Genomic DNA, 56,005 nt, shown 5'->3' on the forward strand with positions numbered 1-56,005 from the left:
CAGCAGATCCACGGCCCAGGATGTCTGGGTCATCGCCATGACGGCCGAACAGGTCGCGAGCAGCGCGCCCACGGCAAGGTCGATGTGACGGGTCACGATGATGAACACCATGCCCGTCGCCATGATCGCGACCGACACGGTCTGGATCGTCAGGTTGAAGATGTTGCGCGGCGTGATGAACTGGCCGCCCGTCATCACGTTGAAGAGCAGACAGATCAGGATGAACGCACCGACCATGCCCAGAAGCCTGAGGTCGAGTTCGAGCTGACTGAAGAAACTGCGGCGGGGGCCGGTGTGACCGGGCGTGTCGCCGCGATCCGTTGTCGCGTCACTCATGCGGATGAGGCTCCTCGACGAAGATGGAATATGGACGGAGAGCCGCCCGGTCGATGCCGGGCGGCCGTGTCGAGCAGGTCGCGTCGACGATCAGTTGCAGGGGGCCGGACCGCCGCTCACGCCCTGGCAGAGCTCTTCCTGGCTGATCCAGCCCGCATCGACGATGACCTCGAGATTGTCCTGAGTGACCGGAACCGGCTCGAGGAATTCGGCCCAGAGCGTCGTGCCAGCGGGCGAGGTCCATTCCTCGGCACCCTCGAGCTCGGACATCTCGGTGCCCGACGCGAGTTCGAGCGCGATCTCCCCCGCCCGCTTGCCGAGGTCGCGGCTGTCCTTCCAGACGCTGACCGTCTGCGTGCCCTGGGCGATGCGGTTCAGCGCCGCGAAATCGGCATCCTGCCCCGAGACGGGGATCCCCTCCATGCCCTGCGCCGTGAGGGCCGCGACCGCGCCGCCCGCGGTGCCGTCGTTCGAGGCCACGACCGCATCGACCTCGTTGCCGGTCTGGGTCAGGATCTGCTCCATGTTGCGCTGCGCGTTGGCCGGAAGCCACTGATCGGTATAGGCCTCGCCGACGATGGTGATGTCGCCCGCGTCGATCGCCGATTGCAGGACCTCCTGCTGCCCTTCGCGCAGGAAATCCGCGTTGGGATCGGTGGGCGAGCCCTTGATCATCACGTAGTTGCCCTCGGGCTGCTGCTCGAGCACGGCGCGCGCCTGCATCCGGCCGACCTCGATATTGTCGAAGGTCAGGTAGAAGGCGCGGTCGTCCTCGATCAGGCGGTCATAGGCCACGACGGGGATGCCCGCATCGTAGGCGGCCTGCACCGCGGGGATGATGGCCTGCGTGTCCTGCGCGAGGATCACGAGCGCGTCGACACCCTGCGAGATCAGCGACTCGACGTCCGACAGCTGCTTGGCGGAGGAGGATTGAGCGTCGGCCGACACGTATTCGGCACCGGCATCCTCGAGCGCGGAGCGGATCGCGGCCTCGTCGGTCTTCCAGCGTTCCTCCTGGAAGTTCGACCAGCTCACGCCGACGGTCATGCCGTCCTGCGCGAAGGCCACGGAAGTGAGCGATGTCGACAGCGCGGCGGCCGCAAGAAGTGAAAGACGCATGTATTCCTCCCAAGGATCCTTGCACTGCCGACGATCCGGCAGGCGATGATGCCAGCGCAAGATGCCGCCACTTACTTCGCCTGTCAAAATAATTCCTTCCGTAGATCGCGATATTCGTTAATCTCGGCCCGACCGGATCCGCTGCACCGCCGCAATTCGTGGATAATCCGGTCGAGGGAGCGGAATTTTCTATGGGTGGTGAAAAAATTGCGTTGGCCATGCCGCAAGCGGTCGCAGGTCGCGTCGGATGCGGTCCGCTGCTGCGGGCGAGGGCCGGAACCGGCGATGCGACGGCCCCGCTGCGCCAGCAGATCTTCGAATCGGTGCGTGCCGAGGGCACGATCAGCCGGGCCGAGATCGCCCGGACGCTCGGCGTCTCGCCCGGATCGGTAACGTCGGCCGCGACGGAGCTTCTCTCCGCCGGCTATCTGGAGGAAACCCATGCCCCCCCGCGCGACAGCGAGGGAACGGGCCGTGGCCGCCCCCCCGTCGCGCTGGCCGTGCGTCCGGGCGCGGGCCTCGTCGCGGGCATCAAGCTCAGCGAGACGGCCAATTCGGCGGTCCTCCACGATTTCGCGGGCGGCCCCGTCGCGCAGATCTCCGAGCCCGGAACCGGACGCGCGGTTCCGCCCGCGGCCCTCGCACGGATCGTCGCGCGCCTCGTCGATGCGGCCCTCGCGCAGGCCGGCCGCGAGCGGCACGAGCTCGACGCGCTCGGGATCGGGATGCCTGGTTTCGTCGACAGCGCGGCCGGCAACGTCCACTGGTCGACCCTGATCGACCGGCGCAACGTGCCGCTGCGCGACGTGCTCGAGCGCAAGCTCGGCCTGCCCGTCACGGTCGACAACGACGCCAATCTCCTGACGCTGGCCGAGCTCTGGTTCGGCGACGGACGCGAGGTCTCGACCTTCGCCGTCGTCACGATCGAACATGGCGTCGGCATGGGCATCGTGCTCGACAACCGGGTCTTTCGCGGGGCACGCGGTCTCGGGACCGAGCTCGGCCATATCAAGGTGCAGCTCGACGGCGCGCTCTGCCGCTGCGGCCAGCGCGGCTGCCTCGAGGCCTATGTCGCCGATTACGCGCTGGTGCGCGAGGCCTCCACCGCGCTCGACTGGTCGATGACGGACGGCCTCGACGCCTCGACGATCCTCGCCCGCCTCCACGAGGAGGCGAAGGCCGGAAACGCCGCCGCCAGGTCGATCTTTCGCCGCGCGGGGCGGTTCCTGGCCGTCGGGCTCGCCAATGTGGTCAACCTCTTCGACCCGGAACTCATCATCCTGTCGGGAGAGCGGATGGAATACGATTTCCTCTATGCCGACGAGGTGCTGGCCGAGATGATCCATGCGGCGATCCATGTCGATCGCCCGCCCCCGAGGGTCGAGATCCACGCCTGGGGCGACCTGATCTGGGCGCGCGGGGCGGCGGCGCTCGCGCTCGGGCAACTCACTTCCCTGCGGCTCGGCAGTGCCGGCGGACTGGAAACGGTATGAGACCTCTCGCGCTTCTCCTCGCGCTCGCCGCGACACCCGCATCGGCCGATGGTCCGGTTTTCGTCGATCGCGCGGGCGCGCTGCCCGTGGAGCATGTCTATTCGGGCGGCTGGGCGCATTTCGTGGGCGGTGGCGTCGCGATCCTCGACTGCAACGACGACGCGCTGCCGGACCTCTACGTCGCGGGCGGCGAAGGCCCGGCCCGGCTTTTCGTCAACGTCTCCGAACCCGGCGGCGACATCGCGTTCGAACCGGGCGAGGTGCCGGACCTGACCGGCGTCACGGGGGCCTATCCGGTCGATCTCGATGGCGACGGGCCGCTCGACCTGATGGTCCTGCGCGTCGGATCGAATGTCGTGCTCCGCGGCGCGGGCGCATGCCGCTTCTCGGCAGAGGATGCCCCCGACGGCACCGGGAGCGACGCCTGGACCACGGCCTTCTCTGCGACATGGGAGCCGGGACAGGATCGCCCCACCCTCGCCTTCGGCAATTACGTGGACATGGACGACCCCGACGGCCCGTTCGGGGCCTGCGACACCAACTGGCTCCTGCGTCCCGACGGCGAGGGCTATGCCGCCACGCCGCTCGATCCCGGGTTCTGCCCGCTCTCCATCCTCTTCTCCGACTGGAATCGCGACGGCACGCCGATGCTGCGCCTCTCGAACGATCGGCACTATTATCTGCGCGGCGGCTACGAGCAGATGTGGCGGCTCGACCCGCTGGAAGAGCTCGGCCCCGAGGATGGCTGGGAGCGTCTGAGCCTCTGGGGCATGGGCATCGCGAGCGGCGACATCACCGGAGACGGCCGCCCCGAGGTCATGCTGACCTCCATGGGCGACCAGGTGATGATGCGCAGCGACGGAGGTGCCTGGTCCGCGCTCCCCTACGAGATCGGAACCTATGCCCAGCGCCCCTATCAGGGCGACGACGGACGCCCCTCGACCGGCTGGCACGCGGAATTCGGCGATATCGACAATGACGGACGGCTCGACCTCTTTATCGCGAAGGGCAACGTCGACCAGATGCCGGGCCTCGCCATGGCCGATCCGAACAACCTCCTGATGCAGCAGCGCGACGGCACCTTCGTGGAACGCGGCGGCAGCGCGGGGATCGCCACGACCGACCGTTCTCGCGGCGGCGGGCTCGCGGATCTGAACGGCGACGGGCTGCTCGACATCGTCGTGGTGAACCGCCGCGCCCCGCTCGAGATCTGGCGGAATGCGACCGAGGCGACGGGCCACTGGATCGGTGTCTCGCTGCGTCAGCCCGGCGGCAATTCACGCGCCATCGGCGCCCATGTCGAGGTCAGAACCCCCGATGGTCTCCAGACCCGCGAAATCGTCGTGGGCGGCGGCCATGCGGGCGGCAGTGCCCTGCCCGCCCATTTCGGTCTCGGCTCCCGTGATCGGGCGGATCTGCGCGTGATCTGGCCCGATGGCGAGGCGACGCCCTGGCAGGACGTCGCGGCCGACCGGGTCCTGACGATTGCTCGCCCCTAACGGGCGAGCCAGCCGCCATCGACGCTCAGCACCGTGCCCGTCACGTAATCCGCGGCGGGCATGCAGAGGAACGTGACCGCGCCCGCGATATCCTCGGGCTGGCCCCAGCGTCCCGCGGGGATCCGGCCCAGGATCTCCTTCGAGCGGTCGGGATCGTCGCGCAGCGCCTCGGTATTGTTGGTCGCGACATAGCCGGGTGCCACCGCGTTCACGTTGATCCCCTGTCCGGCCCATTCGTTGGCGAGCACCTTGGTCAGCCCCACCACGCCATGCTTCGACGCGGTGTAGGACGGCACACGGATGCCCCCCTGGAACGACAGGAGCGAGGCGATGTTGACGATCCGACCGCCCCCGCCGGACGCGATGCGCCCCTTCGCGAAACGCTGGCAAAGCAGGAAGACGGCCTTGAGGTTCACATCGATCACCGCGTCCCAGTCGGCCTCGGTGAAATCGACACTGTCCTCGCGGCGGATGATCCCCGCATTGTTGACCAGGATATCCAGATCGCCCGCCTGCTCCAGCCGCGCGGCCCCTTCGGCCGGATCGGCGAGGTCCATCTCGAACGCCTCGGCCGACCCCCCCTCGCCCGTGATCGTCGCGACCGTCTCGTCGCAGGACGACCGTCCGGCGCAGACCACATGCGCGCCCGAACGGGCCAGATCCACCGCGATGGCCTGACCGATCCCGGTATTGGCCCCCGTGACGAAGGCGCGACGCCCGTCGAGGGTGAACCGCGCGTTCATCGCAGATCCTCCATCGCGACCATGTCCATATCGGTGAAATCCACGTTGTCGCCCGCCATGGCCCAGCAGAACGTGTAGGCCCCCGTGCCGCAGCCCGAATGGATCGACCATGGCGGAGAGATCACCGCCTCCTCGTTGCCCATCACGATATGCCGCGTCTGATCGGGTGCCCCCATGAAATGCATGACGCGCGCCTCGGGCGACATGTCGAAATAGAGATAGGCCTCCATCCGGCGATCATGCGTATGGGCGGGCATCGTGTTCCACACACTCCCCGGGGCGAGCTGCGTGTACCCCATGACAAGTTGACAGGTGTCAACCACGTCGGGATGCAGGAATTGCAGGATCACCCTCTCGTTCGCCTCTTGGGACGAGCCGAGCTCGACCCGGCGCGCATCCGCCAGCCGGACGAGCCGCGTCGGATGCGTTGCATGCGCCGGGGCCGACAGGACATAGAACCGCCCCGCGCCCGAGAACTCGACCGGGCCCGCGCCGCGCCCGACATAGAGGATCTCGCCCGTGGCGATCTCGTGCGTCTCGCCCGCGACGCGGACCTGACCGGCCTCGCCGATATTGAGGATGCCGGCCTCGCGCCGGTCGAGGAAGCTCTCGGTCCCGGTCTCGGCCACGCGGTCGAGGGTCAGCGTGCCGCCATCCGGCACGACCGACCCGATCAGCAGGCGATCGTAATGCGAATAGACGAACGTCGCCTCGCCCGGCCGGAAGAGACCGCCGACGTGAAAATGCGCCCGCAGCCCTTCGGTGTCGAGGTCCTTGGCGGTTGCGGGATCGATCGCGTGGCGGGTGGTCGTGGCTGTCATCGCGCGGCCTTAGAGAAAGTCGTCGCGGCGCGGCGTGAACGTGTCGATGAGCCGTCCGGCCTCGAGACAGACGACGCCGTGGCGCGTGCCCGACGGCACGACCAGGCTCTCGCCCTCGCCGATCTCGATCGTGTCGTCGCCGAGGGTGAAGCGGAACCGGCCCCCTTCGACATAGACGGCCTGCGTATGCGGATGGTCGTGCGGCTTGCCCTCGGCACCGGCCTCGAAGGTCACGCCCACGACCATGATCTCGGGGTTCTGGCTCAGGACGCGGCGGGTGACGCCGGGATCGGCCTGCACTTCGGGATAGGTATCGGTCATCTGGATCATCCTCTGAAAAGGGCCGGCAGCCAGAGCGACAATGCCGGGATGTAGGTCACGAGAAGGAGCACCGCGATCGACGCCCCGTAGAATGGCCAGATCGTCTTGAGGACCTGACCGATCGGTATGCGCCCCACCGCGCAGCCGACGAAGAGCACGGCCCCCACCGGAGGCGTGCAGAGCCCGATGCCGAGATTCAGCACCAGGATGATGCCGAACTGCACCGGATCGACGCCGAACGCGGTCGCCACGGGCAGGAAGATCGGCGTCGTGATGATGATGAGCGGGCTCATGTCCATGAACGTGCCGAGGATCAGCAGGCTCACGTTGATGAGCAGGAGGATCAGGATCGGATTGTCGCTGACCCCCTCCATGAAGGTGACGATGCCCGCGGGCACGCGCAGGAAGGCCAGAAGCCATCCGAAGCTCGCCGCCATGCCGATGACGAGCAGCACCATCGCCGTCGTCCTGACCGCGCCGAGCGTCGCCTCGACGAATGCCTTCCACGGCAGCGAACGATAGACGAGGAACGTCACGAACATCGCGTAGACTACTGCGATGCAAGACGATTCCGATGCAGTGAAGATGCCCGAGCGCACCCCGCCGAACATGATCCCGACCAGGATCAGCCCCGGAATGGCCGAGACGAGCAGCGCGCCCAGCACGCGCCCGCCCGGGAACGGATCCGTCGGATAGCCGCGGCGGCGCGCGACGAACCATGCCGCGACAATCAGCGCGAGCGCGAGCAGCAGCCCCGGCACGATCCCGGCGGTGAAGAGATCCGCGATCGAGAGCCGCCCCCCGCTCGCGATGGAATAGATGATGAGGTTATGCGACGGCGGCAGCATCAGCGCGATGATCGACGAGGTGACTGTCACGTTCACCGCGTAATCCGTGTCGTAGCCACGCTTTTCCATCTGCGGAACCATGAGCCCGCCGATCGCCGCGGCATCGGCCGCGGCCGAGCCCGAGATCCCGCCGAAAAGGACCGATGCCAGGATGTTGACCTGCCCGAGCCCGCCCCGCAGATGCCCCACGAGACCCCCGGCAAGCGCCACGAGCCTGCGCGCGATATCGCCGCGGACCATCAGCTCGCCCGCATAGATGAAGAACGGGATCGCCATCAGCGCATAGACCGAGACGCCGGAATTGAGGCGCTGGAACACCACGACGGGCGGCAGTCCGAGATAGAGGATCGTCGCGAAGCTGCTCGCGCCGAGGCAGAACGCCACCGGCGTCCCGATGAGCAGGAGCGTCGTGAACGTCCCGAAGAGGATCCAGAGTTCCATTATTCCTCCGTGACCTCGTCGACCACGTCGCCGAACCGGGCGGTGGGCAATCCGGCGAGCCTGCGCGCGATGCGTTCGACCGAGAAGAGCACGACGAGCACGCCGCCGATGACGATGGGCGCGAAGTCGAACGCGCCCGAGATCCCGAGGCTCGGGATGGAATTTCCGGCGGTGCGCGCGGCAAGCTGCCAGCCGAACCAGATCATGCCGACCCCGAAGGCCAGCACCACCGCGTCGGAAATATGAAAGAGCACGTCCTTCACCCCGTCCGACAGAAGGTAGAGCACCACCTCGAACGACAGGTGATAGCCCTCCCTGATGCCGACGGCGGCCCCGAGGAAAATGAACCAGCCCATCGTCATGACCGATGCGGGCTCGGACCAGACGAGGCTGTTGTTGAGGACGTAGCGCCAGAAGACCTGCGCCGCGATCATCGCGGTCATGAGAACGAGGCCGATCCCTGCCCCCCAGAGCGCGATCCGCGACACGAGCCCCGTGAAATTTGCGAACTTTTCCAAGATCTGTCCTGCCGGAAAGGATCCGGAGGCGGTCGGGCCGCCTCCGGCGGTCTATGGCGTCACTCGGTCGCCTGGATCCGCTCGACGAGGGATTTCAGCGTGTCCGAGGTCACGTATTTCTCGTAGACCGGGCCCATCGCGTCGATGAAGGGCTGCTTGTCGATCTCGGTGATGACCTCGACACCCGCATCGCGGACCTGCTGTTCGGAGGTCGCCTCGCGCTCGGCCCAGGCTTCGCGCATGATCGGCACGCTGTCCTTCGCGGCCTGGCGGACGAGCTCCTGATCCTCGGGGCTCAGCGCGTCGAAGCTCGTCTTCGACATGACGAGGATTTCGGGCACGATCAGGTGCTGGTCGAGCGTGAAATACGGCGCGACCTCGTAATGGCCCGACGATTCGAAGGACGGCCAGTTGTTCTCGGCTCCGTCGATGACGCCCGTCTGGATGCCGGAATAGACCTCGCCGTAGGGCATCGGCGTCGCGTTCGCGCCAAGCGCCCCCACCATGTCGACGAAGATGTCCGACTGCATGACGCGGAACTTCATGCCCGCGAGGTCGTCGATCGAGCGGATGGGCTTTTCGCTGTTGTAGAAACTGCGCGAGCCGCCGTCGTAATAGGCGAGCCCCACGAGGTCGTGCGGCTCGAACGCGGCGAGAATCTCGTCGCCGATCGGGCCGTCCATCACCTTGTGCATGTGCTCGACCGAGCGGAAGATGTAGGGCAGCGAGACGACCTGCGTCTCCTCCACGATGTTGTTGAAGGGGCCCATCGACACGCGGTTGAGGTCGATCACGCCGAACTGTGTCTGCTCGATCGTGTCCTTCTCCTCGCCCAGCTGGGCGGAGTGGAACACCTCGACGCAGATGCGCCCGTCGCTGCGCTCCTCCAGCATCCGGCCCATCTCCTCGACGGCGATGACGGTCGGATAGCCGTCGGGATGCGTGTCGGACGAGCGCAGCGTGACCTCGCACGCCATCGCGGAGCCCGCGAAGGCCGCCGAGGCCAGAAGGCCCGCGGTCAGTGTGGTTTTCAGTTTCATCGTCTTCTCCTCCCCAGGATGGCTCGTCAGAGCCGGTAAGCCTCTTTTGCGAGGCGGTATGTCAGGTCGTGGGCGACTTCGTGGGCCGCGTCCTCCGCCAGCCGTCCGGTCGCCACGAGCCCCGCGAGATAGGCGCAGTCGCAGCGCCGCGAGACGTCGTGCCGCGCCGGGATCGAGCAGAAGGCACGGGTGTCGTCGTTGAACCCGGCGGTGTTGTAGAAGCCCGCCGTCTCGGTCGTGGCCTCGCGGAACCGGCGGATGCCCTCGGGGCTGTCGAAGAACCACCATGGCGGCCCCAGGCGCAGCGCCGGATAGGCCCCGGCCAGCGGCGCGAGCTCGCGACCGTATGTCGTCTCGTCGAGGGTGAAGGGAATGATCGTCAGGTCCCGCTCGGTCCCGACGGCCCCGAGAAGCGGCTTCAGCCCGTTCACCCAGTCGGTGCGCGACGGGATGTCGAAGCCCTTGTCGCGGCCATGCGCCTCGAAGACCGTCGCCGAATGGTTGCGATGCGATCCGGCATGGATCTGCAGCGTCAACCCGTCCTCGAGGCTCATCCGCGCCATCTCGGTCAGCATGTGGCCGCGGAAGGCATCGGCCTCCTCCGGGCTGCACTTGCCGTCGAGCGCCTTCAGGAACAGCGCCTTCGCCGTCTCGCGGTCGAGATCCTCCGTCCGGGCGGTCGGGTGGCCGTGATCGCTGGCCGTCGCGCCATGCTCCTTGAAGAAGGCGCGACGCGCGCGATGCGCCTCGAGATAGCCGCCCCAGCTCGTCGTCGGGATGCGGGTGAGCTCGCCCAGCTTCTCGACATTCTCGGCGAAGCCCTCGTAATCGGGATCGACCACGGCGTCGGGGCGATAGGTCGTGATGACCTGGCCCTTCCAGCCGCTCTGGCGGATCATCTTGTGCCATTTCAGATCGTCGAGCGCGCCCTCGGTCGTGGCCAGCGCCTCGATGTTGAACCGCTCGAACAGCGCGCGCGGCAGGAACGAATCCTCGGCCAGCTTCGCGTCGATATGGTCGTAATACTCGTCCGCCGTATCGCGGTTGAGCGGCATGTCGATGCCGAAGACATGCTCGAACGAATGGTTCAGCCACATCTCCGACGGCGTCCCGCGGAAGAGGTGGAAGTTCTCGGCGAAGATGCGCCAGACCTTGCGCGGATCGATCTCGCTCCGGCTGCCATCGGCGCGCGGAACGCCCAGCTCGGTCAGCGTCACGCCCTGGCTCACCAGCATCCGGAAGACATAATGGTCGGGCACGACGAAAAGCTCGGCCGGATTGGGAAACCGCTTGTTCTCGGCGAACCAGCGCGGATCGCAATGGCCGTGCGGGCTGATGATCGGCAGATCCGCCACCCCCTCGTAGAGCCTGCGTGCGAGGTCGCGCTCGCCGGGGTCGGAGGGAAAGAGACGGTCGGGATGTGTCAGCGGCATGGATTCCAGTTCCTCGGGTCGACAGAACTGATATGCCAGTCTGCCAGTTGTGTCAAAGCCGGTTTCGCGGCACTCTGGCGCGGAACCGCGACCGTGCCGAGGACAGAAATGGACGACCTGACCCTCGCCCCGTTCGATGACGAACCCGCGATCACGGCGACCGAGCGGGTCTTCCAGACGCTCTACCGCGCGATCGTCACGATCCGCCTGCCCCCCGGCACGAAGGTGAGCGAGGCCGAGATCGCGCGCCGGCTGAACGTGTCTCGCCAGCCCGTGCGCGACGCGTTCTTCCGCCTGTCCATGCTGGGTTATCTGTCGATCAGGCCGCAGCGCGCGACCCTCATCACCGCGATCTCGGACGAGGATGTGCGCCGGGCGAGCTTCATCCGCTCCGCGCTCGAAAGCGCGTGCATCCGCGCGGCGGCGGCCGCCCTCACCGATCGCGACATCGCGGCCCTGCGCGAGATCCTCGCGCGTCAGGGCCGCGCGGTCGAGGCCGACGACCGAGACCGGTTCCACCGCCTCGACGACGCGTTTCACGGCGAGATCTGCCGCATCGGCGGCCACGCCTATGTCTGGCCGCTCATCGACGAGCAGAAGGGCCACATGGACCGCGTGCGGATCCTTTCGCTGCTGCAGACCACCCGCATCGCCTTCGACGAGCATCTCGAGATCGTCGAGGCGCTGGCCGCGCGCGACGCCGACGCGGCCGTGCAGGCGGTGACCCGCCACATCATGCGCATCGCCCGCGTCCTGCCCGAGATCCGCGCGGCGCATCCGCGCTTCTTCGACTAGCCGCGCCTCCACGCGTCGCCCGCGACGAAGAGAAGCCCGCCGGCGATCGCCCAGTTCTTGACGAAGATCGACATCTGCCAGCCATCCTCCGGCACGAAATGGAAGATGCTCGTCACCATGCAATAGACCGCGAGGCCCAGCGCCACGGGGCCGAGCCGCCATCCCGCGACGAGCGCGACCGCCCCCGCGGCATTGAGCACGAGCGCGGGCCAGACCGCGACGACCGGAAGGCCGCGATCGGCAAGCAGCCCCTCGACGATGCCGGGCGCGGCAGCCTTCTGCCACGCCCCCGCGAGGAAGAGCGCCGCGATCAGGACCCGCCCGACCAGTTTGAGACCCTTTTCCATCGCGCATTCCTTTCCTGTCGGGGTGCAACCGCAGGTCCGCCGCGTGCGTTCCACGGGCCGATGATTGCGCGAACGCTTGCCCGGCTTCGGTTGACGCGGGCGGCGGAATGGCATTCAACCCTTGCAGACAAGGACCGGGGCCGATCCCCGGGCCGCAGATGACGGGAGACATGAGATGAGCGTCAAGGTTGGTATCAACGGCTTCGGCCGCATCGGGCGCAACGTGCTGCGCGCCATCGTGGAATCGGGCCGCACCGATATCGAGGTCACGCATATCAACGATCTCGGCCCGGTCGAGACGAACGCGCACCTTCTGCGCTACGACAGCGTGCATGGCCGGTTCCCGGCCGAGGTGAGCTCGGGCGAGGACTGGATCGATGTCGGCACCGGCCGCATCAAGGTGACGTCGGAGAAGGACCCGAAGGCCCTGCCCTGGAGCGGCGTGGACGTCGCGCTGGAATGCACGGGCATCTTCACCAGCCGCGAGAAGGCGGCGATGCATCTCGAGAACGGATCGAACCGCGTGCTCGTGTCGGCCCCCTGCTCCGAGGCGCACAAGACGATCGTCTACGGCGTCAACCACGACAGCCTGACCGCCGACGACAAGGTGATCTCGAACGCGTCCTGCACGACGAACTGCCTGTCGCCGGTGGCCAAGGTCCTCAACGACGCGATCGGCATCAAGCGCGGCTTCATGACCACGATCCACTCCTACACGGGCGACCAGCCGACGCTCGACACAATGCACAAGGATCTCTACCGCGCACGTGCCGCCGGCCTGAACATGATCCCGACCTCGACGGGTGCCGCCAAGGCCGTGGGTCTCGTCCTGCCCGAACTCGACGGCAAGCTCGACGGCGTCGCGATCCGCGTGCCGACGCCCAATGTCTCGGTCGTGGACCTCACCTTCGAGGCCGAGCGCGACACCACGGTCGAGGAGATCAACGAGGCGATCGCCAAGGCCGCCGATGGATCGCTCAAGGGGATCCTGGGCTACACGAAGGACAAGCTCGTCAGCTCCGACTTCAACCACGACCCGCATTCGTCGATCTTCCACATGGACCAGACCAAGGTCATGGAAGGCACGATGTGCCGCATCCTGACGTGGTACGACAACGAGTGGGGGTTCTCGAACCGCATGGCCGACACCGCGGTCGCGATGGGCAAGCTCTGAGCCCCACGCACCACACGGCAAGATCCACGCCCGTCGCGACATCGCGGCGGGCGTTCTTAATTCCGGCTTCATGACTTTCGGGTTCTGCAGATGCTGCATGGCAGCATTTCGAATCGGGCGCTTGTCCGGATGCTGCGCGTGACCACCTCTCGGAGTGAACCGACCGAGACCTCCAGCATCCGACGAACGCCGAGAAAGGTGCCATCATGAGCCTTCTGCGAACCCTGACCCAGGCCGCCCGCCGCCGCGCCGCCTACAACCAGACCCGCGCCGAGCTGCGCCGGCTGCCGATCGACACCGCGCTCGACCTCGACATCTATCGCGGCGACGCCGACCGGATCGCGCATCGCGCCGTCTACGGCGACTGATCCGCCGGGGCCGGACCGCGCCGCTTGTCGCGGGGCCGCACGGCGCTTATGACGCGGGGGCAATCCGGCAACGAAAAGGCGCGCCCATGATCCCCCGCTATTCCCGCCCCGAAATGGTCCAGATCTGGGAGCCCGCGACGAAGTTCCGGATCTGGTACGAGATCGAGGCCCATGCCTGCCAGGCCATGGCCGATCTCGGGACCATCCCGCGCGAGAATGCCGATGCCGTCTGGAAGGCGAAGGATGTCGAGTTCGACGTCGCCCGCATCGACGAGATCGAGGCCGTCACCCGCCACGACGTCATCGCCTTCCTCACCCATCTTGCCGAACATGTGGGGGCCGACGAGGCCCGCTTCGTCCATCAGGGCATGACGAGCTCCGACGTGCTCGACACCTGTTTCAACGTGCAGCTCGTGCGCGCCGCCGACATCCTCATCGCCGATATCGAAGAGCTGCTCGCGGCGCTCAGGCGTCGTGCGATGGAGCACAAGTTCACCGTCCGGATCGGCCGGTCGCACGGCATCCATGCCGAACCCACGACGATGGGCCTGACCTTCGCCCGCTTCTACGCCGAGATGGACCGCAATCTCGCCCGGATGCGCACCGCGCGGCAGGAGATCGCGACGGGCGCCATCAGCGGCGCGGTCGGCACCTTCGCCAATATCGACCCGCGGGTCGAGGAGCATGTCTGCGCCGAGCTCGGCCTCACCCCCGAGCCGATCTCGACCCAGGTCATCCCGCGCGACCGGCACGCGGCCTTCTTCGCCACGCTGGGCGTCGTGGCAAGCTCGGTCGAGAACGTCGCGACCGAGATCCGCCACATGCAGCGCACCGAGGTGCTCGAGGCCGAGGAATTCTTCAATCCCGGCCAGAAGGGCTCGAGCGCGATGCCCCACAAGCGCAACCCCGTCCTGACCGAAAACCTGACCGGCCTGGCCCGTCTTGTCCGGATGGCCGTGGTGCCCGCGATGGAGAACGTGACCCTCTGGCACGAGCGCGACATCTCCCACAGCTCGGTCGAGCGCAATATCGGCCCCGACACGACCGTCACGCTCGACTTCGCGCTGGCGCGTCTCGCGGGCGTGATCGACAAGCTCGTGATCTACCCCGACCACATGCTGCAGAACATGCACAAGTTCCGCGGCCTCGTGATGAGCCAGCGCGTCCTGCTGGCCCTGACGCAGGCGGGCGTCAGCCGCGAGGATGCCTACAAGCTCGTGCAGCGCAACGCGATGCGCGTCTGGGAGGAAGGCAAGGACTTCAAGACCGAGCTTCTGGCCGACGACGACGTGCGCGCGGCCCTGAGCGAGGCCGAGATCGAGGAGAAGTTCGACCTCGATTACCACACCAAGCATGTCGACACGATCTTCTCCCGCGTCTTCGGAGAGTGATCTTTTCGCGTGAAGCGGCCCCGATCGGGGCCGCGCTAGGAAACGGTTAACGCCGCTCGCGTATCCCTCCGTTCGAGCAGAGACCCGAACGGAGAGACGAGAGACATGGCCAACCAAGTCGCCATTCGAGAGGAGGCCCGCACGGGCGTCGTCGCGATGCCGCGCAAGCTGCCGGGCGTTCCGGGCGTCGAGACGCTGACCCGCCGCCAGAAAGCCGCGATCGTTGTGCGCCTCCTTCTGGCCGAGGGGGCGACGCTGCCGCTCAAGGACCTGCCCGAGACGCTTCAGGCCGAACTCACCACCCAGATGACGCAGATGCGCTTCGTTGATCGCGCGACCCTGCGCGAGGTCGTCGAGGAATTCGCGACGCAGCTCGACTCCATCGGGCTGAGCTTTCCGGGCGGCCTCGAGGGCGCGCTGGCGCTGCTCGAGGGCGCGATCAGCCCCGGCCTCGCCGCGCGGATGCGCCGCCAGTCGGGCGCGATCTGGGCCGACGATCCGTGGGAGACGATCTCGAATTTCGAGATCGACGCCCTCATCCCGCTGATCGAGCGCGAATCCCCCGAGGTCGGTGCCGTGATCCTGTCAAAGCTGCAGGTCGGCAAGGCCGCCGAGATCCTGGGCCGGTTGCCGGGCGCGCAGGCCCGCCGCCTGACCCTCGCCGTGTCCGAGACCGCCGACGTCGCCCCCGAGATGGTCCGCAAGATCGGCGTCTCGCTCGCGGCCGAGCTGAAGGCCGAGCCGCCCCGGGCCTTTCCCGCCGCGGCGGTCGAGCGTCTGGGCGCGATCCTCAACGTCTCGACCTCGGTCACGCGCGAGGACGTGCTCTCGGGCCTCGACGAGGAGGATGCGGAACTGGGCCAGCGCGTGCGCCGCGCGATCTTCACCTTCGTCGACATCCCCGAACGCATCGCGGCCCGCGACGTGCCGGCGGTGATGAAGTCCGTCGATCAGGACCGGATCGTCACGGCCATCGCAGGGGCGGACGCGGCGAGCCAGCCGGCCGTCGACCACCTTCTCGCCAACATGTCGCAACGCCTGGCCGACACGCTGCGCACCGATGCGGCCGAGCGTCCGACACCCACCCCGAAGGAGACCGAGATGGCGCAGCTCGCCGTCGTCACCGCGATCCGCGAGGCCGTCGATCGCGGCGAGGTCAAGATGATCGCCCCCGAGAGCGAGGACTGACGCCCGGCACCCCCCGATCGCGGGCGGTGGACAACCCCACCGCCCTCGGTCACATCTGGCCCATGCCGCATCCCGCCCCGCCATCGCCCTCGCCGACGCGCCCCACCCCTCCCGGCGCGGCGAGGAGAAGCGATGCGGCCACGGGCATCCTGCTGATGCTGGGCGCGGTCTTCCTCTTCGGCGTCATGGATGCGACGGCCAAGACCATCGCCACCCGCAGCGACACCTACATGGCGCTCTGGTCGCGCTATGCGGGCCAGACCCTCGTCGTCGCCATGATCGTCCTGCCGAAGGGGCGCGCGGTGCTGCGGACCTCCTATCCCGGGCTGCAGCTCCTGCGGTCGATCTTCCTTCTGGCGGCCACGTCGTTCTTCTTCTTCGGCATCGCGCGGATCGGACTGGCCGAGGCGACCGCGATTCTCGATCTCAACCCCGTCCTCATCACGCTCGGGGCCGCGATCTTCCTGGGCGAGAAGTTCGGCATCCGCCGCGCGGCGGCGGTCGCGGTCTCGCTCGTCGGCGCGCTGATCATCATCCGCCCCGGAAGCTCGGTCTTCTCTCCGGCGGCGCTGCTGCCGCTCGGGGCGGCGATCTGCTATTCGGGCTATGCGCTCACCACGCGGTTCGTCGGCCGGGACGAGGACGTCTGGACCTCGCTGCTCTACACCGCTCTCCTCGGGGCGATCCTGCTGACCGTCGCGCTGCCCTTCAACTGGACCGCGCCCGACGGGCCGACGATCCTGATGATGGCGCTGATCGGCCTTCCCGCCGCGGTGGGGCAACTTCTGATGATCCGCGCCCTGCAGGTCGCCGAGGCCAGCGCGATCGCGCCCTTCGGCTATGCCGGCCTCCTCTTCGCGAGCCTCTGGGGATGGATCCTCTTCGCCGAGATCCCCGACCGCTGGACCATCCTTGGCATGGTTGTGATCGCCGTGGCCGGGCTCTATGTCTGGTGGCGCGAAATGCGCTCGGGCCATGTCGCGGCGGACGAGATCAAGATGGAGGCCCGTGAGCGTGGCGGCCGACCCTGAGGCGAGACCCTTCGACAAGGCGCAGGATCTTGCCATCCGCGCGATGCTGCGGCTCGCTCTGGCGCTGCCCTATGCCGCGCGGGTCCGCACGATGGGCTGGCTCTGCGCACGCGTGGTCGCCCCCCTTGCCGGATGGCGCAAGCGGATCCGCGCGAACCTCGCCCTCGCCCGGCCCGATCTCGACACGGCCGAGGTCGAGCGCCTCGTGCGGCGGGTCCCCGACAATGTGGGCCGCACCCTGATCGAGATCTATTCGGGGGCCGAGTTCAAGGACCACGTCCGCGGCACGCCGCTCTCGGGTCCGGGGCTCGAACCGCTGCAGGCCGCCCGCGCGGCGGGCCGGCCGGTCGTCCTCGTGACCGCGCATCTGGGCAATTTCGACGCCCTGCGCGCCACGCTCATCACCGAAGGCTACGATCTGGGCGCGCTCTACCGCCCGATGCGGAACAAGGCCTTCAACACCCATTACGTCGGTGCCCTCGCCTCGATCGGCGAGCCGCTCTTCCCGTCGAACCGCAAGGGCGTGACCGGCTTCGTCCGGCATCTCGCGGATGGCGGCATCATCGGCATTCTCACGGACGTCTATTCCTCCAAGGGCGCGGACGTCACCTTCTTCGGGCAATCCGCACCGACGGCAATCTCGGCCTGCGACTGGGCCGTCAAGTACGACGCGCTCGTCGTGCCCTGCTACGGCATCCGCCGCCCCGGCGGCCTCGATTTCGACATAAGACTGGAAGAGCCGATCCCGCTCGGCGACCCGGTCGAGATGACGCAGGCGATCAACGACAATCTCGAAACGCTGGTCCGCGCGCATATGGATCAGTGGTTCTGGATCCACCGCCGCTGGAAACCCTGGCGCAAGCGCAAGGGCGCGCCCCGCCCGGCCTGAGGGTCACTCCACCCGCGCGGTCGCGACGATCTCCCCGTGATCGGGGCGTTGCAGGATGATCGCCGTCTCGCCCTCGCCCTCGCCCAGCGCGACCTCGATGTCGAGGCTCTCCTCGCCGCTCCAGCTTCCCAGCACGCGCCATTCCGACACGATGTTGGCATAGGCGAAGGTATGCCCGGCATTCTCGCCGCGATCGATCTCGACCACGCGTTCGGGGACATAGCGGACGAGCTGCACGACGACCGGCCCCTCGACGTTGTCCGACGGCTCGGCCCGGACCCGGAGATCGCCGTCGCTCCGCACCACGTCGAGCGGGATGAGATCGGGACGCGCCCTGTGCTTCTGGACGAGCTCCATCACCTGGATGGGCTTGTAGCCCACCACGTGATCGACGCCCTCGATCACCATCTGGGGGGTATAGATCGACCGTTGCCCCGCCGCGCGGGCATATCCCTTCTGACGCCGGGTATAGGCCGGATCGGCGAATTCGTCCGCCCAGCCGATGTAATCCCAGTAATCGACATGAAGCGCGAGCGGCAGAACGTCGTCATGCTCGGCGAAACGCCGTACCAGCTCGTCGGCGGGCGGACAGGCCGAACATCCCTGCGAGGTGAAGAGCTCGATCACCACCGGCTGATCGCCCGCTTGCGCCACCGCGGCAGGCAGACAGAGCGACAGCAGCAGGGATGATAGGGTCGGGAATCGCATGACCGCTCCGTCTCGTTTCACGTCTCGTAGCTAGCCGCCGGAACCCGGACCCGCCAATCAAGGTTTTGAGACCGAGGGACGCCGGGCACTTTCTGCATACAGCCGCATACAGCGTTTCGTTGACAGCCGATCATGCCGGGCCTATTCCCCGATCGCAAGGCCGCGAGGCCATCACCCGCCCGCCGAAACAGCAATTCCAAGGAGATCCCAATGCCCATCGAGGTTGGACAGGACACCAGCAAGACCCGCAAGACGCTCGACGTCTCGGGCAGCCAATATGCCTATTATTCCATCTCGGCCGCATCCGATGCGGGCCTCGGGGATTTCTCGAACCTCCCCGTCTCGCTCAAGGTGCTGCTCGAGAACCTTCTGCGCTTCGAGGACGGCAACACCGTCACGACCGACGACATCAAGGCCTTCGCCGACTGGGCGTCGAACGGCGGCAAGACCAACCGCGAGATCGCCTACCGCCCCGCCCGCGTGCTGATGCAGGACTTCACCGGCGTTCCCGCCGTGGTCGACCTCGCCGCGATGCGCGACGGCATCGTCGGGCTCGGCGGTGACGCGCAGAAGATCAACCCGCTCAACCCCGTCGATCTCGTGATCGACCACTCGGTCATGATCGACGAGTTCGGCAACCCGCGCGCGTTCCAGATGAACGTCGACCGCGAATACGAGCGCAACATCGAACGCTACCAGTTCCTGAAATGGGGTCAGAAGGCGTTCCAGAACTTCCGCGTCGTGCCGCCCGGCACCGGCATCTGCCACCAGGTGAACCTCGAATACCTCGCCAAGACGGTCTGGTCGGACAAGGACCAGAACGGCGAGATGGTCGCCTATCCCGACACGCTCGTCGGAACCGACAGCCACACCACGATGGTCAACGGCGCGGCCGTGCTCGGCTGGGGCGTGGGCGGGATCGAGGCCGAGGCCGCGATGCTCGGTCAGCCGGTCTCGATGCTCATCCCCGAAGTCGTGGGCTTCAAGCTGACGGGCGCCATGCCCGAGGGCACGACCGCGACCGACCTCGTCCTCAAGGTCTGCGAGATGCTGCGCCAGAAGGGCGTCGTGCAGAAATTCGTGGAATTCTACGGTGACGGCCTCGACAACGTGCCGCTGGCCGACCGCGCCACGATCGGCAACATGTCGCCCGAATTCGGCGGCACCTGCGCCTTCTTCCCGATCGACGACGAGACGCTGCGCTATCTGCGCCAGACCGGCCGCGAAGAGGACAACATCGCCCTGGTCGAGGCCTATGCCAAGGAACAGGGTCTCTGGCGCCAGGCCGGGGCCGAGCCGGTCTTCACCGACACGCTCGAGCTCGACATGTCGACGATCAAGCCGGCGATCTCGGGTCCCAAGCACCCCCAGCAGCATATCGATCTCGACCACGCCGCGACCGAGTTCCACGCCTACATCTCCGAGCAGCGCAAGAGCTCCAAGCCCGAGGACGACAACAAGGAGAAGCGCTGGGAAGCCGAGGGCGGCCAGCCCGCCCCCAGGGAGATCCCGGGCGACAAGGGCGACCACAAGCGCGCGCATGTCACCATGAAGGACATCGACGGCGAGGAGAAATCATTCGAGCTGCATGACGGATCGATCGTCATCGCCTCGATCACCTCCTGCACCAACACGTCGAACCCCTACGTGATGATCGGCGCGGGCCTCATCGCGCGCAAGGCGCGCGAACTCGGCCTCGACCGCAAGCCGTGGGTCAAGACCTCGCTGGCACCGGGTTCCCAGGTCGTGTCGTCCTATCTTGAGGCCACCAATCTGCAGGAAGACCTCGACGCGATCGGCTTTAACCTCGTGGGCTACGGCTGCACGACCTGCATCGGCAATTCGGGCCCCATCCCCGAAGAGCTCAGCAAGGCGATCTCCGACAACGACCTGATCGGCGTGTCGGTCCTGTCGGGCAACCGCAACTTCGAGGGCCGGATCAGCCCGGACGTGCGCGCGAACTACCTCGCCTCCCCGCCGCTCGTCGTGGCCTATGCTCTCGTGGGCGACATGAACGTCGACATCACGACCGAGCCGCTGGGCCAGGACAAGGACGGCAACGACGTCTTCCTCAAGGATCTCTGGCCCTCGCAGCAGGAGATCGCCGAGCTCGTCGAGGCGACCGTCACGCGTGAGCGCTTCCAGGAGAAGTATGCCGACGTCTTCGAAGGCGACGACAAGTGGAAGGGCGTCGAGACCCCCGACAGCGAGACCTACGACTGGCCCGCGGGATCGACCTACGTTCAGAACCCGCCCTACTTCCAGAACATGGCAACCGAACCGGGCAAGATCTCGAACGTCGAGAACGCGCGCATGCTCGCCATGCTGGGCGACATGGTCACGACCGACCACATCAGCCCCGCCGGCTCCTTCAAGGAGACCTCTCCCGCCGGTGAATACCTGACCGAGCGTCAGGTGCAGCCGCGCGAGTTCAACTCCTACGGGTCGCGTCGAGGCAATCACGAGGTGATGATGCGCGGCACCTTCGCCAACATCCGCATCCGCAACGAGATGCTCGACGGCGTCGAGGGTGGCTATACCAAGGGCCCCGATGGCGAGCAGATGCCGATCTACGATGCCGCGATGAAGTACCAGGAGGACGGCATCCCCCTCGTCATCATCGCGGGCGAGCAGTACGGCGCGGGTTCCTCGCGCGACTGGGCCGCGAAGGGCACGGCGCTTCTGGGGGTCAAGGCCGTCATCGCCGAAAGCTACGAGCGTATCCACCGCTCGAACCTCGTCGGCATGGGCGTCCTGCCGTTCGAGTTCACCGGCGGCGACACGCGCGAAAGCCTGAAGCTCACGGGCGACGAGACCTTCTCGATCCACGGGCTCGAGGACGACTTCCCGCCCTCGGCCGAGGTGCCCTGCACCATCACCTATCCCGGTGGCGAGACGAAGGAGATCACGCTCAAGTCGCGCATCGATACCGCGATCGAGATCGACTACGTCAAGAACGGCGGTGTCCTGCACTACGTGCTGCGCCGCCTCGCCAACACGGCCAGCGCCGCCTGATCCGGCACCGTCCGGCAGGGTGCCCGCCACCCTGCCGGTCCGGTCCCTCGCCGGGCCGAAGGCCGCAAGGTCAGACCGAGCAAAAGAAAAAGGCCCGCCAGTTCAGGCGGGCCTTTTTTGTCTTTGACGTTCTGCTGTCACGCGCTCGCGAATCATCCGTTCGGAGGATGCGAGCGCCGGGAGCGTCACGATCTCGGGATCGCCAGACCACCGTGCCCGAGGCCGCCTCGCGACGACCTCACAGACGCGCCTGGGTCAGCCCCGCTTGCGACGGCGCAGCGCGCCCAGGGCACCCAGACCGCCCAGCAGCAGGAAACCGGCGGCAGGCACCGGAACGGCCGCGACCTCGAAGCTCAGATTGTCGACGCGACCGGTTCCGTTCGCGGCATTCTGGAACGTGAACGACGTGATGTTGTCGAAGTCGTTCGTCGTGGCCTGCGACATCGTGTTGCCGTTGTAGATCTCGGTCAACGTCTGGGTCAGACCGCCACCCGAAATACGGATGTCACCGCGGTTGCCGGGCGCGTTGAACAGGAAACCCGTGACGTCGAACGCCGCGCCGTCGCCGAACATCACCGTGATGATCTCGTCGTTGTTGAACTGCAGGCACTTCGAATTGGGCGTGCCGGTGGGGCAGTTGCTGGCGAGCGAAACACCGCCGCGGCTGCTGCTCGTGAAGGTGAAGCCCTTCTCGGAATAGGAGCCACCCGACAGCACGCCGCTGTCGAAGTCGATATCGACGGTGGCAGCGGCTGCCATGCCGGCGGAAAATGCGAGTGCGGCAAAGGAGCCGAGAATTGCCTTCTTCATTACGAAGCCGTCCTTTCAAATGGAACGATTTTCAGTATCGCCACGTCATGACGGCTTATGAACATTCGGTAAACAGCAGATCCGGAAACAATCGACACTCGTTGTTCCTGTGTTATTATTCAGCAATATGAACAACTTGCGGAGACCCGCACCGTACCTCGATCGGCACGGCCAAACGTGAATTCCGGTCAGGTTGACACATTCGAAAACCACTCGCCTAAGGGTTGCGAATCATTTCGCGCATAGCGCGACAAGGCCCGCCGGATCACGCCAGAAAGGCGACCGTTCCGGCCGCTATTTCCCGGTCGCCTCGGCGATGGCGGGCCGGATCTGCGCCTCCAGCACCCGTTCGGTGATCGGACCCGCAAAGCGCAGCAGGACCCGGCCGTCGCCGTCGATCACGAATGTCTCGGGCACGCCGTAGACACCCCAGTCGCGGGCGATCCGCCCGTCCGCATCGGCCCCGACCCGCGCATAGGGATCGCCCAGATCCTGCAGGAACGCCGCCGCCTTGTCAGACGTGTCCTTGTAGTTCACGCCGTAGATCGCGACGCCCTCGCCGGCCAGCAGCTCCAGGTTCGGATGCTCCACCCGGCAGGGCGCGCACCAGCTCGCCCAAAAATTCACGAGCTTCACGCCCTCACCCTCAAGCGCGCCGCGATCGAACCCCTCGAAGCCTGCAAAGGGCGTGGCCTCGATCGCGGGCGCGTCGCGCCCCTCGAAGGTCGAGGGCAGCGCGTCGGGATCCTCGCGCTGCATGCCCGCGAAGAACAGGCCGGCAAGTGCGGCAAACACCCCCGCGGGCAGCAGGGCCAGGATCGGAAGTCTAGCCATGCCTGCGCTCCTCCGCGGCCTTCAGCGCGCGCTTGACGCGTGCCCCGCGCCAGATCGTCAGCCCGACGATGGCGAGGATCAGGATCGCCGTCGCGACATAGGCGGCGGCGACCTCGGTCGCGTAGCGTCCAAGATCGGGCATCATGCCATCCTCTCGCGCAGCCTCAGCGCATGCAGCCTGCGCGCGCGGATCTCGGTCCGCGCCCGCGCCAGCACCAGCGCCAGGAACAGCAGGACGAACCCCGCCATGGAGACCAGAAGCGGATGATAGAACACGTCCGCCACGTTCTTCTGCTTGTCGAGGCTCAGCGACGCGCCCTGATGCAGCCCCTGGTTCCAGAAGTTGACCGCATAGCGCGACAGCACCGCAAAGACCGATCCGACGAGGCAGAGGACCGAGGTCAGGTCCGCGGCCGTGTCCGGATCCTCGATCGCGGCCCAGAGCGCCATGTAGCCGAGGTAGAAGAGGAAGAGGATCAGGAACGATGTCAGCCGCGGGTCCCAGGCCCACCACGTGCCCCACATCGGCTGGCCCCAGACCGCGCCCGTGAAAAGCGCGATCAGCGTCATCGTCACGCCCACCGGGGCCGCCGCGCGCGCGACGAGCGCGCTCACGTGGTGGCGGCGGATCAGCCAGACGAGCGAGGCGACCAGCATCATCAACCAGCCGTTGATCGCCATCAGGGCCGAGGGCACGTGCAGGTAGATGATCTTGACCGTCGATCCCTGCCGGTAATCGTCTGGCGTGAAGAAGAACCCCCAGACGAGCCCCACGATCAGGCAGATCGCCGACAGCACCGACAGCACCGGCAGCGCGCGGGCGCTCAGCGACATGAACCGCGCGGGATTGGCGAGGGACCAGAATGACATGGACATCCTCTATCCCCGCGCGCGGGCCGCCTCAAGCGGGCTGGCGGCTTCGTGACGTCGCATCCTCATCTGAGGTTCACCCGCAGCGCGGCGGCCGATGCGAAAGGCAGGAACGCGACGCAACCGAGACTCAGCGCTGCCAGAAGCATGAGCGGCGTGCCGGGGGCCAGCCCCTCCGCCCCGCGCCGCGCGGCATCCGCCCCGAAGATCAGCGTCGGAACATAGAGCGGCAGCACCAGCAGCGACAGCAGCAGCCCGCCCCGCCTGAGCCCCACGGTCAGCGCCGCGCCGAACGTCCCGATGAGGCTGAGCGCGGGCGTGCCCGCCAGAAGCGACAGGCAAAGCCAGAGATGCCCCGGCCACGGCATGCCCAGCAGCACGGCCAGCCCCGGCGCGGCAAAACTCAGCGGCAGGCCCGTGGTCAGCCAGTGCGCCCCCGCCTTGGCGAGCGCCACCCCCTCCAGCGGGACGGGCGCGGTCGCCAGAAGGTCGAGCGCCCCGTCCTCCCGGTCGAGGGCGAAGATCCGGTCGAGCGACAGCAGGCAGGCGAGCAGCGCCCCGATCCACAGGATCCCCGGCGCGATGCCCGCGAGCCGTGCCGTCTCCGGTCCGAGGCCGAACGGGACGAGCATCGTGAGGATCAGGAAGAACGCGAGCCCCAGTCCGAAGCCCCCGCCCGCCCGCACGGCGAGCCGCAGGTCGCGCGCCAGGATGCGGATCATTCGACCGCCCCGTCCGCAAAGACGTCCCCGCGCGGGGCTTCCGCCCTCGCCCGGAATGCCGCTAGATCCAGCGTCGGGGCCTCGATCCCGAGATCCACGTGGCTCGCCAGCACCGCGATGCCGCCCTGCCCCAGATGCCGCGCCAGCGCCTCGCCGAACCGCGCCACGCTCGCCCGGTCGAGCGAGACCGTCGGCTCGTCGAGCAGCCAGATCGGCCGGCCCGAGAGGCCCATCCGGGCAAGCCCCAGACGCCGCCGCTGACCGGCCGACAGGTGCTGCGCCGCGCGGTCGCGCAAGGCACCGAGGTCGAAATCCGCGATCACGCCGTCGATCCCCCCGGCCCCGTAGAGCTCGGCCCAGAAGGACAGGTTCTCGGCCACGCTCAGCGTCGCCTTCATGCCGTCGGAATGGGCGCCGTAGGCCACCTGCTGCGGCCCCGGCGCGATCTCGCCTGCGAGGGGCGGTTGCAGCCCCGCAAGCGTCCTCAGAAGGCTCGTCTTGCCGATGCCGTTATGGCCCGCGAGGATCAGCGCATGGCCCGGCGCGACCTCGAAGGACAGCCCAGAGAGAAGCGGCATGCCCCCCCGCGCCACGGCGAGGTCGCGAACGCGAAACCCGCTCACCCGACGGGCAGGAGCGCGGCACCGATGCGCCGGCCTTCGCTGAGAAGCACGTTGTAGGTGCGGCAGGCGGCGGGCGAGGCCATGACCTCGACCCCGAGCCCCGCCTCTTCGAGCGCATCGCGGAAGGCGGCGGGCGCATGGGCGATCTCGGCCCCCGTGCCCACGAAGATCACGTCGATCCGGTCGCGCGCGTTCAGCAGCGTCTCGAGATCCTCCCAGCCGCCCCATTGCCTGACCTCGCCCGGCAGCACGGCGAGCGCACCTTCATGCGCCACCCCGCCGATCCGGAAAAAGCCGGGGCCGTAGCCGTCGATCGGGCGGTCGCCCTCGAAGGGCATCTCGTTGAGTTCCATGGGCGCCTCTCTTTCCGTCCCGAAGCTAATCCCAGAGCGGCAGTCCCGCCACCCCCGCAGCCCCGATTATGACGAAGGCCGCCGCGCGATAGAGCCCGGTGCGCGCCGGCGTGAAGAGCCTCTGCCCGATCCAGGCCGAGATCGCGTAGACGGGGATGAGCGCGAGGCCCGTCAGTATCGTCTCGCGCCCGATGCTCCCCGACCAGAAGAGCAGCGGCGCGAGCGCCATGCTCGACAGCGTGAGGACGGTGATCGTGTTGGCCCGGCTGCGCTCCGCCCCGTCGGGCCCGGCGAGTTGGAAGAGGACGAGCGGCGGCCCGTTCAGGCCCGTCGCCCCGCCGAAGAGCCCGACCAGGCCCCCCACCGATCCCCACGTCCCCCGACCGGGGGCCCATTCGACCCGAAGCCCCGCCAGAAGCGCCGCGAGCGTGCCCAGCACGACGAGGGACATGATCCACCGGATCGCCACCGGATCGACCACCGACAGAAGCGCCACCCCGAGCGGCAGCCCCAGGAACGACGTCCCGAGCATCCAGAGGCAGGCCCGCCGGTCGGCGCGCCGGATCGCGCCCGGCAGCACCGTCGGCACCGATCCGACCGCCGCCACCGCCAGAAGGCCGATCGCTGCGGCCGGCCCCACGATCTGCGCGAAGAGCGGCACCGCGATCAGCGCCGCGCCGAACCCCGCGAAGCCGTAGACGCCCGCCGCGAGGACGGTGATCGCGGCCAGCGCCAGGAATTCCATCTCAGCTGTCTATGTTGGCGAACTGGTTGCCTTCGGTCTTGTCGGGCTTCGACCAGTCGCGCTTGACCCCGAGGAAGAGGACGACGTTCTTCGCCACGAAGACCGACGAATAGGTCCCGACCACGATGCCCCAGGTGATCGCGAAGACAAAGCCGCGGATCACGTCACCGCCCAGCACCAGGAGCGCCACGAGCGCGATGAGCGTGGTGCCCGAGGTCATGATCGTCCGGCTCAGCGTCTCGTTCACGCTGATGTTCATCACTTCCCTCAGCGGGCGCTGCTTCCACTTGATGAGGTTCTCGCGCAGGCGGTCGAAGATCACGACCGTGTCGTTGATCGAATAGCCGATGATCGTCAGGATCGCGGCGATCGTCGCCAGGTCGAACCGGATCTGCAAAAGCGAGAATATCCCGATCGTCAGGATCACGTCGTGAAAGAGCGCGACCACGGCCCCGACCGAGAACTGCCATTCGAATCGCAGCCAGATATAGACGAGGATCGCGCCCAGCGACGCCGCCACGGCAAGGATCGCCGTCTGGATCAGCTCGCCCGACACTTTCGGGCCGACCGATTCGACCGAGGGGAAGGTGATCGACGGATCGACCTCCTGCAGCGCGGCCTCGACGGCGGCGATGGTCTCGGGCGTCACGCTCTCGGCACCGTCCTGCGCCGAGATCCGCACCATGGCGACGTTGCGATCCTCTCCGAAGCTCGTGTCGAAGACCTCGCTGATCGTGACGTCGCCGAGGCCGAGCGGCTCCATCGCGGCACGGTAGGCACCGACGTCGACGGCCTGTTCCGACTGGGTGCGGATCGTGGTCCCGCCCTGGAAGTCGATCCCGAAATTGAGGCCCATGAACGCCCAGACGACGAGCGACAGCACCATGGCCACGCAGGACGCCCCGAAGGTCGCGCCCGCGTATTTGAAGAAATCGTAGTTGGTATCGTCGGCAACGAATCGCAGAAGCATCTCAGACCTCGATCGTTTTGGGGCGACGGCGCTCGAACCAGATCACGACCATCAGGCGCGTGACGAAGATCGCGGTGAAGACCGATGTCAGGATCCCGAGCCCCAGCGTCACGGCAAAGCCGCGGACCGGCCCCGAGCCCAGCATGAAGAGGATCGTCGCGATGATGAACGTGGTGATGTTCGCGTCGACGATGGCCGACAGGGCCTTTTCGTAGCCGAGCTGGATCGCCCGGCTCGGCCCGCGCGCGGTGCGGGCCTCCTCGCGGATCCGCTCGAAGACCAGCACGTTGGCATCGACCGCCATGCCGATCGTCAGCACGATCCCGGCGATGCCCGGCAGGGTCAGCGTCGCGCCGATCAGGCTCAGCAGCCCGAAGAGCAGGCCCACATTGCACAGCAGCGCCAGGTTCGCGAAGATCCCGAAGGTCCCGTAGCTCGCCCACATGAGCGCGAGGACGAGGACGAAGGCCACGAGACAGGCGATCTGCCCCGCCTCGATGCTGTCCTGCCCCAGCTCGGGGCCGATCGTGCGTTCCTCGAGGAAGACGAGCTCGGCCGGAAGCGCGCCCGCGCGCAGCAGGACGGCCAGCTCGGTCGATCCCTCGACCGTGAAATTGCCGGTGATGATGCCCGATCCGCCCGGAATGTGGCTCTGGATCACCGGTGCGCTGATGATCTCCTCGTCGAGCACGATGGCGAAGGGCGACCCGATATTCTCGGCCGTGTAATCGCCGAAGGCGCGCGCGCCCGTCGGGTTGAACCGGAAGGTCACGGCGGGCCGGCCGTTCTGGTCGAACGAGGGCTGCGCGTCGACCAGCTGCTCGCCCGTCACCACCGGCGAGCGTTCGAGCGTGTAGAAGGTCTCCGGATCCTCGAGCAGCGGCAGCACGACCTCCTGCGGGCCGGACCGGCCCTCGGGATCGCCCGACCGGCTGACGACCGGATTGAAGGTCAGCTGCGCGGTGGTGCCGATCAGCGATTTCAGCTCCTCGGCCGATCCGATGCCGGGCACCTGGATCAGGATGCGGTCCTCGCCCTGGCGCTGGATCGTGGGCTCGCGCGTGCCGACCTCGTCGACGCGGCGGCGGATGATCTCGAGGCTCTGGCGGATGGTGCGGTCGTCGGTCGCCGCGCGCTCAGCCTCGCTGAGCCTCACGGTCAGCTCGTCGCCGTCGCCCGACACGTCGAGATCCTGCGCGCCCACGCCCGTCAGCGTCGTGACCGGGTTGGCGAGGCTCCGCGCGATCTCCAGCGCGCGGGGCATGCCCGCGGGATCGGAGATCCTCACGGTGATGGCATCGCCACCCCCGTCGACCCGGCGGATCGTCCCCACCTCGCCGCGCGCGTCGCGCAGCGCATCGCGGAGCGCGGGCCAGAGCCCGTCCATGCGGCCCGCATAGACGTCCTCGACCTGCACCTCGGCCAGCAAGTGCGCGCCGCCCCTGAGGTCGAGCCCCAGATTCACCAGCCCCGAGGGGAGGAAGGACGGCCAGGCATCCGCCGCCGCCTGACGCTCGGGCGTGCTGCCCAGCGTCTCGATCTCGGCGCGGGCATCGTTCGCCTGCTCGACCCGCGTGTAGAACACGTTGGGCAGCGCGAGCAAAAGCCCGAGGGCCACGACGGACCAGATGAAGATCCGTCTCCAAAGGGGGATATGCAGCATCGTGACGCCTCCGGGCGCGCGAATGGGGTGTCCCGCCGCGCCGCTCGAGGCGCGCCGGGGCCTCGAGCGATCAGCTCTCGGTGGGTTCGGTCTTCTGACGGACCTGCGCGATGGTCGACTTGATCACGCGGACCTTCACGCCGTCGGCGATCTCGACCTCGGCCTCGCCTTCCTGGACCTTCACGACCTTGCCCAGAAGGCCGCCCGCGGTCACGACCTGATCGCCCCGGCGCAGCGCCTCGACCATCTTCTGATGCTCCTTCACCTTCTTCTGCTGCGGGCGGATCAGCAGGAAGTACATGATGGCGAAGATCAGGATCAGCGGCACGAAGCTGACGAAGGCGCCGCCGGCCCCTCCGGCGTCCTGCGCGAATGCGGGCGTCACGAACATGGTGTCATCCTTGGTCTGTCTGTCGCGGGGCCCGCATCGCGGCCCCGCGTTGAAAATCGCGCAAACCTCTATCCGCGGTGCCACGCCTTGTCCAGCAAGCCCGCCCCCCTCGCGCCCCCGCCGAATAAACCTTGCGCGAGCGCCGCGCGATTCCGCGCTTGCCAAACGGCCCCGAAACGCCTTGCATCACGCCATGAGACGCCTGAGCCTTGCCCTCCTCGCGGTCCTCCTCGCAGGCCCCGCGACCGCCCAGCCCCCCCTGCCCGAGCTTCCCGGCATCGGCCGGCTCGGCAACCGTCAGGAGGATTCGCGCCCGAGCTGCTCGGGCACCCTCGTGGGGCCCCGCCAGGTCCTGACGGCCGCCCACTGCATCGTCGGCAACCGGCCCCAGTCGCTCTCCTTCTTCATCGGCTGGACGGCCGAGGGCGCGGCCGAGCGCATCGAGGTGCGCAGCGCCACGCGCGGCCGCCAGCCCTCCGAGCTGTCCGAGCGCACGGCCGACGTCGCGATGCTCAACCTCGCGCGCCGCCCCGCCACGGCCGAGCCGCTGCCCCTCGTGCGCGGCCTCGCGGCGGGCGGCATCGCCCGCATCATCGCCTACCCCTGGGCGCAGGATTACGAGCGCCGCGACATCACCTGCCCCGTGATCGAGATCCGCGGCGCGGAGGTCCTGCTCGACTGTCCCGCGCAGGGCGGCATGTCGGGCGGGCCGCTCCTCGTCAATCGCGGCGGCGGCTGGGGGGTGGCGGGCGTCGTGATCGCGCGGGTGGGCGACGACAAGACCCTGGCGATCAAGCTCGACCGCGTCGATCTCGCGGGTCTTCCCGACATTCCCTGAGGCGAATTGCGGTTCAAGCCGCCGCGCGGATGCGGCATACCCGCCCCAACAGACGAACCGGAGGCCCGATCCATGCACGACATCCGCCTGATCCGCGACGATCCCGCCGCTTTCGACGCCGCCATGGCCCGGCGCGGTCTTTCCGACGCCTCCGCGCCGATCCTGGCGCTCGACGATCGCCGCCGCGCCGCCATCCACGCGGCCGAGACGGCGCGCGCCGCCCAGAACGCCGCCAGCAAGGAGGTCGGCGCCGCCAAGGCCGCCGGCGACGAGGCCCGGTTCGAGAGCCTCCGCGCCGAGGTCGCGCAGAAGAAGTCCGAGATCGCCGGGGCCGAGGCCGAGGCCCGCGACCTCGACGCCGAACTCGGCGACATTCTCATGGGCCTGCCCAACGTCATGGCCCAGGACGTGCCCGACGGCGCGGACGAGGACGACAACGTCGAGATCAAGCGCCACGGCGAGCCGCCCGTCTTCGCCTTCACCCCGAAGGAGCATTACCAGCTCGACGCCGCGAAGGGTCTCGATTTCGAGGCCGCCGCCAAGCTCTCGGGCTCCCGCTTCGCTGTCCTGACGGGCGAGGTCGCGCGCCTCCACCGCGCGCTCGCGCAGTTCATGCTCGACACCCACGTGACCGAGAACGGCCTGCTCGAGACGATGACCCCCGTGCTCGTCCGCGACGAGGCGATGCTCGGCACCGGCCAGCTCCCCAAATTCGCCGATGACAGCTACCGCACCACCAATGGCTGGTGGCTGATCCCCACCGCCGAGGTCACGCTCACCAACCTCGTCGCGGGCGAGACGCTGTCCGAGGCCGACCTGCCCCGCCGCCACGTGGCCCACACGCTCTGCTTCCGGTCCGAGGCCGGATCGGCGGGCAAGGACACCGCCGGCATGCTGCGCCAGCACCAGTTCGAAAAGGTCGAGATGGTCTCCATCGTCCATCCCGACCACAGCGAGGACGAACAGCTCCGCATGCTTGGCCTAGCCGAGGGCATCCTCGAAAAGCTCGGGCTCGCCTATCGCACGGTCAAGCTCTGCTCGGGCGATACCGGCTTCGGCGCGCGCCGCACCTACGATATCGAGGTCTGGCTGCCCGGCCAGAACACCTACCGCGAGATCAGCTCCATTTCGAATTGCTGGGATTTCCAGGCCCGCCGCATGAATGCCCGCTTCAAGCCCGAAGGCGGCGGCAAACCGCAATTCGTCCACACGCTGAACGGATCGGGCCTGGCCGTCGGCCGCGCGCTGATCGCCGTGCTGGAGAATTACCAGCGTGAGGACGGGAGTATCGAGGTGCCGGAGGTTTTGGAGCCATATATTAAAGGGATTTAATAGTATGACTTCAATTGAAACTGAACGCCTTAAATTACTTAAAGTCTTAGCAAAGCTTTCCCTTATTCGAACTGCATGGGATGCTTCACCAACACCTAATACTGAAGCAGATGGCTTCAACTTCTCGGATGCTACTAAGCTTATTCATGAAACCAGGATTTTAGAGGATTGCACACTTGCAGAGGCACCTGCCGTAGCGCAAGAAATCCGGGACAAAATTGATCTTCCAACTTTGGACATTACGGAACCGTCACAATCTCTTCTTCTGGCGCATTACAGACTCTCTGAGACCATTAGATTACTAGGATCTATTGCTGGTGAAAATTCGGGAGATAAGTTTGAGATTCTAGAGAATGATTATGAAGCTGACCTTCACTCCATCAGAATTTCAATTCAAGAAATCCGAGCAATTTTAGAGAATCTTGAAGAGCAATCCAGCGAAACCGTATTAGCAGTAAATCAAACGCTTATATCGCAGAAAAACCAATCGGAAAGGCAGTTCAGTCTCGACAGTGTAGGGTTCTCCGCTTTCGGTGTTTCGGTTCCGTTGGGTGCGATCCGACATCAGGTCGCTAAGGCAGAACGACACTTAGCTTCGCACAGCCAAATCGATATTCTAGGCATCTCTGACTCTCTAGATAAAATTAGAAGAACCTCAAAAAGTCTCTTCGACAGAATCAAAGAAACGAGCGGAATAATTTCTCGAAATTTTGCGATCTCCGTCGGAAGAATGTCGCAAAAAGCTTCAGAAGCACTGCTCGTCGCCAAGCGAACAATTCGCAAGGAATTAACGAACCGAAAAGAGCTATCATCACAAAGTTTTTCGGGCTCCTTTACCGATTCGGAATACAAAGTTGATTACTTACTGAATGCCGCAAGCCTTAGCTACCTAGAGAACTTTTTAACGACACCGAACTTACGCAATAGAGAAGCCTTCTTAAGAAGATACTTCTCAGAATCCAAGGCGATCGATTACTATAATCGCAGCATTCAAGATGAAGTATTTCAGTGCTTTGAGCTTTACCGCGGAACAGAGAAAGCAACAAAAATAATTTGGCCGTGGGGATACCATAGAGATGCCAATATTTCGCATCTTCAAACTGCGGTTCGTAGTCTATTGATTCGCGTTGAGAACCATCAATCAGTCGCACCACTTCCCGTAAATGTCGCGCTCATGCAGTTCGGTTATGGCTTTCATGGACGACAGCCGGAGTAGTCTTGCATTTCAGACACAAAATAACGAGCGATAACTGTTTGTCCTTCCTCCCCCTCCTAGCCGCCCTCGCTTTCGTCCTCTCCCCGCTCGTCTCGGGGAGCTTTGGCGGGTTCGACCCGAACGCCTTTCCGATCCCTCAAGACGACCCGCCGGTGCAGCCCGCGGGCTGGGCGTTCTCGATCTGGGGAATCATCTATCTCTGGCTGCTCGTCCATGGGGTCTTCGGGGCCGTCCGGCGCGGGTCCGATCCCGCATGGGCCCCCATGCGGCTTCCCCTGACGGTCTCGCTCGGGATCGGGGCGTTCTGGATTCCCGTGGCCAATGCCTCCCCCATCTGGGCGAGCGTGATGATCTGGGCGATGCTCGCCACGGCGATTCTGGCCTTCCTCCGCACACCGGCAAAGGATCCGTTGACGGCCCGTGCGCCCCTCGGCCTCTATGCCGGATGGCTCACCGCCGCCTCGTCGGTCTCTCTGGGTCTTCTCGCCGCGGGCTACGGCCTGACCGGCCCCCTCGTCGCCGCATGGGGTGCCCTGGCCCTTGCGGTCGGTCTGGGCCTTTTGGTCCACCTCCGCCGCCCGTCCCGCGCCTATCCCTTCGCGATCGGCTGGGCCGCCGCAGGAATTTCGTTCCAGAACATGGGGTTACACCCCGTTCTTGCCGTGGCGGCCGGTCTCGTGGCGCTCGCCGCGCTCATCCCGTGGTTTCGCCGCGAAACCTGAAACCTCTAAGTTCGAGGTTTCGCCGCGAAACCTAATTCCCGTCCGCGCGACCCTTCCCGAGGTGTTTTCTCAGCCGCGAGGGCGTCGATTTCGTCCGCCCCTTGTAGGGATTCGCATCCGATTGCGACCGCATCCACAGCCGGATCGGCGTTCCCGGCATGTCGAACGTCTCGCGCAGCCCGTTGACCAGATAGCGGGTATAGGCGTCGCTCATCTTCTCGGGGTTCGAGCACATGACCACGAAGCCCGGCGGCCGCGTCTTGGCCTGCGTCATGTAGCGCAGCTTGATCCGCCGCCCCGCCGGGGCCGGGGGCGGATGCGCCTCGACCATGCCCGAAAGCCACTGGTTGAGCTTTGCGGTCGTCACCCGGCGGTTCCAGGTCGCATGCGCCCGCTCCACCGCGCCCCTCAGCCGGTCAAGCCCCTTGCCCGTCAGGGCCGACACCGTCACCAGCGGCACGCCCCTGAGCTGCGGCAGCAACCGCTCGCAGGCCTCGCGCAGGTCGCGCAGCTTGGCCGATTTCTCGGGCTCGGCATCCCATTTGTTGATCGCGATGACCACGGCCCGCCCCTCGCGCTCGGCCAGGTCCGCGATTCTGAGATCCTGCTGCTCGAACGGGATCGCGGCATCGAGGAGGACCACGACCACCTCGGCGAACTTCACCGCCCTGAGACCGTCCGAGACGCTCAGTTTCTCGAGCTTCTCCTGCACCTTGGCCTTCTTGCGCATGCCGGCCGTGTCGAAGATCCGCACCGGCAGACCGTCCCAGTCCATCTGGACCGAGATGGCGTCGCGGGTGATCCCGGCCTCGGGCCCCGTGAGCAGCCGGTCCTCGCCCAGAAGCGCGTTGACGAGGGTCGACTTGCCCGCATTCGGGCGGCCCACCACCGCGACCTGCAGGGGCTTTTCGAAGGTCGGCACCCGCGGCGCGTCGTCGTCGAGATCGGCGTCGATCGTCACGTCGGTCTCGGGCGCCTCGGCGGCGGCGCGGGCCTCGAATCCCTCGGCGACCGGGGCGAGCTGGGAATAGAGGTCGTTGAGCCCCTCGCCATGCTCGGCCGAAAGGCGGATGGGCTCGCCCAGGCCCAGCGAATAGGCCTCGATCATCCCGGAATCTGCGGCGCGCCCCTCGGCCTTGTTGGCGGCGAGGATCACGTGGCCGCCGCGCTTGCGCAGGATCTCGGCGAAGAGTTCGTCGGTGGGCGTCACGCCGGTGCGCGCGTCGATCATGAAAAGGCAAATATCTGCCATGTCCACCGCGCGCTCGGTCAGGCGGCGCATCCGGCCCTGAAGCGAATCGTCGTTCGCCTCTTCGAGACCGGCAGTGTCGATCACGGTGAATCGAAGGTCACCGATCCGTGCGGCCCCCTCGCGCAGATCGCGCGTGACGCCGGGCTGGTCGTCGACCAGCGCCAATCGCTTGCCGACGAGGCGGTTGAAGAGCGTCGACTTGCCCACATTGGGGCGGCCGACGATGGCGAGGGTAAAGCTCATGGCGAGGCGTCCTGACGAGGATCAGGCACGCGGCTTACACGTAGTTTCAGCGAAAGGCCAGAAGGCGGCCATCCGAGGAGACGACGTAGAGCGTGCCGTTCACGATGGCGGGGTTGGTCGCGGCCCCGCCCGGCAGCGCGACCCGACCGACGAGCGCGCCCGATTGCGGCGCGAAGGCGCGCAGATAGCCGTCGCCCGACGCGACCCAGAGACGGCCGCCCGCGAGGACGGGACCGTAATGGGCGTAGATCCCTTCGCGGGCGCGCGGTGCTGAGCGGACGAAGAAGGGCATCTCGGCCCCCCAGATCCGGTCGCCCGTGGCCGCGTCGAGGCGGACGAGCTCGGACCGGTCGGAAACGGCGAAGACCGATCCGCCCGCGACGACGACGGGCGACATCGCCCCCTCCTCGGCCGACCAGAGAAGATCGCCGGTGGCGAGATCGACCGCGTTGATCCGGCCCGCGGGGCTGCCCGCATAGACGGTGCCGCCGACGATCACGGGATCGCCCGAGATGTCGGTGATCGAGGCATAGACCCGGCCCCGGCGGCTTCCGGCGACGTCCGAGATCCAGCGCTGCGTCCCGCCCTGCCGGAAGAGGCCGACGAGTTCGCGGCTGGCGAAAGGCATGACGACGAGATCGCCCGAGACGGCCGGAGCCGCGCCGCCCATCACGCCGGACGGGCTGGGCGTGCCGTTCGTGGTCCATTCGACCCGGCCTGTCGCGGCGTCGATGGCCCAGCCGGTGGCGTCGCGGCCGACGACGAAGACGCGGTCGCCCACGACCGTCGGGGCACCGGCCGCGCTCGCACCCAGATCCTGCGACCAGAGGATGCGGCCGCTCGTCACGTCGAGCGCATGGAGCCGGCCGAACCCGGTCGAGACGAAGAGCCTGTTGCCGGACACGGCGAGACCCGCGCCGGATGCGGCATCGGGGCTTTCGCCCGGGGGCGTCACGTCGCGTTCCCAGAGCGCGGCCCCGTTCAGCCCGTGCGCCATGACGAGGGCGCGGCTGTCGACGGTGAAGATCCGGCCGCCCGAGACGACCGGATCGGCGCTGATCCGGTGGCGGCGACCGTCGCCGCGACCGATCGGCACCGAGAAGATCTGCTGCGGGCTGGCGGAGAAGGCCGCATGGGCGGGCGTGTGCGAGGGATCGGCGGCGCGGTGCGTCCAGTCGCCGACAGCGACCGCCGGGGGCAGCGAGATCGCGCGCGCCACGTCGCGCGGACCGCCCGGATCGGGGGCGGAGAGATCGGCCCGCGTGTCGAGCCGCTCGCCCGTCAGCACCACCTGCCGATCGCCGCAGGCCCCGAGGGCGAGCGCGCAGATCCCGAAGAGGAGCGCGGTCTTGTGCATGGATCCCGGTCCCACCCCGTTCAGGTCGCGTCGAGCGATCCGCCGAGCGCGACGGTCAGCTGCCGTGCACGCTGCTGCAGATCGCGGGTCAGTTCGTCGGCCGAAAGGATGTCGCCCAGAAGCGCGATCGCCGCGTCCCGGTCGCCCGCGCGGACATGCGCCAGCGCCTGCTGTTCGACCGCGAGGAGCCTGTAGGGCGCGCCGGGGGCCGTCAGCGGGTCGAGCCGGGAGATGACCTCCTCGGGGGCGGTGTCGGCCTGCGCGAGCATGACGGATTTCAGCACGGCGAGCTGGCGATAGATCTGCGGCAGGCTTTCTTCGGAGGCGATGGCGTCGAGTTCGTCGCGCGTCGTCTGGCGGGCGGTGTCATCCTCGAGCTGGTCTGCGGCGAGCATGACGACGAGCGCGCGGCGCGTGCCCTGCGCCTCCATCGACAAAAGCGCGTCGCGGCGTTCCTCGGGCGTCTCGAGCGCGAGGGCGGCGACGATGCCGTCGCCGAAGGCCGCGGCCTCGGCCCGGTCCTGCGCGCGCTGGTATTCCCAGAAGGCCGCGCCGCCCACGAGCAGCACGACCACGACGATGGCGATCCAGCCATAGCGCCGCAGGAGGTGAAAGAGACGCTCGCGGCGGACCTCCTCGCTGACTTCGTCGATGAAACTGTCGTTGTTGCTCACGAGGATGTCTCCAAAGCGCGCCGTCCGGGCCCTCTTAGCGCGGGGCGGGACCGATTGCCAAGGGCGGGATTTCCCGTGGGCCCGCAGGCAAGATGCCCGAATATTGCAACATTCCGTCATCTGAACCGGCGAGTTCACCTCCGAGCCTTCCCATGCCGCCGTCCGGCCTCTATGTCGGGGGCGGAGAGTTCCGATACGGACGGAAAGCCAGGCCATGCGATTGCTCTCGATCCTGATCGCCCTCGTGGTGACGGGCAGCCTCTATCTCATCGTCTTCGAACGCGACGCGGTCATGGAATTCGCGGGCAACGAGGTGCTGATCGGCACCGAGGGGTCCGACGAGGACAGCCTTGACGAGGCCCGCGTGTCGGTCGTGGCGATGGCATCCGAGGCGCGCGCGATCGACACGGCCGTCGTGACGCGCGGCCGGACCGAGGCCCGGCGCCAGGTCGAGATGCGCGCCGAGACGACGGGGCGGGTGATCTCGCAGCCGCTTCGGCGCGGAAGCTTCGTCGAGGAGGGCGCGGCGCTCTGCCGGCTCGATCCGGGCACGCGCGAGGTCACGCTTGCCGAGGCGCGGGCGCGGCTCGCCGAGGCGCGGGCCCGCCAGCCCGAGGCGCAGGCCCGGATCGCGGAGGCCGAGGCCGGGCTCACCGAGGCGCGGATCAACCAGAACGCGGCCTCGAGCCTGTCGGAAGGCGGCTTCGCGTCGGAGACGCGGGTCGCATCGTCGGACGCGGCGGTGGAATCGGCGCTGGCGGGGGTCGAGGCTGCGCGCTCGGGGCTCGAATCGGCATCCGCGGGCGTTCAGAGCGCGGAGGCCGCGATCGCCGCGGCCGAGACCGAGCTCGACCGGCTGGTGATCCACGCGCCCTTCGCGGGGCTTCTCGAATCCGACACGGCCGAGATCGGCGCGCTGCTGCAGCCGGGATCGGCCTGCGCGACGGTGATCCAGCTCGATCCGATCAAGCTGGTGGGGTTCGTGCCCGAAACCTCGGTCGACCGGATCGCGGTCGGCGCGCGGGCGCGGGCGCGGCTCGCCAGCGGGACCGAGACCGGGGGACAGGTGACGTTCCTGTCGCGCTCGGCCGATCCGGAGACGCGCACCTTCCGCGTGGAGGTCGAGGCCCCGAACGGGGATCTCGCGATCCGCGACGGTCAGACGGCCGAGATCCTGATCGAGAGCGACGGGCGCGAGGCGCATCTGCTGCCGCAATCGGCGCTGACGCTCGACGATGACGGCAATCTGGGCGTGCGGGTCGTGGCCGGGGACGGCACCGCGCTGTTCCGGCCGGTGGAGATGGTGCGCGACACCGCCGACGGGGTCTTCGTGGGCGGGCTCGGGGAGAGCGCGCGGGTCATCGTGGTGGGCCAGGAATACGTGAGCGACGGCGTGCCGCTCGACGTGACGATGCGGGACGCGGCCGGCGGGGACGGCCCGTGACGGGGATCATCGACTGGGCCGCGAGCCATGCGCGGATGGTGCTGGCCTTCGTGCTGCTGTCGCTTGTGGCGGGCGGCATCGCATATGTGAGCCTGCCCAAGGAGGGCGAGCCCGATATCGAGATCCCCGCGATCTTCGTGTCGGTGCCCTTTCCCGGCATCTCGGCCGAGGACAGCGAGCGGCTGCTGGTCCGGCCCATGGAGACCGAGCTGTCGGATCTCGACGGGCTGAAGTCGATGCAGGGCACCGCGGCCGAGGATTACGCGGGCCTCGCGCTAGAATTCGAGTTCGGCTGGGACCGCACGCAGATCATGGCGGATGTGCGCGATGCCATGAACAACGCCCAGGCGAAGTTCCCCGAGGGGGCGGAGCAGTATTCGATCAACGAGATCAACTTCTCGGAATTCCCGATCCTGATCGTGAGCCTCACGGGGGATCTGCCCGAGCGCACCCTGCTCAGGGTCGCGACGGACCTGCAGGACCGCCTCGAGGGGCTGGAGCCGGTGCTCGAGGCGGCGCTGACGGGGCATCGCGACGAGATGGTCGAGGTGCTGATCGACCCGCTGAGGCTCGAATCCTACAACGTGACGGCGGCGGAGCTGATCAACACGGTGCGCCAGAACAACCAGCTCATCGCGGCGGGCGAGGTCGAGACGGAGAGCGGCGCCTTCGCGGTCAAGATCCCCTCCTCCTTCGCCTCGCAGCGCGACATCTACGAGCTGCCGGTGAAGGTGAACGGCGACCGGGTCGTGACGCTCGGCGATCTCGCGCAGATCCGCCTGACCTTCGAGGATCCGACCGGCACGGCGCGGTTCGACGGAGAGGACACGGTCGCGTTGCAGGTCGTGAAGCGCAAGGGCTTCAACCTCATCGACACGACCGCGCTGATCCGCGAGGAGGTCGCGGCGGCCGAGGCCGAATGGCCCGAGGACCTGCGGCAGGCGATCGAGGTCAACACGTCGTTCGACCAGTCGCGGCAGGTGGCGTCGATGGTGTCGCAGCTCGAGGGATCGGTGCTGACGGCGATCGCGCTGGTCATGATCGTCGTGCTCGCGGCGCTCGGCATCCGGTCGGCCCTGCTGGTGGGCTTCGCGATCCCGACATCGTTCCTGCTGTGCTTCATCCTGCTGGGCGCGATGGGGATCACGATCTCGAACATCGTGATGTTCGGCCTGATCCTCGCCGTGGGGATGCTGGTCGACGGCGCGATCGTGGTGGTGGAATATGCCGACCGGCGGATCTCGGAGGGGTCGGGGCCGATGAGCGCGTTCACCGAGGCCGCGAAGCGCATGTTCTGGCCCATCGTCTCGTCCACGGCCACGACGCTCTGCGCGTTCCTGCCGATGCTGTTCTGGCCGGGGATCGCGGGCGAGTTCATGGGCATGCTGCCCGTGACGCTGATCTTCGTTCTCTGCGCGTCGCTGATCGTCGCGCTCATCTACCTGCCGGTGATGGGCGGCGTCGCGGGGCGGTTGAGCCGCATCTTCGACGGGGCGTCGGGGTGGCTGCGGCGGGTGGCGCCATGGGCCCTGCGCGCGGCCCTCGTGCCGCTGGCGGGCATCATCGTGTTCCTCGGGGCGATGCAGGTGCTGAACCCCGGATACCTATTCGGGGGGCCGTCCCCCCTGCCCGCGCCGCTGGTGCTGCTGCCGGGTGCGATCCTCTTTCTCGGGGGGGCGTTCGGGCTTGCCATCACGCTCGGGTCCGTGTCGTGGCGCGACGGTCCGGGCAAGGTACGCTTGGGGCGGCACCGCACGCCGTTCGGGCGGGTCATCAAGCTGCTGGTCGGCAATCCGGTCATGCCGGTCGTGTCGATGCTGGCCGTCGGCCTCTTCGTCACGTCGACATTCGGCTATTACGGCACGAACAACAACGGCGTCGAGTTCTTCGTCGAGTCCGAGCCCGAGCAGGCCAAGATCTATGTCCGGGCGCGCGGCAACCTCTCGCTGTCCGAGAAGGACGCCCTGCTGCGGGAGGTCGAGGCGATCACGCTCGACACGACCGGCGTGCAATCGGCCTTTGCCTTCGCGGGCGAAGGCGGGCTCGACAGCGGGGGCGCGGGCGGCAGCGGGCCGCTCGATTCGATCGGCGAGATCCAGATCGAGCTGATCCCGTGGGACGATCGCGCGGCCTTCGCGCGGACGCATGACGTGGCGCTCGAGACGCTGGACGGGGACGTGATCCTCGCGGGGCTGGAGGATCGCCTGTCGCGCCTGCCGGGCATCAGGACCGAGATCGTCAACCTCGCCATGGGTCCGGCCGGCGGCAAGCCGCTGCAGCTGCGGCTCAAGGGCGACGACTGGGACGACCTTCTCGCCGCAGCCGAGATCGCGCGGCAGCGTTTCGCCGAGACGCCGGGCCTCATCGACATCGACGACAGCACGCCGCTTCCGGGGATCGACTGGCAGATCGACGTCGATGTCGAGGCGGCGGGCCGCTACGGCGCGGATGTGGCGACGGTCGGGGGAATGATCCAGCTGGTCACGCGGGGTCTGCTGCTCGACACGATGCGGGTCGACAGCTCGGACGAGGAGGTCGATATCCGCGTGCGCTTTCCGCCCCAGGACCGCGTGCTCTCGACGCTCGATTCGCTCAAGCTGAGGACGCCGGACGGGCTGGTGCCGCTGTCGAACTTCGTGACGCGCCGGCCGGTCGCGTCGCTGGGGCAGATCGACCGCATGGATCAGCAGCGCTATTTCGACATCCGCGCCGACATCGCGCCGGGCCTGCAGAAGATCGTGGGCGACGGCGAGGTCGCGGCCTTCGTGCGGCCCGCGGCGCTCGTCGCCGGGGATGTCCCGACGATCGAGATCGGGGGCGAGAGCCTCGCCGTCACGTCGTTCGAGGCGGTGCCCACGATCGAGGCGCTGCGCGACGGGCTTGCCGCCGGGACGCTCGCGCCCGAGGCGGTGACCCCGAACGAGCGGATCGCGCTGCTGAGCGACTGGCTGTCGCAGGACGAGAGCCCCCTGCCCGACGGCGTGTCGTGGGACTGGACCGGCGACCAGGAGGATCAGGCCGAAAGCATGCAGTTCCTGATCAAGGCCTTTATCGGGGCGCTCGGGCTGATGTTCATCATCCTGCTCGCGCAGTTCAACTCGATCTACAGCTCGATCCTCGTGCTGCTCGCCGTGGTGCTGTCGACGACCGGCAGCCTCATCGGGATGATCGTGATGGATCAGCCCTTCTCGATCATCATGACCGGGACCGGGATCGTCGCGCTGGCGGGCATCGTCGTGAACAACAACATCGTGCTGATCGACACCTATCAGGAATATTCCCGATACATGCCGCAGATCGAGGCGATCATCCGCACCGCCGAGGACCGGATCCGGCCCGTCCTGCTGACGACGATCACGACGATGGCGGGCCTCGCGCCGATGATGCTGGGCATCAGCTTCGACTTCATCAACGGCGGCTATTCGATCGACAGCCCCACCGCGCTCTGGTGGACGCAGCTGGCCACCGCGGTGGTGTTCGGACTGGGGATCGCGACGGTGCTGACGCTGATCTTCACGCCGTCGGCGCTGGCGCTGAGGGTCTGGCTCGCGCGGGGGACCTACGGCGCGATGCGGGGGCTCTCGTCGCTGGCCGCGCGCTCGGTCCGGGAGGACATGGAGCTCGGACGCCGGGCGCGGGCCGCGACGGATGTCGAGATCGTCTGGGACACGGCATCGCCGTCCGAGCACGAGCGGAACCGCACCCTGCCGCTCCGCGCGGCGGAGTGAGCGGGCGGCCGGTCATGGATGGTCGGGTCGTCGGTTCGGCTGCGATGCTTTCAGGCGCTCAGGCGGCGACGCTGTCGTCGGAGAGCTGACGTCGCCAGAGAGCGGCGTAGCGCCCGTCTCTCGCCAGCAGGGCCGCGTGGCGGCCACGCTCGACGATGCGGCCGGCCTCGAGGACGACGATCTCGTCGGCATCGGCGATGGTCGAGAGGCGGTGCGCGATCACGAGGGAGGTGCGGCCGCGGCCCAAGAGCTTCAACTCGCTCTGGATCGAGCGTTCCGTTTCGGTGTCGAGAGCGCTCGTCGCCTCGTCGAGAAGCAGGATCGGCGGGTCCTTGAGGAGCGTGCGGGCGATGCCCACGCGCTGCTTCTCGCCGCCCGAGAGCTTGAGCCCGCGCTCGCCCACGCGGGTGGCGTAGCCCTGGGGCAGGCTCTGGATGAAATCGTGGATCCGCGCGGCGCGGGCGGCGGCCTCGATCTCCTCGCGCGAGGCGTCGGGGCGGCCATAGGCGATGTTGTAGAGGATCGTGTCGTTGAAAAGCACGGTATCCTGCGGCACGACGCCGATCTGGGCGTGCAGGCTCTGCTGCGTCACGTCGCGCACGTCCTGGCCGTCAATGCGGATGGCACCGCCATCCACATCGTAGAAGCGGAAGAGCAGCCGCCCGATCGTGGACTTGCCCGACCCCGAAGACCCGACGATCGCCGTGGTGCCGCCGCCCTTGACCACCAGGTCCACCCCGCCCAGCACGCGGCGCTCGGGATCGTAGCCGAAAAGCACGCCGTCGAAGCGCACCTCGCCCTTGTCCACGACGATGTCGGGCGCGCCGGGCTTGTCCTGCACCTCGGGCGGGCGTTCGAGAAGGCCGAACATCTGCGCCATGTCGATCAGCGACTGGCGGATCTCGCGGTAGACCGTGCCGAGGAAGTTCAGCGGCATGGTGATCTGGATCATGTAGGAATTGACGAGGACGAAATCGCCCACCGTCAGCGCGCCGGACTGCACGCCCATCGCGGCCATGACCATGACGCCCACGAGGCCCGCGGTGATGAGCAGCGATTGCCCGAAATTGAGGAAGGCCAGCGAATACGAGGTCTTGAGAGAGGCCGCGACGTAGCGGCCCATCGCGTGGTCGTAGCGTTCGGCCTCGCGCGCCTCGGCCCCGAAATACTTGACCGTCTCGTAATTGAGGAGGCTGTCGATCGCCTTCTGGTTGGCGTCGGTATCCTCGGCGTTCATCTCGCGCCGGATCTTCACCCGCCACTCTGTGACGGCGAAGGTGAACCAGATATAGGCCGCGATCGTCACGGCCACGACGACGAGATACCAGATGTCGAACATCCAGGCGAGGATCACCCCGATCATCAGCAGTTCGAGGATGAGCGGGCCGATCGAGAAGAGCAGGAAGCGCAGCAGGAATTCCACGCCCTTGACGCCGCGCTCGACGATGCGGCTGAGCCCGCCGGTCTTGCGTTCGATGTGATAGGCGAGGCTGAGCCGGTGGATATGGGTGAAGGTCTCGAGCGCGAGGGTACGCAGCGCGCGTTGCCCGACCGCGGCGAAGACGGCGTCGCGCAGCTGCTGGAAGCCCACATTGCCGAGCCGCGTGATCCCGTAGGCCACGGTGAGGCCGACCGCCCCCGCACCCAGCATCCACGCCGCCGGCTGCCCCTCGCCCGCGAGCGCGTCGACCGCCGCCTTGTAGAAAAGCGGCGTGATCACCGCGATGACCTTGGCCACCATGAGCGCCGCGAGCGCGATCACCACGCGGCGTTTCACCCATGGCTCGTCCGCGGGCCAGAGATAGGGCAGGACGCGCGCGATGACGCCGAGGCCCGTGGCCTCGGGCGCGTCGTTGCCCGGGGCGTCGTCCTGCCCCGTTCCTCGCGCGTGATGCGGGCTCATCGGGGGACCGTCAGGACCTGACCGGGATAGATGAGGTCGGGGTCGCGGATCTTGTCGGCATTGGCCTCGAAGACGCGCATATAGGCGAAACCGTCGCCGTAATTCGCGTCGGCGATGCGCCAGAGGGTCAGGCCCGGCTGCACCGTGACGAGGATGAGCGCGCCGTCCTCGGCAACCTCGGCCAGACGGGCGAGTGCCTCGGGCGTCTCGGGCATGATCGGCGTCTCGGCCTCGGCGCTGAGGTCGCCGTCGGCGTCGATCGCCTCGACCCGCAGCGTGTGGATCCGCGATCCGAGCTGCGGCAGGTCGACCTGCCAGCTTCCGTCCGGACCGATGCTGGGGGCCTCGATCGGGCGGTCGTCGACATAGACGCGGATCTCGTCGCCGGGGCCGGAGCGGCCGCCGAGAGAGGCCTGGCCGTCCTCGTCGTAGGAAAACGTGTCGATCGAGAGCTCGGCCATCACGGCGGGCGCGGAGCCGACCGGCCCGATCGGCGCGGCATCCTCGATGAAGATCCCCGGCAGGAGGGGCGGCACACCCGCGATCTGCGGTTGCCCGCCACCTGAGGCGGGCGCGTCCGCGGCGAGATCGCCCGTCGGGGCGGCGGCTTCGGGGCCGGACGGGTCGGGCATGGCGGGGGCCGCGATCAGCGCGGTTGCTGGTCCCGTCGCGGGGGGGGCTTCGGGGCTGTCTTCGGTGTCTTGCGCGGCATCGGTGATGGATGCGCCGTCCGGGGCGGGTGCCGCATCGACCGGTTCGGGCGCGGCTGCGGCTGTGTCGTCGGAGGTCGTGACGGTCTCGCCGGACGCCATCGCGGGGATCGGATCGGGGATGTCCGGCGCGTCCTCCGGCCCGGGTGTCGGGTCGGGCATCGGCGGCGGGCTCGCCCCGGCGAGGTTCGGGGCGGTCGCGGGCTCGGCCTCAGGGTCGGCCGGAGGTGCGGGCACGAGGCGCGCGGCGGGCGGGTCGAGATCGACCTCCATGCGCGAGACGGCGAGATCGGGCGCGGAGGAGCCCTGCCCCGGTTCGTCCGGCGCATTGGGTCGCGAAGGCCCAGTCACCTCGCGCCCGGCGGCGGAGAGGTCGTCGTCCATGTCCGCCGCAGGGGCGGACGGGTCATCGTCGTTTGTGGGGGCAGACGGCTCATCGTCGCTTGCAGGGACAGGCAGGCCATCGGACGGCTCGTCGTCGCGCGCATCGGCGGGCGGGGCTTGCGCGGGTTCGTCGTCGTCCGCCGCCGCGGCGGTGTCGTCGTCCGCCGCCGCGGCGGTGTCATCGGCTTGCGAGGCAGGTTCCCCGGAGGGTTGCGGCTCCGGCGCGGGCGTGTCGTCTGTCGTCGAGGTCTCCGGCTGGGCCGGGGTCTCGACGGGGGGGACGGAAGCGGGTGGCGTCGCGGGCTCCGCCGTGTCCGTGGCCGTGGGGGTGCCGTCGGCGGCCGACAGCGGCTCCGGGGCGGGCGCGGCTGTGTCCTCGGCCGCCGAGGTGTCGGAAGCGGATGGCGTCGCGGGCTCGTCCTGCCGGTCCGGCACGTCGTTGGGCGCATCGGTGGTGTCGGTCGCGGCGGTCGTCCCGGCTTCGGCGGGCTCCGGCGGCGCGGCCTGTCCGGACGGAGCGGTCGCGCGATCGGCGACCGCCACGACCGGCGGATCGCCTTGCGTGGAACGCAGGACGAGCGCCACGCCAAGCGAGAGCGCGATCGCCGAAGCCCCGCCCAACAAGGTGCGCATCCAAGCCGCAGAGCCGTCCGCCATGAAATCCGTTCCCGTTGTCCCGTGGACCGCGCCCCCCGCGATCCGTGACGCGGCGGGCATCGCCCCGATCGATGCTTGCCGAAAGAATTGCGCGACCTTAGCAACACCCTCGCAGGACGTCAAAACGAGGATCGCCATGACCGACACTCCAGCCATCTGCGTCTATTGCGGTTCGCGCGACGGGACCGATCCGGCCTACGCGGCCGAAGCCGAGGCGCTGGGGCGCGGCCTTGCGGAGCGGGGCTGGCAGCTCGTCTACGGGGCGGGCGATGTCGGGTTGATGGGCCGCGTGGCGCGCGCCGCGCAGGCCGCGGGCGGCGAGACGATGGGCGTGATCCCGACGCATCTGCTCGATCTCGAGGTCGGCAAGCGGGACCTGACCCGGTTCGTCGTGACCGAGACCATGCACGAGCGCAAGAAGGTCATGTTCATGAACGCGCATGCCGTCGTGGTGCTGCCGGGGGGTGCCGGATCGCTCGACGAGTTCTTCGAGGTGCTGACATGGCGGCAGCTGGGCCTGCACGACAAGCCCATCCTCCTCGTCAATGTGGGCGGGTTCTGGGACCCGCTGATCGCGCTGATCGACCGGGTGATCGACGAGGGCTTCGCGGCCGGCAGCCTCGCGGGCTTCGTTCAGGCGGTGCCCGATGCGGAGGCCGCCCTGTCGCGCCTTGGCGACCTTCTCGAGGCGCGCACCAGCGCCACGGAATAGAGGGCGACCGCGCTCCAGATCAGGGGGAAGGCGATCGCGTGCCAGCGCGTGAACGGCTCGGAGAAGAGGACCGTGCCGCAGAGGAATTGCAGCGTCGGGTTGACGTAGAACAGGATCCCGAGCGTCGCGGAGGTGAGCTTCTTCGCGGCGAAGCTGAAGAGGACCAGCGGCAGAGCGGTAAGCGGCCCGGTCGAAATGAGCAGGATCGTGGTCGGCCAGTCGATGAAGATCCCCGCGCCGTCGTGCCAGAGAATCCAGAGAAGCGCGACGGGCAGCATGAGGAGCGTCTCGGCCGTGACGCTGACGAGCGGATGCGCCGCGATCCCGCGCTTGAGCGCGCCGTAGGTCGCGAAGGTCATGGCGAGCAGCAGGCTGATCCAGGGCGCGGCCCCGAGACCGATCGTCAGGACCAGCACGCCCAGCGTCGCGACCCCGACGGCGAGGATCTGCGTCCGGGCGGGCCGCTCGCCGAAGAGGACGACGCCGAAGAGCACGGCGATGAGGGGATAGATGTAGTAGCCGAGGCTCGATTCCACGAGATGACCGAGCTGCGCGGCAAAGACGAAGATGGTCCAGTTGACGCCGATCATCAGGGCGGCGGCCAGCAGGACGAGAACCCGGCGCGGGGAGGAAACCGCGATACGGAGTTCGGTGCCGCGGTGCTGCATGCCCACGAGCGGCAGGAAGAAGACGACGGACCAGAGCACGCGATGCGCCATGACGTCGCCCGCCGGCACGTGGTCGAGAATGCGGTAGAGGATCGGCGACAGGCCCCAGATCGTGCAGGCCGCGACGAGCGCGAGAATGCCACCGGTGCGCGCGGTCATGGCAGGTCTCCGATCAGGCGCATCGCGGCTGTGAGCGGCGCGAAGCGCGTGCCGTCGGGCAGCCGCGCCCCGCCGAGCGCCGCGAGCGTTTCCGGGCGGTTCGCCACGATCAGGATGCGCGCGTCGTCGGGGCCGAGCGCGGCGGTGGCCCGGTCGAGGGCGCGTTCGACATCCGCGCGCGTCGCGTCGGGGTCGCCGATCCCGGCCGAGGCGGTCGCGCTGGGAAGGCCGCGCGACCGCGCGATCGGCCCCGCGAGATCGAGCCCGTCCGCCCGGCCGAGCACGCCGTGGCCGGTTTCGGCCAGACGTCCGATCAGGGTCGAGAGCGCCCCGCGATCGGCGCTCGTGACGGGGTCCGGCAGGATGGCGACCGCGCCCCCGACGAGATGAAGGCTCGCCTGCAGGCCCTGCTCGATATCCTGGGGGGTGCCGTTCGGCGGGATCGACGGGATGACCAGCACCTCGTAGTCCCGCGCGCGGTAGGTCGCGGCGCGCGTGGCGATATCGGGCCGCGCCGGGTCGAGCGCGACCGAGAGCGGCATCTGCAGATCGACGGGATCGCCGTCCGTATCGACGATCACGACCGACAGGATCGCGCCCTCCTCCTCGAAGGGCACGGCGTTCCGGGCGAAGGCGCCCTGCATCCCGGCGTCGGGACGCGAGGTTCCCCGGCGGACGGGCGGCAGGTCCGGGGCTTGCGGTGGCAGGGCAGGCTCGGGTGCCGAACCTTCGGGCAGGATCTGCGGCAGGCGGTCCGTCCGCACGCCGTCGGTCTGGGCCGGGGCGAGATGCGGCGCGCAGGCGAGCGTGAGGCCGAGCACGATCCGTGCGACGATGCGAGATGCCAAAGCGGTTCCCCCGAGGGCCGCGACCGCCGCAGCCGTTACTTGACGCTTGCCCGCACCTTCGCACATGTAGGACGCGATCCCGGGACGGGCCCCGCCCCGGTATGCGCCCCACCGCCCCGAAGCGAAAGGCCCCCGAGGTGATTCTTCTCATAGACAATTACGACAGCTTCACCTGGAATCTCGTCCATTACCTGGGCGAGCTCGGCGCGCGGATCGAGGTCAGGCGCAACGACGCGCTGAGCGTCGAGGAGGCGATGGAGATGCGCCCCGAGGCGATCGTGCTGTCGCCCGGCCCCTGCGATCCCGACCGGGCGGGGATCTGCCTCGACCTCATCGACGCGGCGGCGCGGGCGCGTCTGCCGCTGCTGGGCGTCTGCCTGGGGCACCAGGCGATCGGCCAGGCCTTCGGCGGCCGCGTCGTGCGCCACGACAAGATCGTCCACGGCAAGGTCGACGAGATGCGCCACGAGGGGGCCAGCGTCTTTGCCGGGCTGCCCGACCCGCTGAAGGCCACGCGCTATCACTCGCTGGTGGTCGAACGCGCGAGCCTGCCGGACGCGTTGCAGGTGACCGCGGCCCTTGCCGACGGCACGATCATGGGCCTCGCCCACCGGGACCTTCCTATCCACGGCGTGCAGTTCCACCCCGAATCGATCCGCTCGGATCACGGGCACGACATGCTGCGGAATTTCCTCGACCTCGTGGCGGTGCCGGCATGAGCACGGATCTGAAGCCCCTGATCGCGAGCGCCGTCGAACGGCCCCTGACCCGTGCCGAGGCCGAGACGGCGTTCGGCCTGCTCTTTGACGGGCAGGCCACGCCCAGCCAGATCGGCGGGTTCCTGATGACGCTGCGGACGCGCGGCGAGTCGGTCGCGGAATACGCCGCCGCGGCCAGCGCGATGCGCGCGCGCTGCAAGAAGGTGCGCGCGCCCGAGGGGGCGATGGACATCGTGGGAACGGGGGGCGACGGGAAGGGCACGCTCAACATCTCGACCGCGACGGCCTTCGTGGTGGCGGGCGCGGGCGTGCCCGTCGCCAAGCACGGCAATCGCAACCTGTCGTCGAAATCGGGGGCGGCAGACGCGATCGGGCAGATGGGGATCGACGTGATGGTCGGCCCCGAGATGGTCGAGCGCGCGCTGGCCGAGGTCGGGATCGGCTTCATGATGGCCCCGATGCACCATCCGGCGACCGCGCATGTCATGCCCGCGCGCACCGAGCTCGGGACGCGGACGATCTTCAACATCCTGGGGCCGCTGACCAACCCCGCCTCGGTCGCCTACCAGCTGACCGGGGCGTTTTCGGCCGAGGTGCTGCGCCCGATGGCCGAAACGCTGGGCGAGCTCGGATCGCGGCGGGCCTGGCTGGTCCATGGCGGCGACGGGACCGACGAGATCTCCATCGCGCTGCCCACGCGGGTCGCGATGCTCGACAACGGCGAGGTCACCGAGACCGAGATCGCCCCCGAGGATGCGGGCCTGCCGCGCCATCCGTTCGAGGCGATCCTGGGCGGCAGCCCGGCGGAGAACGGCCGCGCCTTCCGCGCGCTTCTGGGCGGCGAGGCGGGGGCCTACCGCGATGCGGTGCTGCTCAATTCCGCCGCCGCGCTGGTCGTGGCGGGCAAGGCGCCGGACCTCGTCTCGGGGGTGGCGATGGCGGTCGAAAGCATCGATTCCGGTGCCGCGATGGCCAAGGTCGAGGGGCTGGCGCGGGTCTCGCCCCTCAGACGCTGAGCTCAGACCCCGAGATCGGCGAGGACGCGCGGCAGCATGTCGGGCAGATCCTCGGCGATGAGGCCGGGCCCGAAGGCGCGCGCGGCCCCGGCATGCAGCCATGCGCCCGTCGCCGCCGCGTCGGGCGGCGCGACCCCGCGCGCCAGAAGGCCCGCCACGATGCCCGACAGCACATCGCCCGCCCCGGCGGTGGCGAGCCATGGAACGGCTTCCCCCCCGGTCGCCGCGTTGACGCGGACCTTGCCCGAGGGGTCGGCCACCACCGTGGCGGCCCCTTTCAGCAGGATCGTCGCGCCGATCCCGTCCGCCGCCGCGAGGGCCGCGTCGATCGCCGAGAAGGCCGGGCCGGAGGTCGCGGGGGCATCGAGCCCGCGGGCCTGATCGGGAAAGAGGCGCGCGAATTCACCCATATGCGGGGTCAGCACGCATCTGTCGTGGACGCGCGCGCGCAGCGACGGATCGCGCGCGATGAGGCTGAGCGCGTCGGCGTCGAGCAGCGTCGCGCGCCCCGCCTCGAGCGTCGCCCGGACCAGCGCCGCGGCACGGTCGTCGAGGCCAAGCCCGGGACCGAGGAGAAGCGCATTGAGCCTGTCGTCCTCCAGCCGCGCGGTAAGGGCATCGGCATCGTCGATCCGGGCGAGCATGATCGCGTCGAGATGGCCCGCATTCTCGATCAGGGCGGCGGGCGGCACGCCGAGCGTGACGAGGCCCGCACCGATGCGCAGGGCGGCGCGGGCCCCCATCCGCGCGGCCCCGCCCCGGCCGACGCCGCCCGCAAGCACCATCAGATGACCGTGATCGAACTTGTGCGCGTCCGCGCGCTTGCGCAAGCGCGCGGGATCGGGCCCTTCGGTCCGGCGCGCGATGGAGGGGTCTTCGGTGCCGTCGAGGCCGATATCCACCACCACGACCCGCCCGCAATGATCCGGCCCCGAGGCGAGGACGTGGCCGCGTTTCGGCGCATGGAAGGCGAAGGTCAGATCGGCACGTATGGCGAAGGGCCCCTGCCCCCGTCCGGATGTCAGCACGCGGCCGCTATCGGCGCAGATCCCGCTCGGCAGATCGAGCGCGACGGTGAGCGCGCGGGCGTCGTTCACGCGGGCGAAGAGGTCGGAAAGCCCCTCGACCGGACGGCCGAGGCCCGTGCCGAACAGCGCGTCGACGATGAGATCGCAGCGCGGATCGAGCGGCGCGTCGATCGGCCGGACGACCCCCTCCCATCGCGCGGCGTTGGCGCGGGCATCGCCCGAAAGCGCGGAGAGCCCGGCCATCGCGTGCACCGCGACGTCCCAGCCGCGGGCGCGCAGATGCCGCGCGACGACGTAGCCGTCGCCGCCATTGTTGCCGGGCCCGCAGAGGACGACCGCCCGCCCCGGGCGCAGATCCGGCCGGGCGAGGCGCAGCGCATCGACCACCCCGCGGCCGGCACGCTCCATGAGGTCGGCCCCGCTCGCCCTGCCGCTTTCCATGGCATCGCGTTCGATTTCGCGCATTTGCGCGGCACTCAGGAGAAGGGTCATCGCGCACCTTTCAGAAAAAGCCCGTTACGGATGCACATTGCACATAGATTGAGCAGCGCTTACGAGTCTCGCCAAGCGACCCGCTTGCGTCCATGCTAACCAATTGAGACCTGACGCGGGAAGTGGTCTCACCCCACAGACAAGACTCCGGGAGGAATCGACCCCATGAAGAAGATCGAGGCGATCATCAAACCCTTCAAGCTCGACGAGGTGAAGGAGGCGCTTCAGGAAGCCGGGGTTCAGGGCCTCAGCGTGCTCGAGGTCAAGGGCTTCGGCCGCCAGAAGGGACACACCGAACTCTATCGCGGCGCGGAATACGTCGTGGACTTCCTGCCGAAGGTAAAGATCGAGGTCGTGCTCGAGGACAGCCAGGTCGACCAGGCGGTCGAGGCGATCGTCGCGGCCGCGAAGACCGACAAGATCGGCGACGGCAAGATCTTCGTCACGCCAGTCGAACAGATCATCCGCATCCGCACCGGCGAGACCGGTCCGGACGCGCTTTGAACGTCGAGACGACACACACTCACTGAAAGGAAAGTTTGCTTCCATGGACACCAAGGAACTGATCCAGAAGATCCAGGACGAGGATATCGAGTACGTCGACATCCGCTTCACCGATCCGCGCGGCAAGCTCCAGCACGTCACGGTGATCCGCGACGAGATCGACGAGGACTTCTTCGAGGAAGGCTTCATGTTCGACGGGTCGTCGATCGCGGGCTGGAAGTCGATCGAGCAGTCCGACATGAAACTGATGCCCGATCCGTCCTCGGCCTATATCGATCCGTTCTACGCCGAGAAGACGATCTGCGTGCATTGCACCGTGCTCGAGCCCGACACCAACGAACGCTACGAGCGCGACCCGCGCGCGACGGCGAAGAACGCCGAGGAATACCTCCGCTCCACGGGCATCGGCGACACCGCCTATATGGGCCCCGAGGCCGAGTTCTTCCTGTTCGACAACGTCCGCTACTCCACCTCGATGAACAAGGTGAGCTTCGAGGTCGACGCGCAGGACGCCTCGTGGAACACCGACGCCGAGTTCGAGATGGGCAACATGGGCCATCGTCCGGGCGTCAAGGGCGGCTATTTCCCGGTCAACCCGACCGACGACGCGCATGACCTGCGCTCGGAAATGCTCTCGACCATGAAGCGCATGGGCATGAAGGTCGACAAGCACCACCACGAGGTGGCGTCCTGTCAGCACGAGCTCGGTCTCATCTTCTCGACCCTGACCGAGCAGGCCGACAACCTGCAGAAGTACAAGTACGTCATCCACAACGTCGCCAATGCCTACGGCAAGTCGGCGACCTTCATGCCCAAGCCCATCTCGGGCGACAACGGCACGGGGATGCACGTCAACATGTCGATCTGGAAGGACGGCAAGCCCGTCTTCGCCGGCGACAAGTACGCCGACCTCAGCGACGAGGCCCTGTTCTTCATCGGCGGCATCCTCAAGCATGCCAAGGCGCTCAATGCGTTCACGAATCCGACGACGAACAGCTACAAGCGTCTCATCCCCGGCTTCGAGGCCCCCGTGCTGCGCGCCTATTCGGCCCGCAACCGGTCTGGCTGCGTGCGGATCCCGTGGGCCGAAAGCCCGAAGGCCAAGCGCGTCGAGGCCCGCTTCCCCGACCCGGCGGCGAACCCCTATCTCGCCTTCGCGGCGCTCCTGATGGCGGGCATCGACGGGATCAAGAACAAGATCCATCCGGGCGAGGCGATGGACAAGGACCTCTACGACCTGCCGCCCGAAGAGCTCGAGGGCATCCCGACCGTCTGCGCGAGCCTTCGCGAAGCGCTCGAGGAACTCGAGAAGGACATGGACTTCCTCACCGCGGGCGACGTGTTCACCAAGGACCAGATCAAGGGCTACATGGATCTGAAGTGGGAAGAGGTGTTCGCCTACGAGCATTGCCCGCATCCGATCGAGTACAAGCTCTACTACAGCTGCTGATCCGGGTCCGGAAATCCGAGAGAACCGAAAGGGGGCGTCCGTTGGACGCCCCCTTTTCGCGTTGGCGACGGCGTCGGCGCGCATCGGCCATTCGGTCAGGTTTCAACGCATCCGCTTCGATGCTACCATAGCATCGAATAATTTTTTTTAGCCTGCCGCATCGTAGTTTTCAGTTTTGACAGACGAGAATCGCCCGGCTTTGCCCCAGGGCAACCGCAAGTTGGCGACGGCGTTCGAACTACGTCATTTTTCTGCCAGTTTTGGCGAAGAATGTTTCCTTCTGCTGATCCGATACCCCAACTGATGAGGAAACAATGAACAACTTGATTACAACCGTTGCCGCAACATTGAGATTTCGTCAGGCCGACGCGCCGGATCTCTACGATCTGTCGGGCCCGGTATCGTGGTGCCTGCGCCAGGCGGATATCCGCATCATCGAACAGGAGGACGGTGTCGAGGGGGACCAGATCAGCTTCGAGACCGATCACGGAATGGTGCGCGTCGCGCGCACAGCATCGGGCAAGCATGTCGAGATGTCGATCTCGGTCGAGGCCCCGGCGCAGGACGGCGATCTGGTCGCACGGCAGATCTGCTACCAGCTGACGCGCCGCATCTCGTCGCGATACTCGCTCGTCAACATCGTGTGGCAACCGACGCGCCAGATCATGCGGCCGGCGCAATTCACCTGGGGCGCGCTGCAATCCTTCGCCCTCGGGTTCGGCGAACAGGGAGGGACGTTCCGGACACCGCATTACGGCGCGTCGATCTGCTGACACGCCGCGCGGACCGGCCTTGGCCGGCCAGTACCGGCACGCGACCTCGCACGGGCCAGCCGACCGCCGGGTAACGGTCGGGGCCCGCGCGCGACGCGTTTACCGCCGATATCACATCGACAGGTTCACCGCCCCGCCGTCGAGCAGGATGTTCTGCCCAACGATGAAGCCCGAATGCCGCGAGCAGAGGAAGGCGCAGGCCGCGCCGAATTCCTCGGGCGTGCCGTAGCGGCCCGCGGGGATCGTCGACTGACGCTGCGCGCGCGCCTCTTCCATGGTGAGGCCCTGGCTTTCGACGACGCCCTTGTCGAGGGAGGTCGCCCGGTCGGTATCGTGGATGCCGGGCAGCAGGTTGTTGATGTTGACGCCCTTGCCCGCGACCTGCCGCGCCGTGCCCGCGACATAGCCCGTCAGCCCCGCGCGCGCCGAGTTCGACAGGCCAAGCACCGCGATGGGCGATTTCACCGATTGCGAGGTGATGTTGACCACCCTGCCCCAGCCGCGGTCGATCATCGTGGGCAGGCAGGCCTTCATCAGCGCGATGGGGGCCAGCATGTTGGCGTCGAGCGCGGCGATGAAGTCGTCGCGGGTCCAGTCCGACCACTGCCCCGGCGGCGGACCGCCCGCATTCGTGACGAGGATGTCCGGCCCCGAGGCGAGATCCAGGATCCGCTCCTGCCCGTCGGTGGTGGTCACGTCGCAGGCGATCGTCTCGACCTTCACGCCGAACTCCTCGCGGATGCGCTCGGCCTCGGCCTCGAGCGCGTCGGCACCGCGCGCGTTCATCACCAGGTCGCATCCCGCCTCGGCCAGCGCGCGCGCACAGCCGAGCCCGAGCCCCTTCGACGACGCCGTGACCAGAGCGCGCTTTCCCGAAATTCCGAGATCCATTCCGTTCCCTCCCTTTGAAAGGCCAATCGTTTCGGGCCCCACCATTCCCGTTTCGACCGGGATCCGCAATCGTCGAGCGGCCGTCGCGCCCGATTGCGCCTTGCCGCGCCGGGCCCTATATCGCGTCCATGCTCGACAGATCGCACAATGCAGCGCCGCTGCCGCCCGAGATCGCCCGGCGACGGACCTTCGCCATCATCTCGCATCCCGATGCGGGCAAGACGACGCTGACCGAGAAGTTTCTTCTCTATGGCGGCGCGATCCAGATGGCGGGCCAGGTCCGCGCGAAAGGCGAGGCACGGCGCACGCGGTCGGACTTCATGCAGATGGAGAAGGACCGGGGCATCTCGGTCTCGGCCTCGGCCATGTCGTTCGATTTCGACAAGTATCGCTTCAACCTCGTCGACACGCCGGGCCACAGCGATTTCTCGGAAGACACGTACCGGACGCTGACGGCGGTCGATGCGGCCATCATGGTCATCGACGGGGCCAAGGGCGTCGAGAGCCAGACACAGAAGCTCTTCGAGGTGTGCCGCCTGCGCGACCTGCCGATCCTGACCTTCTGCAACAAGATGGACCGCGAGGCGCGCGACACGTTCGAGATCGTGGACGAGATCCAGGAAAACCTGGCGATCGACGTGACGCCCGCATCCTGGCCCATCGGCCAGGGCCGGGACTTCCTCGGCTGTTACGACATGCTGAACGATCGGCTGGAACTCATGGACCGGGCGGACCGCAACAAGGTGGCCGAGACGATCCGGCTCGACGGGCTCGACGATCCGAAGA

Annotated in this window: 54 protein-coding genes (2 of these 54 cut by a window edge); 23 read left to right on the forward strand and 31 right to left on the reverse strand. The window is 67.7% G+C overall.

The features are described from left to right. Both RVY76_RS07060 and xylF read right to left on the reverse strand, forming a co-directional pair. Positions 1-336, reverse strand: partial view of a sugar ABC transporter permease gene (locus RVY76_RS07060; protein WP_317376676.1) — the beginning only. 972 nt of this gene lie to the left of the window's left edge; 336 of the gene's 1,308 nt are visible here — the first part of the coding sequence; the start codon lies at positions 334-336; its stop codon lies beyond the left edge, outside the window. Between the two features lie 90 nt (positions 337-426). Continuing rightward, positions 427-1,455, reverse strand: a complete 1,029-nt coding sequence (gene xylF, locus RVY76_RS07065; protein WP_317376677.1) for a D-xylose ABC transporter substrate-binding protein — start codon at positions 1,453-1,455, stop codon at positions 427-429. 218 nt (positions 1,456-1,673) lie between these two features. On the opposite strand from xylF, the gene RVY76_RS07070 reads away from it, so the two are divergent. Together RVY76_RS07070 and RVY76_RS07075 are read left to right on the forward strand one after the other, a co-directional pair. Beyond that, a complete protein-coding gene (locus tag RVY76_RS07070) occupies positions 1,674-2,948 on the forward strand; it encodes an ROK family protein (protein WP_317376729.1) in 1,275 nt (424 codons plus the stop codon). Beyond that, on the forward strand, positions 2,945-4,447 hold the full coding sequence (locus RVY76_RS07075; RefSeq protein WP_317376678.1) for a CRTAC1 family protein: 1,503 nt from the start codon (positions 2,945-2,947) through the stop codon (positions 4,445-4,447). Before RVY76_RS07070 ends, RVY76_RS07075 begins: the two co-directional genes overlap by 4 nt. Here RVY76_RS07075 and kduD read toward each other — a convergent pair. The 7 genes from kduD to uxaC are packed head-to-tail and all read right to left on the reverse strand — an operon-like array spanning position 4,444 to position 10,612. After that, entirely contained in the window at positions 4,444-5,190 is a 747-nt protein-coding gene (gene kduD, locus RVY76_RS07080) for a 2-dehydro-3-deoxy-D-gluconate 5-dehydrogenase KduD (protein WP_317376679.1), read from the reverse strand. The genes RVY76_RS07075 and kduD overlap by 4 nt on opposite strands. After that, a complete protein-coding gene (gene kduI, locus RVY76_RS07085; protein ID WP_317376680.1) occupies positions 5,187-6,011 on the reverse strand; it encodes a 5-dehydro-4-deoxy-D-glucuronate isomerase in 825 nt (274 codons plus the stop codon). The genes kduD and kduI overlap by 4 nt, the downstream gene beginning before the upstream one ends. Before the next feature lie 9 nt (positions 6,012-6,020). Further along, positions 6,021-6,332 carry a cupin domain-containing protein gene (locus tag RVY76_RS07090; RefSeq protein ID WP_317376681.1) on the reverse strand — a complete coding sequence of 104 codons (312 nt, stop codon included), beginning with the start codon at positions 6,330-6,332 and terminating at the stop codon, positions 6,021-6,023. Between the two features lie 5 nt (positions 6,333-6,337). Further along, positions 6,338-7,621 (reverse strand): TRAP transporter large permease, encoded by a 1,284-nt coding sequence (locus RVY76_RS07095; protein ID WP_317373181.1) that lies wholly within the window; start codon positions 7,619-7,621, stop codon positions 6,338-6,340. Continuing rightward, entirely contained in the window at positions 7,621-8,139 is a 519-nt protein-coding gene (locus RVY76_RS07100) for a TRAP transporter small permease (RefSeq protein ID WP_317373182.1), read from the reverse strand. The genes RVY76_RS07095 and RVY76_RS07100 overlap by 1 nt, the downstream gene beginning before the upstream one ends. Positions 8,140-8,198: 59 nt before the next feature. Further along, on the reverse strand, positions 8,199-9,173 hold the full coding sequence (locus tag RVY76_RS07105; RefSeq protein WP_317376730.1) for a TRAP transporter substrate-binding protein: 975 nt from the start codon (positions 9,171-9,173) through the stop codon (positions 8,199-8,201). 32 nt (positions 9,174-9,205) lie between these two features. Next, the gene (gene uxaC / locus RVY76_RS07110; protein ID WP_317373183.1) at positions 9,206-10,612 is read right to left on the reverse strand and encodes a glucuronate isomerase; all 1,407 of its coding nucleotides are present in this window, start codon (positions 10,610-10,612) and stop codon (positions 9,206-9,208) included. Between the two features lie 108 nt (positions 10,613-10,720). Between uxaC and RVY76_RS07115 the strand changes: the two genes are divergently transcribed. Next, positions 10,721-11,407: a GntR family transcriptional regulator gene (locus RVY76_RS07115; RefSeq protein ID WP_317373184.1), complete on the forward strand. Its 687-nt coding sequence runs from the start codon at positions 10,721-10,723 to the stop codon at positions 11,405-11,407. On the opposite strand, the gene RVY76_RS07120 is transcribed toward RVY76_RS07115, so the two are convergent. After that, positions 11,404-11,754, reverse strand: a complete 351-nt coding sequence (locus RVY76_RS07120; RefSeq protein ID WP_317373185.1) for a DoxX family membrane protein — start codon at positions 11,752-11,754, stop codon at positions 11,404-11,406. The genes RVY76_RS07115 and RVY76_RS07120 overlap by 4 nt on opposite strands. 175 nt (positions 11,755-11,929) lie before the next feature. Here RVY76_RS07120 and gap point away from each other — a divergent pair, with 175 nt between their 5' ends. From gap to RVY76_RS07150, 6 genes are all read left to right on the forward strand, one after another. Beyond that, entirely contained in the window at positions 11,930-12,928 is a 999-nt protein-coding gene (gene gap, locus RVY76_RS07125; protein WP_317373186.1) for a type I glyceraldehyde-3-phosphate dehydrogenase, read from the forward strand. A gap of 206 nt (positions 12,929-13,134) precedes the next feature. Next, on the forward strand, positions 13,135-13,296 hold the full coding sequence (locus tag RVY76_RS07130) for a hypothetical protein (protein WP_317373187.1): 162 nt from the start codon (positions 13,135-13,137) through the stop codon (positions 13,294-13,296). Between the two features lie 86 nt (positions 13,297-13,382). Further along, on the forward strand, positions 13,383-14,687 hold the full coding sequence (gene purB / locus RVY76_RS07135) for an adenylosuccinate lyase (RefSeq protein ID WP_317373188.1): 1,305 nt from the start codon (positions 13,383-13,385) through the stop codon (positions 14,685-14,687). Between the two features lie 105 nt (positions 14,688-14,792). Then, positions 14,793-15,875 (forward strand): flagellar motor switch protein FliG, encoded by a 1,083-nt coding sequence (locus tag RVY76_RS07140; RefSeq protein ID WP_317373189.1) that lies wholly within the window; start codon positions 14,793-14,795, stop codon positions 15,873-15,875. 155 nt (positions 15,876-16,030) lie between these two features. Continuing rightward, positions 16,031-16,906: a DMT family transporter gene (locus RVY76_RS07145; RefSeq protein ID WP_317373190.1), complete on the forward strand. Its 876-nt coding sequence runs from the start codon at positions 16,031-16,033 to the stop codon at positions 16,904-16,906. Positions 16,907-16,949: 43 nt separating this feature from the next. Further along, positions 16,950-17,795, forward strand: coding sequence for a lysophospholipid acyltransferase family protein (locus RVY76_RS07150; RefSeq protein WP_410796023.1), 846 nt, complete (start codon positions 16,950-16,952; stop codon positions 17,793-17,795). 3 nt (positions 17,796-17,798) lie between these two features. Here the strand turns inward: RVY76_RS07150 and RVY76_RS07155 are convergent, their stop codons facing one another. Next, on the reverse strand, positions 17,799-18,503 hold the full coding sequence (locus tag RVY76_RS07155; RefSeq protein WP_317373192.1) for a DUF1223 domain-containing protein: 705 nt from the start codon (positions 18,501-18,503) through the stop codon (positions 17,799-17,801). Between the two features lie 210 nt (positions 18,504-18,713). Between RVY76_RS07155 and acnA the strand changes: the two genes are divergently transcribed. Then, complete coding sequence (acnA, locus tag RVY76_RS07160) at positions 18,714-21,518, forward strand: aconitate hydratase AcnA (RefSeq protein ID WP_317373193.1); 2,805 nt, start codon at positions 18,714-18,716, stop codon at positions 21,516-21,518. 255 nt (positions 21,519-21,773) lie between these two features. Here acnA and RVY76_RS07165 read toward each other — a convergent pair whose 3' ends face one another. From RVY76_RS07165 to yajC, 11 genes are all read right to left on the reverse strand, one after another. Then, positions 21,774-22,328: a VPLPA-CTERM sorting domain-containing protein gene (locus tag RVY76_RS07165; RefSeq protein ID WP_317373194.1), complete on the reverse strand. Its 555-nt coding sequence runs from the start codon at positions 22,326-22,328 to the stop codon at positions 21,774-21,776. Between the two features lie 294 nt (positions 22,329-22,622). Continuing rightward, positions 22,623-23,162: a DsbE family thiol:disulfide interchange protein gene (locus RVY76_RS07170; RefSeq protein WP_317373195.1), complete on the reverse strand. Its 540-nt coding sequence runs from the start codon at positions 23,160-23,162 to the stop codon at positions 22,623-22,625. Continuing rightward, on the reverse strand, positions 23,155-23,307 hold the full coding sequence (ccmD, locus tag RVY76_RS07175; protein WP_317373196.1) for a heme exporter protein CcmD: 153 nt from the start codon (positions 23,305-23,307) through the stop codon (positions 23,155-23,157). Before ccmD ends, RVY76_RS07170 begins: the two co-directional genes overlap by 8 nt. Beyond that, positions 23,304-24,032, reverse strand: a complete 729-nt coding sequence (locus tag RVY76_RS07180) for a heme ABC transporter permease (RefSeq protein WP_317373197.1) — start codon at positions 24,030-24,032, stop codon at positions 23,304-23,306. Before RVY76_RS07180 ends, ccmD begins: the two co-directional genes overlap by 4 nt. 65 nt (positions 24,033-24,097) lie before the next feature. Beyond that, positions 24,098-24,754, reverse strand: a complete 657-nt coding sequence (ccmB, locus tag RVY76_RS07185; RefSeq protein WP_317373198.1) for a heme exporter protein CcmB — start codon at positions 24,752-24,754, stop codon at positions 24,098-24,100. Continuing rightward, a complete protein-coding gene (gene ccmA, locus RVY76_RS07190; RefSeq protein ID WP_317373199.1) occupies positions 24,751-25,377 on the reverse strand; it encodes a heme ABC exporter ATP-binding protein CcmA in 627 nt (208 codons plus the stop codon). Before ccmA ends, ccmB begins: the two co-directional genes overlap by 4 nt. Then, on the reverse strand, positions 25,374-25,730 hold the full coding sequence (locus tag RVY76_RS07195; protein WP_317373200.1) for an Mth938-like domain-containing protein: 357 nt from the start codon (positions 25,728-25,730) through the stop codon (positions 25,374-25,376). Before RVY76_RS07195 ends, ccmA begins: the two co-directional genes overlap by 4 nt. 25 nt (positions 25,731-25,755) lie before the next feature. Then, positions 25,756-26,475 (reverse strand): sulfite exporter TauE/SafE family protein, encoded by a 720-nt coding sequence (locus tag RVY76_RS07200; RefSeq protein ID WP_317373201.1) that lies wholly within the window; start codon positions 26,473-26,475, stop codon positions 25,756-25,758. Position 26,476: 1 nt separating this feature from the next. After that, positions 26,477-27,445 carry a protein translocase subunit SecF gene (secF, locus tag RVY76_RS07205; RefSeq protein WP_317373202.1) on the reverse strand — a complete coding sequence of 323 codons (969 nt, stop codon included), beginning with the start codon at positions 27,443-27,445 and terminating at the stop codon, positions 26,477-26,479. A 1-nt stretch (position 27,446) separates the two neighbouring features. Beyond that, positions 27,447-29,108: a protein translocase subunit SecD gene (gene secD, locus RVY76_RS07210; protein WP_317373203.1), complete on the reverse strand. Its 1,662-nt coding sequence runs from the start codon at positions 29,106-29,108 to the stop codon at positions 27,447-27,449. A gap of 70 nt (positions 29,109-29,178) precedes the next feature. Beyond that, positions 29,179-29,499 (reverse strand): preprotein translocase subunit YajC, encoded by a 321-nt coding sequence (yajC, locus tag RVY76_RS07215; protein ID WP_317373204.1) that lies wholly within the window; start codon positions 29,497-29,499, stop codon positions 29,179-29,181. Between the two features lie 193 nt (positions 29,500-29,692). On the opposite strand from yajC, the gene RVY76_RS07220 reads away from it, so the two are divergent. From RVY76_RS07220 to RVY76_RS07235, 4 genes are all read left to right on the forward strand, one after another. Further along, entirely contained in the window at positions 29,693-30,337 is a 645-nt protein-coding gene (locus RVY76_RS07220) for a serine protease (RefSeq protein WP_317373205.1), read from the forward strand. Positions 30,338-30,409: 72 nt separating this feature from the next. After that, the gene (gene serS / locus RVY76_RS07225; protein WP_317373206.1) at positions 30,410-31,669 is read left to right on the forward strand and encodes a serine--tRNA ligase; all 1,260 of its coding nucleotides are present in this window, start codon (positions 30,410-30,412) and stop codon (positions 31,667-31,669) included. Between the two features lie 4 nt (positions 31,670-31,673). Beyond that, on the forward strand, positions 31,674-32,885 hold the full coding sequence (locus tag RVY76_RS07230; protein ID WP_317373207.1) for a hypothetical protein: 1,212 nt from the start codon (positions 31,674-31,676) through the stop codon (positions 32,883-32,885). A 38-nt stretch (positions 32,886-32,923) separates the two neighbouring features. After that, a complete protein-coding gene (locus RVY76_RS07235; RefSeq protein WP_317373208.1) occupies positions 32,924-33,607 on the forward strand; it encodes a hypothetical protein in 684 nt (227 codons plus the stop codon). A gap of 31 nt (positions 33,608-33,638) precedes the next feature. Here the strand turns inward: RVY76_RS07235 and der are convergent, their stop codons facing one another. Genes der through RVY76_RS07250 form a run of 3 tightly spaced genes read right to left on the reverse strand, consistent with a single transcriptional unit; the run spans position 33,639 to position 37,133 of the window. Then, entirely contained in the window at positions 33,639-35,102 is a 1,464-nt protein-coding gene (der, locus tag RVY76_RS07240) for a ribosome biogenesis GTPase Der (protein WP_317373209.1), read from the reverse strand. 46 nt (positions 35,103-35,148) lie between these two features. Continuing rightward, the gene (locus RVY76_RS07245; RefSeq protein ID WP_317373210.1) at positions 35,149-36,459 is read right to left on the reverse strand and encodes a PQQ-binding-like beta-propeller repeat protein; all 1,311 of its coding nucleotides are present in this window, start codon (positions 36,457-36,459) and stop codon (positions 35,149-35,151) included. Positions 36,460-36,479: 20 nt separating this feature from the next. After that, a complete protein-coding gene (locus RVY76_RS07250; RefSeq protein ID WP_317373211.1) occupies positions 36,480-37,133 on the reverse strand; it encodes a hypothetical protein in 654 nt (217 codons plus the stop codon). A gap of 214 nt (positions 37,134-37,347) precedes the next feature. On the opposite strand from RVY76_RS07250, the gene RVY76_RS07255 reads away from it, so the two are divergent. Both RVY76_RS07255 and RVY76_RS07260 read left to right on the forward strand, forming a co-directional pair. Next, the gene (locus RVY76_RS07255; RefSeq protein ID WP_317373212.1) at positions 37,348-38,577 is read left to right on the forward strand and encodes an efflux RND transporter periplasmic adaptor subunit; all 1,230 of its coding nucleotides are present in this window, start codon (positions 37,348-37,350) and stop codon (positions 38,575-38,577) included. Continuing rightward, the gene (locus RVY76_RS07260) at positions 38,574-42,305 is read left to right on the forward strand and encodes an efflux RND transporter permease subunit (RefSeq protein WP_317373213.1); all 3,732 of its coding nucleotides are present in this window, start codon (positions 38,574-38,576) and stop codon (positions 42,303-42,305) included. Before RVY76_RS07255 ends, RVY76_RS07260 begins: the two co-directional genes overlap by 4 nt. Before the next feature lie 58 nt (positions 42,306-42,363). Here the strand turns inward: RVY76_RS07260 and RVY76_RS07265 are convergent, their stop codons facing one another. Further along, positions 42,364-44,208, reverse strand: coding sequence for an ABC transporter ATP-binding protein/permease (locus RVY76_RS07265; RefSeq protein ID WP_317373215.1), 1,845 nt, complete (start codon positions 44,206-44,208; stop codon positions 42,364-42,366). Continuing rightward, positions 44,205-45,959 (reverse strand): LysM peptidoglycan-binding domain-containing protein, encoded by a 1,755-nt coding sequence (locus RVY76_RS07270; protein ID WP_317373216.1) that lies wholly within the window; start codon positions 45,957-45,959, stop codon positions 44,205-44,207. Before RVY76_RS07270 ends, RVY76_RS07265 begins: the two co-directional genes overlap by 4 nt. Before the next feature lie 136 nt (positions 45,960-46,095). Between RVY76_RS07270 and RVY76_RS07275 the strand changes: the two genes are divergently transcribed. Then, positions 46,096-46,671, forward strand: a complete 576-nt coding sequence (locus RVY76_RS07275; RefSeq protein ID WP_317373217.1) for a TIGR00730 family Rossman fold protein — start codon at positions 46,096-46,098, stop codon at positions 46,669-46,671. Here RVY76_RS07275 and rarD read toward each other — a convergent pair. Together rarD and RVY76_RS07285 are read right to left on the reverse strand one after the other, a co-directional pair. Continuing rightward, on the reverse strand, positions 46,593-47,498 hold the full coding sequence (gene rarD, locus RVY76_RS07280) for an EamA family transporter RarD (RefSeq protein WP_317373218.1): 906 nt from the start codon (positions 47,496-47,498) through the stop codon (positions 46,593-46,595). The genes RVY76_RS07275 and rarD overlap by 79 nt on opposite strands. Continuing rightward, positions 47,495-48,346, reverse strand: a complete 852-nt coding sequence (locus RVY76_RS07285; protein ID WP_317373219.1) for a divergent polysaccharide deacetylase family protein — start codon at positions 48,344-48,346, stop codon at positions 47,495-47,497. The genes rarD and RVY76_RS07285 overlap by 4 nt, the downstream gene beginning before the upstream one ends. A gap of 137 nt (positions 48,347-48,483) precedes the next feature. On the opposite strand from RVY76_RS07285, the gene RVY76_RS07290 reads away from it, so the two are divergent. After that, positions 48,484-49,065: an aminodeoxychorismate/anthranilate synthase component II gene (locus RVY76_RS07290; protein ID WP_317373220.1), complete on the forward strand. Its 582-nt coding sequence runs from the start codon at positions 48,484-48,486 to the stop codon at positions 49,063-49,065. Beyond that, entirely contained in the window at positions 49,062-50,081 is a 1,020-nt protein-coding gene (trpD, locus tag RVY76_RS07295; RefSeq protein ID WP_317373221.1) for an anthranilate phosphoribosyltransferase, read from the forward strand. Before RVY76_RS07290 ends, trpD begins: the two co-directional genes overlap by 4 nt. 2 nt (positions 50,082-50,083) lie before the next feature. On the opposite strand, the gene RVY76_RS07300 is transcribed toward trpD, so the two are convergent. Continuing rightward, positions 50,084-51,601 (reverse strand): NAD(P)H-hydrate dehydratase, encoded by a 1,518-nt coding sequence (locus RVY76_RS07300; RefSeq protein WP_317373222.1) that lies wholly within the window; start codon positions 51,599-51,601, stop codon positions 50,084-50,086. A gap of 165 nt (positions 51,602-51,766) precedes the next feature. On the opposite strand from RVY76_RS07300, the gene RVY76_RS07305 reads away from it, so the two are divergent. The 3 genes from RVY76_RS07305 to RVY76_RS07315 all read left to right on the forward strand — a co-directional run bounded on the left by RVY76_RS07305 (position 51,767) and on the right by RVY76_RS07315 (position 54,328). After that, positions 51,767-52,105 (forward strand): P-II family nitrogen regulator, encoded by a 339-nt coding sequence (locus RVY76_RS07305; RefSeq protein ID WP_317373223.1) that lies wholly within the window; start codon positions 51,767-51,769, stop codon positions 52,103-52,105. Positions 52,106-52,148: 43 nt separating this feature from the next. Further along, positions 52,149-53,555, forward strand: coding sequence for a type I glutamate--ammonia ligase (gene glnA, locus RVY76_RS07310; protein ID WP_317373224.1), 1,407 nt, complete (start codon positions 52,149-52,151; stop codon positions 53,553-53,555). Positions 53,556-53,869: 314 nt separating this feature from the next. Then, positions 53,870-54,328 carry a hypothetical protein gene (locus RVY76_RS07315; RefSeq protein WP_317373225.1) on the forward strand — a complete coding sequence of 153 codons (459 nt, stop codon included), beginning with the start codon at positions 53,870-53,872 and terminating at the stop codon, positions 54,326-54,328. 111 nt (positions 54,329-54,439) lie between these two features. On the opposite strand, the gene RVY76_RS07320 is transcribed toward RVY76_RS07315, so the two are convergent. Further along, the gene (locus RVY76_RS07320; protein WP_317373226.1) at positions 54,440-55,219 is read right to left on the reverse strand and encodes an SDR family oxidoreductase; all 780 of its coding nucleotides are present in this window, start codon (positions 55,217-55,219) and stop codon (positions 54,440-54,442) included. A gap of 128 nt (positions 55,220-55,347) precedes the next feature. Between RVY76_RS07320 and RVY76_RS07325 the strand changes: the two genes are divergently transcribed. Next, a protein-coding gene (locus RVY76_RS07325) for a peptide chain release factor 3 (RefSeq protein WP_317373227.1) crosses the window boundary here: on the forward strand, positions 55,348-56,005 show its start. Its footprint extends 950 nt past the window's final position; 658 of the gene's 1,608 nt are visible here — the first part of the coding sequence; its start codon is at positions 55,348-55,350; its stop codon lies beyond the right edge, outside the window.

Origin of the sequence: Palleronia sp. LCG004 (assembly GCF_032931615.1) — a bacterium.
GTDB lineage: Bacteria > Pseudomonadota > Alphaproteobacteria > Rhodobacterales > Rhodobacteraceae > Palleronia.

What these genes read in the sequence shown, in the direction of transcription:
- serS (WP_317373206.1), top strand. Translation starts at nt 30,410, where the DNA reads ATGCACGACATCCGCCTGATCCGCGACGATCCCGCCGCTTTCGACGCC.
- RVY76_RS07140 (WP_317373189.1), top strand. Translation starts at nt 14,793, where the DNA reads ATGGCCAACCAAGTCGCCATTCGAGAGGAGGCCCGCACGGGCGTCGTC.
- RVY76_RS07220 (WP_317373205.1), top strand. Translation starts at nt 29,693, where the DNA reads ATGAGACGCCTGAGCCTTGCCCTCCTCGCGGTCCTCCTCGCAGGCCCC.
- RVY76_RS07120 (WP_317373185.1), bottom strand. Translation starts at nt 11,754, where the DNA reads ATGGAAAAGGGTCTCAAACTGGTCGGGCGGGTCCTGATCGCGGCGCTC.
- RVY76_RS07245 (WP_317373210.1), bottom strand. Translation starts at nt 36,459, where the DNA reads ATGCACAAGACCGCGCTCCTCTTCGGGATCTGCGCGCTCGCCCTCGGG.
- gap (WP_317373186.1), top strand. Translation starts at nt 11,930, where the DNA reads ATGAGCGTCAAGGTTGGTATCAACGGCTTCGGCCGCATCGGGCGCAAC.
- secF (WP_317373202.1), bottom strand. Translation starts at nt 27,445, where the DNA reads ATGCTTCTGCGATTCGTTGCCGACGATACCAACTACGATTTCTTCAAA.
- rarD (WP_317373218.1), bottom strand. Translation starts at nt 47,498, where the DNA reads ATGACCGCGCGCACCGGTGGCATTCTCGCGCTCGTCGCGGCCTGCACG.
- RVY76_RS07270 (WP_317373216.1), bottom strand. Translation starts at nt 45,959, where the DNA reads ATGGCGGACGGCTCTGCGGCTTGGATGCGCACCTTGTTGGGCGGGGCT.
- glnA (WP_317373224.1), top strand. Translation starts at nt 52,149, where the DNA reads ATGGACACCAAGGAACTGATCCAGAAGATCCAGGACGAGGATATCGAG.
- RVY76_RS07075 (WP_317376678.1), top strand. Translation starts at nt 2,945, where the DNA reads ATGAGACCTCTCGCGCTTCTCCTCGCGCTCGCCGCGACACCCGCATCG.
- RVY76_RS07305 (WP_317373223.1), top strand. Translation starts at nt 51,767, where the DNA reads ATGAAGAAGATCGAGGCGATCATCAAACCCTTCAAGCTCGACGAGGTG.
- ccmB (WP_317373198.1), bottom strand. Translation starts at nt 24,754, where the DNA reads ATGATCCGCATCCTGGCGCGCGACCTGCGGCTCGCCGTGCGGGCGGGC.
- secD (WP_317373203.1), bottom strand. Translation starts at nt 29,108, where the DNA reads ATGCTGCATATCCCCCTTTGGAGACGGATCTTCATCTGGTCCGTCGTG.
- RVY76_RS07090 (WP_317376681.1), bottom strand. Translation starts at nt 6,332, where the DNA reads ATGACCGATACCTATCCCGAAGTGCAGGCCGATCCCGGCGTCACCCGC.
- yajC (WP_317373204.1), bottom strand. Translation starts at nt 29,499, where the DNA reads ATGTTCGTGACGCCCGCATTCGCGCAGGACGCCGGAGGGGCCGGCGGC.
- RVY76_RS07150 (WP_410796023.1), top strand. Translation starts at nt 16,950, where the DNA reads ATGCTGCGGCTCGCTCTGGCGCTGCCCTATGCCGCGCGGGTCCGCACG.
- RVY76_RS07265 (WP_317373215.1), bottom strand. Translation starts at nt 44,208, where the DNA reads ATGAGCCCGCATCACGCGCGAGGAACGGGGCAGGACGACGCCCCGGGC.
- RVY76_RS07200 (WP_317373201.1), bottom strand. Translation starts at nt 26,475, where the DNA reads ATGGAATTCCTGGCGCTGGCCGCGATCACCGTCCTCGCGGCGGGCGTC.
- RVY76_RS07130 (WP_317373187.1), top strand. Translation starts at nt 13,135, where the DNA reads ATGAGCCTTCTGCGAACCCTGACCCAGGCCGCCCGCCGCCGCGCCGCC.
- RVY76_RS07155 (WP_317373192.1), bottom strand. Translation starts at nt 18,503, where the DNA reads ATGCGATTCCCGACCCTATCATCCCTGCTGCTGTCGCTCTGTCTGCCT.
- RVY76_RS07320 (WP_317373226.1), bottom strand. Translation starts at nt 55,219, where the DNA reads ATGGATCTCGGAATTTCGGGAAAGCGCGCTCTGGTCACGGCGTCGTCG.
- RVY76_RS07300 (WP_317373222.1), bottom strand. Translation starts at nt 51,601, where the DNA reads ATGACCCTTCTCCTGAGTGCCGCGCAAATGCGCGAAATCGAACGCGAT.
- trpD (WP_317373221.1), top strand. Translation starts at nt 49,062, where the DNA reads ATGAGCACGGATCTGAAGCCCCTGATCGCGAGCGCCGTCGAACGGCCC.
- ccmD (WP_317373196.1), bottom strand. Translation starts at nt 23,307, where the DNA reads ATGATGCCCGATCTTGGACGCTACGCGACCGAGGTCGCCGCCGCCTAT.
- RVY76_RS07070 (WP_317376729.1), top strand. Translation starts at nt 1,674, where the DNA reads ATGCCGCAAGCGGTCGCAGGTCGCGTCGGATGCGGTCCGCTGCTGCGG.
- uxaC (WP_317373183.1), bottom strand. Translation starts at nt 10,612, where the DNA reads ATGCCGCTGACACATCCCGACCGTCTCTTTCCCTCCGACCCCGGCGAG.
- kduI (WP_317376680.1), bottom strand. Translation starts at nt 6,011, where the DNA reads ATGACAGCCACGACCACCCGCCACGCGATCGATCCCGCAACCGCCAAG.
- RVY76_RS07180 (WP_317373197.1), bottom strand. Translation starts at nt 24,032, where the DNA reads ATGTCATTCTGGTCCCTCGCCAATCCCGCGCGGTTCATGTCGCTGAGC.
- RVY76_RS07170 (WP_317373195.1), bottom strand. Translation starts at nt 23,162, where the DNA reads ATGGCTAGACTTCCGATCCTGGCCCTGCTGCCCGCGGGGGTGTTTGCC.
- xylF (WP_317376677.1), bottom strand. Translation starts at nt 1,455, where the DNA reads ATGCGTCTTTCACTTCTTGCGGCCGCCGCGCTGTCGACATCGCTCACT.
- RVY76_RS07145 (WP_317373190.1), top strand. Translation starts at nt 16,031, where the DNA reads ATGCTGGGCGCGGTCTTCCTCTTCGGCGTCATGGATGCGACGGCCAAG.
- RVY76_RS07115 (WP_317373184.1), top strand. Translation starts at nt 10,721, where the DNA reads ATGGACGACCTGACCCTCGCCCCGTTCGATGACGAACCCGCGATCACG.
- RVY76_RS07195 (WP_317373200.1), bottom strand. Translation starts at nt 25,730, where the DNA reads ATGGAACTCAACGAGATGCCCTTCGAGGGCGACCGCCCGATCGACGGC.
- RVY76_RS07255 (WP_317373212.1), top strand. Translation starts at nt 37,348, where the DNA reads ATGCGATTGCTCTCGATCCTGATCGCCCTCGTGGTGACGGGCAGCCTC.
- der (WP_317373209.1), bottom strand. Translation starts at nt 35,102, where the DNA reads ATGAGCTTTACCCTCGCCATCGTCGGCCGCCCCAATGTGGGCAAGTCG.
- acnA (WP_317373193.1), top strand. Translation starts at nt 18,714, where the DNA reads ATGCCCATCGAGGTTGGACAGGACACCAGCAAGACCCGCAAGACGCTC.
- RVY76_RS07165 (WP_317373194.1), bottom strand. Translation starts at nt 22,328, where the DNA reads ATGAAGAAGGCAATTCTCGGCTCCTTTGCCGCACTCGCATTTTCCGCC.
- RVY76_RS07315 (WP_317373225.1), top strand. Translation starts at nt 53,870, where the DNA reads ATGAACAACTTGATTACAACCGTTGCCGCAACATTGAGATTTCGTCAG.
- RVY76_RS07095 (WP_317373181.1), bottom strand. Translation starts at nt 7,621, where the DNA reads ATGGAACTCTGGATCCTCTTCGGGACGTTCACGACGCTCCTGCTCATC.
- RVY76_RS07230 (WP_317373207.1), top strand. Translation starts at nt 31,674, where the DNA reads ATGACTTCAATTGAAACTGAACGCCTTAAATTACTTAAAGTCTTAGCA.
- kduD (WP_317376679.1), bottom strand. Translation starts at nt 5,190, where the DNA reads ATGAACGCGCGGTTCACCCTCGACGGGCGTCGCGCCTTCGTCACGGGG.
- purB (WP_317373188.1), top strand. Translation starts at nt 13,383, where the DNA reads ATGATCCCCCGCTATTCCCGCCCCGAAATGGTCCAGATCTGGGAGCCC.
- RVY76_RS07275 (WP_317373217.1), top strand. Translation starts at nt 46,096, where the DNA reads ATGACCGACACTCCAGCCATCTGCGTCTATTGCGGTTCGCGCGACGGG.